The sequence below is a fragment of the Burkholderia sp. AU32262 genome (genome assembly GCF_020419985.1).
GTDB lineage: Bacteria > Pseudomonadota > Gammaproteobacteria > Burkholderiales > Burkholderiaceae > Burkholderia > Burkholderia semiarida.
Genome location: NZ_JAIZRS010000023.1, coordinates 1 through 57,264, shown reverse-complemented (window position 1 = coordinate 57,264; position 57,264 = coordinate 1). Strand labels below are relative to the sequence as shown.

Annotated in this window: 49 protein-coding genes and 4 pseudogenes; 34 read left to right on the top strand and 19 right to left on the bottom strand. The window is 66.4% G+C overall.

The window, feature by feature from the left end:
- Positions 1-120 precede the first annotated feature (120 nt).
- Positions 121-318: an oxidoreductase-like domain-containing protein gene (locus LGN10_RS25015; RefSeq protein WP_060310679.1), complete on the top strand. Its 198-nt coding sequence runs from the start codon at positions 121-123 to the stop codon at positions 316-318.
- 90 nt (positions 319-408) lie between these two features.
- Here the strand turns inward: LGN10_RS25015 and LGN10_RS25010 are convergent, their stop codons facing one another.
- Positions 409-1,869 carry an MFS transporter gene (locus LGN10_RS25010; RefSeq protein ID WP_226225339.1) on the bottom strand — a complete coding sequence of 487 codons (1,461 nt, stop codon included), beginning with the start codon at positions 1,867-1,869 and terminating at the stop codon, positions 409-411.
- Positions 1,870-2,013: 144 nt separating this feature from the next.
- Between LGN10_RS25010 and LGN10_RS25005 the strand changes: the two genes are divergently transcribed.
- On the top strand, positions 2,014-2,886 hold the full coding sequence (locus LGN10_RS25005; protein ID WP_059584791.1) for a LysR family transcriptional regulator: 873 nt from the start codon (positions 2,014-2,016) through the stop codon (positions 2,884-2,886).
- Positions 2,887-2,972: 86 nt separating this feature from the next.
- On the opposite strand, the gene LGN10_RS25000 is transcribed toward LGN10_RS25005, so the two are convergent.
- Positions 2,973-3,875 (bottom strand): LysR family transcriptional regulator, encoded by a 903-nt coding sequence (locus LGN10_RS25000; protein ID WP_226225337.1) that lies wholly within the window; start codon positions 3,873-3,875, stop codon positions 2,973-2,975.
- A 99-nt stretch (positions 3,876-3,974) separates the two neighbouring features.
- Between LGN10_RS25000 and LGN10_RS24995 the strand changes: the two genes are divergently transcribed.
- Positions 3,975-4,952 carry an NAD-dependent epimerase/dehydratase family protein gene (locus tag LGN10_RS24995; protein WP_226225335.1) on the top strand — a complete coding sequence of 326 codons (978 nt, stop codon included), beginning with the start codon at positions 3,975-3,977 and terminating at the stop codon, positions 4,950-4,952.
- Between the two features lie 365 nt (positions 4,953-5,317).
- On the opposite strand, the gene LGN10_RS24990 is transcribed toward LGN10_RS24995, so the two are convergent.
- From LGN10_RS24990 to LGN10_RS24970, 5 genes are all read right to left on the bottom strand, one after another.
- Positions 5,318-6,019, bottom strand: coding sequence for a DUF2848 domain-containing protein (locus tag LGN10_RS24990; protein ID WP_226225333.1), 702 nt, complete (start codon positions 6,017-6,019; stop codon positions 5,318-5,320).
- A 49-nt stretch (positions 6,020-6,068) separates the two neighbouring features.
- Positions 6,069-7,388, bottom strand: a complete 1,320-nt coding sequence (locus LGN10_RS24985; protein WP_226225382.1) for an MFS transporter — start codon at positions 7,386-7,388, stop codon at positions 6,069-6,071.
- A gap of 58 nt (positions 7,389-7,446) precedes the next feature.
- The gene (locus LGN10_RS24980; protein ID WP_226225332.1) at positions 7,447-8,136 is read right to left on the bottom strand and encodes a DUF4286 family protein; all 690 of its coding nucleotides are present in this window, start codon (positions 8,134-8,136) and stop codon (positions 7,447-7,449) included.
- 99 nt (positions 8,137-8,235) lie between these two features.
- A complete protein-coding gene (locus LGN10_RS24975) occupies positions 8,236-9,261 on the bottom strand; it encodes a LysR family transcriptional regulator (protein ID WP_059584802.1) in 1,026 nt (341 codons plus the stop codon).
- A 102-nt stretch (positions 9,262-9,363) separates the two neighbouring features.
- The gene (locus LGN10_RS24970; protein WP_059639722.1) at positions 9,364-10,155 is read right to left on the bottom strand and encodes an SDR family NAD(P)-dependent oxidoreductase; all 792 of its coding nucleotides are present in this window, start codon (positions 10,153-10,155) and stop codon (positions 9,364-9,366) included.
- A 443-nt stretch (positions 10,156-10,598) separates the two neighbouring features.
- Here LGN10_RS24970 and LGN10_RS24965 point away from each other — a divergent pair, with 443 nt between their 5' ends.
- From LGN10_RS24965 to LGN10_RS24920, 10 genes and pseudogenes are all read left to right on the top strand, one after another.
- The gene (locus LGN10_RS24965) at positions 10,599-11,480 is read left to right on the top strand and encodes a neutral zinc metallopeptidase (RefSeq protein WP_226225331.1); all 882 of its coding nucleotides are present in this window, start codon (positions 10,599-10,601) and stop codon (positions 11,478-11,480) included.
- A 170-nt stretch (positions 11,481-11,650) separates the two neighbouring features.
- Complete coding sequence (locus LGN10_RS24960; protein WP_059584808.1) at positions 11,651-12,379, top strand: helix-turn-helix transcriptional regulator; 729 nt, start codon at positions 11,651-11,653, stop codon at positions 12,377-12,379.
- A gap of 169 nt (positions 12,380-12,548) precedes the next feature.
- Positions 12,549-14,051 carry an aldehyde dehydrogenase family protein gene (locus tag LGN10_RS24955; protein WP_059584809.1) on the top strand — a complete coding sequence of 501 codons (1,503 nt, stop codon included), beginning with the start codon at positions 12,549-12,551 and terminating at the stop codon, positions 14,049-14,051.
- Positions 14,052-14,121: 70 nt separating this feature from the next.
- Positions 14,122-15,462, top strand: coding sequence for an aspartate aminotransferase family protein (locus LGN10_RS24950; RefSeq protein ID WP_226225330.1), 1,341 nt, complete (start codon positions 14,122-14,124; stop codon positions 15,460-15,462).
- A 230-nt stretch (positions 15,463-15,692) separates the two neighbouring features.
- Positions 15,693-17,195, top strand: a complete 1,503-nt coding sequence (locus LGN10_RS24945) for an APC family permease (protein ID WP_226225329.1) — start codon at positions 15,693-15,695, stop codon at positions 17,193-17,195.
- A complete protein-coding gene (locus LGN10_RS24940; RefSeq protein ID WP_059584815.1) occupies positions 17,192-17,788 on the top strand; it encodes a DUF3156 family protein in 597 nt (198 codons plus the stop codon). Before LGN10_RS24945 ends, LGN10_RS24940 begins: the two co-directional genes overlap by 4 nt.
- Before the next feature lie 69 nt (positions 17,789-17,857).
- Positions 17,858-18,796: a helix-turn-helix domain-containing protein gene (locus LGN10_RS24935; RefSeq protein ID WP_059584816.1), complete on the top strand. Its 939-nt coding sequence runs from the start codon at positions 17,858-17,860 to the stop codon at positions 18,794-18,796.
- A gap of 171 nt (positions 18,797-18,967) precedes the next feature.
- Entirely contained in the window at positions 18,968-20,176 is a 1,209-nt protein-coding gene (locus tag LGN10_RS24930) for a porin (RefSeq protein WP_226225328.1), read from the top strand.
- Positions 20,177-20,282: 106 nt separating this feature from the next.
- A pseudogene (locus tag LGN10_RS24925) lies at positions 20,283-20,414 on the top strand (phosphatidylinositol diacylglycerol-lyase); the annotation flags it as partial.
- A gap of 85 nt (positions 20,415-20,499) precedes the next feature.
- Entirely contained in the window at positions 20,500-21,027 is a 528-nt protein-coding gene (locus LGN10_RS24920; protein ID WP_226225327.1) for a GNAT family N-acetyltransferase, read from the top strand.
- A gap of 18 nt (positions 21,028-21,045) precedes the next feature.
- Here LGN10_RS24920 and LGN10_RS24915 read toward each other — a convergent pair whose 3' ends face one another.
- Entirely contained in the window at positions 21,046-22,107 is a 1,062-nt protein-coding gene (locus tag LGN10_RS24915; RefSeq protein WP_226225325.1) for an alkene reductase, read from the bottom strand.
- 80 nt (positions 22,108-22,187) lie between these two features.
- Positions 22,188-22,496, bottom strand: coding sequence for an ArsR/SmtB family transcription factor (locus LGN10_RS24910; RefSeq protein WP_059584834.1), 309 nt, complete (start codon positions 22,494-22,496; stop codon positions 22,188-22,190).
- Positions 22,497-22,843: 347 nt separating this feature from the next.
- Between LGN10_RS24910 and LGN10_RS24905 the strand changes: the two genes are divergently transcribed.
- Entirely contained in the window at positions 22,844-24,013 is a 1,170-nt protein-coding gene (locus tag LGN10_RS24905; protein ID WP_226225324.1) for an alpha/beta hydrolase, read from the top strand.
- A 30-nt stretch (positions 24,014-24,043) separates the two neighbouring features.
- Here the strand turns inward: LGN10_RS24905 and LGN10_RS24900 are convergent, their stop codons facing one another.
- Positions 24,044-24,385 carry a cupredoxin family copper-binding protein gene (locus tag LGN10_RS24900; RefSeq protein ID WP_226225323.1) on the bottom strand — a complete coding sequence of 114 codons (342 nt, stop codon included), beginning with the start codon at positions 24,383-24,385 and terminating at the stop codon, positions 24,044-24,046.
- 19 nt (positions 24,386-24,404) lie between these two features.
- Positions 24,405-25,349, bottom strand: coding sequence for a metallophosphoesterase family protein (locus LGN10_RS24895; RefSeq protein ID WP_226225322.1), 945 nt, complete (start codon positions 25,347-25,349; stop codon positions 24,405-24,407).
- Positions 25,350-25,603: 254 nt separating this feature from the next.
- Between LGN10_RS24895 and LGN10_RS24890 the strand changes: the two genes are divergently transcribed.
- The 8 genes and pseudogenes from LGN10_RS24890 (at position 25,604) to tssJ (ending at position 34,958) form a co-directional block, all read left to right on the top strand.
- The gene (locus LGN10_RS24890) at positions 25,604-25,813 is read left to right on the top strand and encodes a phosphate transporter (protein ID WP_226225321.1); all 210 of its coding nucleotides are present in this window, start codon (positions 25,604-25,606) and stop codon (positions 25,811-25,813) included.
- 80 nt (positions 25,814-25,893) lie between these two features.
- Positions 25,894-26,736 (top strand): annotated as a pseudogene (locus LGN10_RS24885) (ABC transporter permease subunit); the annotation flags it as partial.
- Positions 26,730-27,585: pseudogene (locus LGN10_RS24880) on the top strand (AAA-associated domain-containing protein); the annotation flags it as partial. The pseudogenes LGN10_RS24885 and LGN10_RS24880, both read left to right, overlap by 7 nt.
- 534 nt (positions 27,586-28,119) lie before the next feature.
- The gene (locus LGN10_RS24875; protein ID WP_226225320.1) at positions 28,120-30,471 is read left to right on the top strand and encodes a type VI secretion system Vgr family protein; all 2,352 of its coding nucleotides are present in this window, start codon (positions 28,120-28,122) and stop codon (positions 30,469-30,471) included.
- Positions 30,472-30,475: 4 nt separating this feature from the next.
- Positions 30,476-32,821 carry a M23 family metallopeptidase gene (locus LGN10_RS24870; protein WP_226225319.1) on the top strand — a complete coding sequence of 782 codons (2,346 nt, stop codon included), beginning with the start codon at positions 30,476-30,478 and terminating at the stop codon, positions 32,819-32,821.
- 11 nt (positions 32,822-32,832) lie between these two features.
- Entirely contained in the window at positions 32,833-33,393 is a 561-nt protein-coding gene (locus tag LGN10_RS24865; protein ID WP_226225318.1) for a hypothetical protein, read from the top strand.
- Positions 33,394-33,734: 341 nt separating this feature from the next.
- Positions 33,735-34,682, top strand: a pseudogene (locus LGN10_RS24860) (transposase).
- On the top strand, positions 34,683-34,958 hold the full coding sequence (gene tssJ / locus LGN10_RS24855; RefSeq protein ID WP_226225317.1) for a type VI secretion system lipoprotein TssJ: 276 nt from the start codon (positions 34,683-34,685) through the stop codon (positions 34,956-34,958). It abuts the pseudogene before it with no gap.
- Positions 34,959-35,079: 121 nt separating this feature from the next.
- Here the strand turns inward: tssJ and LGN10_RS24850 are convergent, their stop codons facing one another.
- Positions 35,080-35,958, bottom strand: coding sequence for a MurR/RpiR family transcriptional regulator (locus LGN10_RS24850; RefSeq protein ID WP_059584838.1), 879 nt, complete (start codon positions 35,956-35,958; stop codon positions 35,080-35,082).
- 373 nt (positions 35,959-36,331) lie between these two features.
- On the opposite strand from LGN10_RS24850, the gene ggt reads away from it, so the two are divergent.
- Entirely contained in the window at positions 36,332-38,083 is a 1,752-nt protein-coding gene (gene ggt, locus LGN10_RS24845; RefSeq protein WP_226225313.1) for a gamma-glutamyltransferase, read from the top strand.
- 151 nt (positions 38,084-38,234) lie between these two features.
- Positions 38,235-39,563: a dicarboxylate/amino acid:cation symporter gene (locus tag LGN10_RS24840; protein ID WP_059584840.1), complete on the top strand. Its 1,329-nt coding sequence runs from the start codon at positions 38,235-38,237 to the stop codon at positions 39,561-39,563.
- A gap of 3 nt (positions 39,564-39,566) precedes the next feature.
- On the opposite strand, the gene LGN10_RS24835 is transcribed toward LGN10_RS24840, so the two are convergent.
- Positions 39,567-39,956 (bottom strand): DUF3331 domain-containing protein, encoded by a 390-nt coding sequence (locus tag LGN10_RS24835; RefSeq protein WP_059584841.1) that lies wholly within the window; start codon positions 39,954-39,956, stop codon positions 39,567-39,569.
- 44 nt (positions 39,957-40,000) lie between these two features.
- Positions 40,001-41,293: an NAD(P)/FAD-dependent oxidoreductase gene (locus tag LGN10_RS24830; RefSeq protein WP_226225311.1), complete on the bottom strand. Its 1,293-nt coding sequence runs from the start codon at positions 41,291-41,293 to the stop codon at positions 40,001-40,003.
- Between the two features lie 146 nt (positions 41,294-41,439).
- On the opposite strand from LGN10_RS24830, the gene LGN10_RS24825 reads away from it, so the two are divergent.
- Entirely contained in the window at positions 41,440-42,093 is a 654-nt protein-coding gene (locus LGN10_RS24825) for a TetR/AcrR family transcriptional regulator (protein WP_060310710.1), read from the top strand.
- A gap of 24 nt (positions 42,094-42,117) precedes the next feature.
- Here LGN10_RS24825 and LGN10_RS24820 read toward each other — a convergent pair whose 3' ends face one another.
- Complete coding sequence (locus tag LGN10_RS24820) at positions 42,118-43,029, bottom strand: LysR family transcriptional regulator (RefSeq protein WP_226225309.1); 912 nt, start codon at positions 43,027-43,029, stop codon at positions 42,118-42,120.
- 108 nt (positions 43,030-43,137) lie between these two features.
- Between LGN10_RS24820 and LGN10_RS24815 the strand changes: the two genes are divergently transcribed.
- Positions 43,138-43,899: an SDR family NAD(P)-dependent oxidoreductase gene (locus LGN10_RS24815; RefSeq protein ID WP_226225307.1), complete on the top strand. Its 762-nt coding sequence runs from the start codon at positions 43,138-43,140 to the stop codon at positions 43,897-43,899.
- 24 nt (positions 43,900-43,923) lie between these two features.
- On the opposite strand, the gene soxR is transcribed toward LGN10_RS24815, so the two are convergent.
- Complete coding sequence (gene soxR / locus LGN10_RS24810) at positions 43,924-44,403, bottom strand: redox-sensitive transcriptional activator SoxR (protein ID WP_059639703.1); 480 nt, start codon at positions 44,401-44,403, stop codon at positions 43,924-43,926.
- A 79-nt stretch (positions 44,404-44,482) separates the two neighbouring features.
- Here soxR and LGN10_RS24805 point away from each other — a divergent pair, with 79 nt between their 5' ends.
- From LGN10_RS24805 to LGN10_RS24780, 6 genes are all read left to right on the top strand, one after another.
- On the top strand, positions 44,483-45,649 hold the full coding sequence (locus tag LGN10_RS24805) for an efflux RND transporter periplasmic adaptor subunit (protein ID WP_226225305.1): 1,167 nt from the start codon (positions 44,483-44,485) through the stop codon (positions 45,647-45,649).
- A 13-nt stretch (positions 45,650-45,662) separates the two neighbouring features.
- The gene (locus tag LGN10_RS24800; RefSeq protein ID WP_226225304.1) at positions 45,663-48,836 is read left to right on the top strand and encodes an efflux RND transporter permease subunit; all 3,174 of its coding nucleotides are present in this window, start codon (positions 45,663-45,665) and stop codon (positions 48,834-48,836) included.
- On the top strand, positions 48,833-50,356 hold the full coding sequence (locus LGN10_RS24795; RefSeq protein ID WP_226225303.1) for an efflux transporter outer membrane subunit: 1,524 nt from the start codon (positions 48,833-48,835) through the stop codon (positions 50,354-50,356). Before LGN10_RS24800 ends, LGN10_RS24795 begins: the two co-directional genes overlap by 4 nt.
- Before the next feature lie 164 nt (positions 50,357-50,520).
- Complete coding sequence (locus LGN10_RS24790; protein ID WP_226225302.1) at positions 50,521-50,976, top strand: MarR family winged helix-turn-helix transcriptional regulator; 456 nt, start codon at positions 50,521-50,523, stop codon at positions 50,974-50,976.
- A 267-nt stretch (positions 50,977-51,243) separates the two neighbouring features.
- Complete coding sequence (locus LGN10_RS24785; protein WP_099317625.1) at positions 51,244-51,891, top strand: glutathione S-transferase family protein; 648 nt, start codon at positions 51,244-51,246, stop codon at positions 51,889-51,891.
- A 291-nt stretch (positions 51,892-52,182) separates the two neighbouring features.
- Positions 52,183-53,433: an MFS transporter gene (locus LGN10_RS24780; RefSeq protein WP_226225301.1), complete on the top strand. Its 1,251-nt coding sequence runs from the start codon at positions 52,183-52,185 to the stop codon at positions 53,431-53,433.
- A 162-nt stretch (positions 53,434-53,595) separates the two neighbouring features.
- Here LGN10_RS24780 and LGN10_RS24775 read toward each other — a convergent pair whose 3' ends face one another.
- Positions 53,596-54,072: a nuclear transport factor 2 family protein gene (locus tag LGN10_RS24775; protein ID WP_226225300.1), complete on the bottom strand. Its 477-nt coding sequence runs from the start codon at positions 54,070-54,072 to the stop codon at positions 53,596-53,598.
- A 324-nt stretch (positions 54,073-54,396) separates the two neighbouring features.
- Here LGN10_RS24775 and LGN10_RS24770 point away from each other — a divergent pair, with 324 nt between their 5' ends.
- Complete coding sequence (locus LGN10_RS24770; RefSeq protein ID WP_060310718.1) at positions 54,397-54,783, top strand: winged helix-turn-helix transcriptional regulator; 387 nt, start codon at positions 54,397-54,399, stop codon at positions 54,781-54,783.
- Between the two features lie 219 nt (positions 54,784-55,002).
- On the opposite strand, the gene LGN10_RS24765 is transcribed toward LGN10_RS24770, so the two are convergent.
- Positions 55,003-55,374, bottom strand: coding sequence for a YXWGXW repeat-containing protein (locus LGN10_RS24765; RefSeq protein ID WP_081059151.1), 372 nt, complete (start codon positions 55,372-55,374; stop codon positions 55,003-55,005).
- Between the two features lie 580 nt (positions 55,375-55,954).
- Between LGN10_RS24765 and LGN10_RS24760 the strand changes: the two genes are divergently transcribed.
- Positions 55,955-57,088 (top strand): porin, encoded by a 1,134-nt coding sequence (locus LGN10_RS24760; RefSeq protein WP_226225299.1) that lies wholly within the window; start codon positions 55,955-55,957, stop codon positions 57,086-57,088.
- An 82-nt stretch (positions 57,089-57,170) separates the two neighbouring features.
- Here LGN10_RS24760 and LGN10_RS24755 read toward each other — a convergent pair.
- Positions 57,171-57,264: IS3 family transposase (locus LGN10_RS24755; protein ID WP_143281221.1), on the bottom strand; the 94-nt coding region annotated here is incomplete at its 5' end.

Genomic DNA, 57,264 nt, shown 5'->3' with positions numbered 1-57,264 from the left:
GCGTTCGGCGATCGCGCCATGATGAACGTGGACGCGTTCATCGTCGACGGCCAGCCCTGCCGAAAGCGGCGGCGGCCCGGATCGCCCTATACTCGCTTCTCCACATTACCGGACCACGCCGTGCCGAACCAAGCTTCCGGAGATCCGTCCATCGACGATCCCCGTCCGATCCCGCCTATCCAACCCGAACTGGAAGACTGCTGCAACAGCGGCTGCTCGCCGTGCGTCTTCGACCTGTACGACGAAGCGCTCGCGCGCTATCGCGTCGAGCTGGCCGAATGGGAGGCGCGGCAAGCGCAGCGCGAGCATCGAAAATAAGCCGGATGCCTGCGAGCGGCCATGCGTTGCATGCACCGCATCGGTTGCCGGCGTTGGACTGACGAGGCCATTTCCGTCGCGCGTCAGGCGTCACGTATCCGCATGCAGCCGCCGATGCAGCGGCCCGAGCGCCATCGACAGCGCGATGCAGCCGAGCAACACAGCCGTCAGCGTGAACATCGACACCCTGAACCCCTGCACGTAATCGAGCGCGGCCGGATGCACGCCGAGCCGCGCGAAGAACACGCCGCCGATCGTCGCGGCGCCGACCGCCGCGCCAATCTGCAGCATCGCGCTGACCATTCCCGACGCCACGCCCGCGCGGGCCGCGTCGACTTCCGCCAGCACGATCCGCACGACCGACGGCAGCACGAGCCCGTGCCCGATGCCGATCGCCGCGATGCCCGCATAGAAGCCGGGCCCGGGCGCGCCGTCGCGGGCGAGCGTGGCGGCGGTCGCGACGCCGGCCGCGAGCATCGCGAAGCCGAGTGTGAGCACGCGATACGCGCCGAACCGGGCGACGAGGCGCGGCATCAGCAGTGGGCTCGCGAGAAAACCGAGCCCGAGTGGCAGGATCGCGAACCCGGACGCGAGCGGCGACCAATTCAGGCAGCCCTGCAGATAAATCCCGTAGCTCAGGAAGAACGCGCTCAGCATGTAGAACAGGAACGCGAGCAGGAGCCCGAGCGCGACGACCGGGTTGCGGAACAGGCGCACGTCGAGCAGCGGATCGCGGCCGCGCGCGAGCCGGCGCGATTCGACCGTCAGCAGCGCGCCGAGCATCGGCAGCGCGCCGACGCCGCACGCGATCATCCATAGCGGCCAGCCGGCCTCGCGGCCGTGCGTGAGCGGATACACGAGCATCAGCAGGAACAGCGACAGCAGCACCGTGCCCGGCACGTCGATGCGCTGGCCGCGCGGCGGACGGTTTTCCGGGATGAAGCGCCAGCTGCCGATCAGCGCCAGGATGCCGATCGGCAGATTGACGAGGAAGATCGCGCGCCAGCCGAGCCCGAACGGATGCAGGCTGATCAGCGCGCCGCCGCCGAGCTGGCCGATCACGGCCGCCAGGCCGAACGCGAACCCGTAAAAGCCCATCACGCGCACCTGTTCGTGCGGGCTGAACACGCTGCGGATCGTCGCGAGCACCTGCGGCGCGAGGATCGCGGCGAACAGGCCTTGCAGCACGCGCCCGCCGACGAGCACGGTGCCGTTGTCGGCGAGCCCGCACAGCGTCGACGCGAGCACGAAGCCCGCCATGCCGACCATGAACATGCGTTTGCGTCCGTACAGGTCGCCGAGCCGCCCGCCGGTGATCTGGGCGACCGCGTTCGCGCATGCATAGGCCGACACGACGAGCTGCAACTCGGCCTGGCGCGCGCCGATGCCGTCGCGAATGGCCGGCAGCGCGAGATTCACGATGAAGTAGTCGAGCGGCGGCAGAATGGCGCCGACCAGCAGGACCACGAGCGCCCAGCCGTGATGGCTGCGGGGCGTCGCCGCGGCAGCCGCGCCGGCCGACGCGCAGGGGGCAAGGGTGTTGTTCGTCATGAAAGCAGATCCGAAAAAAGAGGGCCCGATAAGCGATGGACGCGAGCAGGCCGTTGACCCCATATTCTGGTCATCGCTCATGGTTCGGAAAAGCGGGAAAGAGTGGTAGCATCCATCGGGTTATTCGATGGATGGAGGAAGGCGATGCGCGGTTTCGATCTGGATCAGTTGCGCACGTTCGCCGCGGTCGCGGACGCCGGCAGCCTGACGGCCGCCGCGCCGCTGCTGCACCTGTCGCAATCGACGGTCAGCGAGCAGGTGCGCAAGCTCGAATCGCGCGCGGGCGTGCCGTTGTTCGTGCGCAGCAAGCGCGGTGTCGAGCCGACGCCGGCCGGCTCGCGGCTGTTGCAGCACGCGCGGCGCATCGTCGCGCTGAACGAGGCCGCGTTCGACGAACTGCGTGGGCAGGCGATCAAGGGCGAGTTGCGCGTCGCGATCACCGACTACTACCGCACGAACGAAGTGGCGGGCATGCTGGCGCGGCTGCGTGAGTGCTATCCGCAGCTGAGCCTGCACGTGAGCGCGATGAAGAGCGCGGATATCGAAGCGGCGCATGCGCGCGGGCAGATCGATCTGGGCGTCGTGATGAACATGTCGAGCGGGCCGTTCCGGCCGGTGTCGGCCGATACGCGCTGGGTGCTGCGGCGCGAACCGCTGTCGTGGGTCGCGTCGCCCGCGCTCGCCGAGCAGTTGCCCGAACCGCTGCCGCTCGTATTGCTGCCGGACGACTGCATGATGCATCAGGTCGCGGTGCGCTCGCTCGACGAGCGGCACACGCCGTACGTGCTCGTGCACAGCGCGTCGGGCGTCGCGGGGTTGCAGTCGATGCTCGCGGCGGGGCTCGGGGTCGGCTGCCTGTGTGCGTCGGCGATCGGCGACGGCCTGATGCGGCTCGGCACGAAATACCGGCTGCCGCCGCTGCCCGACGCGGTGTTTTCGCTGACACCGCCGCTGCCGGGCGAGCGCGAGACCGTCACCCAGGCGCGCGAGGTGCTGTCGCGTCAATTGCTGATGTAAAACCGTGCCGCGTGCATCGCGGACATCCTGTTCGCCGGGAAAAATCCACGAATGGCGCGGCCCGCGCGATTCACGCACGCCGCTTTCTACTCGGCGAGCTCACCGTCCGCATACGTACGCAGCCCGTTGGCCAGTGCATCGAACACGGCCCGGCAGCGCGGGCTCGTCCGCAGATCCTCGTGCATCACGACCCAGGTTTCCAGCCGCATCGCGGGCCCGTCGGGCAGCACGCGCACGAGCCGCGCGTCGCGTTTCGCGAGCGCCGTCTGGCAGAAGCCGATCCCGTAGCCGGCGCGGATCAGCGCAAGCTGCGCGAGGTTGCTGTCGGTGCGCAGCGCGAACGCGTCGCGCTGCCACTGCGGCATGCCGCGCCCCGCCGAGCGGATGAACGGCGTGACCGTATCGAAGCCGATCAGCGCGTGATGGGCGAGCGCGTCGATCGTCGCCGGCGCGCCGTGGTGCGCCAGGTAATCGTCGCGCGCATACAGTCCGACCTCGATTTCGCCGACACGCCGCGCGACGAGCGCGTCCTGCGCGGGCGGCGCCATCCGGACCGCGATGTCGGCCTCGCGCTTGAGCACGTCCTGGATGCGGTCGGTCGCCACCAGTTCGATCACGAGCCCCGGATGGTCGCGCCGCAATTGCGCGAGCATCGGCGGCAGCACCTCGACGGCGATCACGTCGCTGGCCGAGATCCGCACGATGCCGCGCACGCCGGCGCCGTGGCTGGCCGCCGCGCGCTCGAACGCGGCCGCCGCGCTGCGCAGCGCCTCCGCATGGCCGCGCAGCGCGAGCGCCGCCTCGGTCGGCAGCAGGCCCGACGGTGACCGCGTGAACAGCGTCTGGCCGAACGCGGCTTCGAGCGCCGCGACATGGCGGCCGGCCGTCGGCTGCGTGATGCCGAGCGCGCGGGCCGCGCCGGACAGCGAGCCTTCCGTCAGCACCGCGAGGAAGGTGCGGTAGCGTTCCCAGTTCAGATCGGTGGTCATGCATAAATGTATAGCTGATCGACTGGGTTCGGCAATTCCTTGATAGCAGGCGGCGCCTCAGAATGCGTGTCGTGATGGTTTCATTCAAGGAGAGCGGCAATGACGGCAAACGCAGGCGGGATGCAACGGCAGGCGCTCGTGCTCGGCGCGAGCGGCGGGATCGGCGGGGAAGTCGCGCGGCAGTTGCGCGATGCGGGCTGGCAGGTGCGTGCGCTCAAGCGCGGGCTCGATGCCGAGGGCGTGGAGCGCGACGGCATCGCCTGGGTGCGCGGAGACGCGCTGGATCGCGATGCAGTGGTGCGCGCCGCCCGCGGCTGCAGCGTGATCGTGCATGCGGTGAACCCGCCCGGATACCGGAACTGGGCCACGCAGGTGCTGCCGATGATCGACAACACGATCGCGGCGGCGCGGGCCGCGCAGGCGACCGTCGTGCTGCCGGGCACGGTCTACAACTTCGGCGCCGATGCATTTCCGGTGCTGCGGGAAGATGCGCCGCAGCATCCGGCGACCCGCAAGGGCGCGATCCGCGTCGAACTGGAGCGGCGGCTGCAGGACGCCAGCGCGCACGGCGTGCGGACGATCGTCGTGCGCGCCGGCGATTTCTTCGGGCCGCAACTCGGCAACAGCTGGTTCTCGCAGGGGCTGGTCAAGCCGGGGCGGCCCGTCGCGGCCATCAGCGTGCCGAGCCGCGGCGTTGGCCATCAATGGGCGTATGTGCCGGACGTGGCCCGCACGATGGTCGAGCTGATCGAGCGGCGCGAGACGCTGGAGCCGTTCGCGCGTTTCCATCTGGGCGGGCATTGGGATGAGGACGGCATGCAGATGGCGCGGGCCGTGCAACGCGTCGCGCAGCGGCACGGCATGCGGCCGGCGCTGCGCGATTTTCCGTGGTGGCTCGTGTGGGTTGCCGCGCCATTCGTGACGACGCTGCGCGAATTGCTCGAGATGCGCTACCTGTGGCGCGAACCGATCCGGATGGACAACGCGCGCGTGACCGCGGTGCTCGGCCGCGAGCCGGTGACGCCGCTCGATACGGCGGTGGAGGCGACGCTGGCGGGGCTCGGTTGTCTCGGGTGAGCAACGGCAGGCAGTAAAGGCTGCGCCCCCGCACGGAAACGCGCCATGCCGAACCGAAGAAGCCGCGGGGCCACAATTCTCCACATACCCGCGCGCGTCCGATGCGCATCATGTCGGGCAATGCCGATAACGCGAAAACGGGGGCGCGATGGGGTACTTCGGGTGGAAAATGTCGGTTGCGGGAGCAATCATGTTCACATTGAGTGGATGTACGAACCTGGCCGGCGTGCTGTATTGCGGCAACTCGCAGTTCAACTTTCCGGACTACCACTGCTTTGAGTCGTACAGGTAGGAACAGGCGCGACGCCTGAATGCCGTCGTGCCCGTGCCCCGTGCGGTTTTCCGCTTGCCGTCACGGCTTGCCGTTACGCGACGACCGGCAACACCTCGACTGCATAGCGATGCGTGAGACTGCGCCCGAGCACCGGATCGTGCAGTTCCATTTCGAACGCATCGCCGTCGCCCATTGCCGCGATCGCGCCATGTACGGCGACCGTCCCGCCATACATCGCGCAGCGCGCGGGCATCGTGCGGCAACCGTCGAACCGCTGCCACAGCACGTCGGGCGCGAGCAGGCCGCTGACCGCGCCGTGCTGGTACGCCGTCCGCTCGCCGTCGCGCGCGATCAGCCACGAACGCATCTCGAGCGCATCCCAGTGATCGGCGACATCCGCATGACGCCACGCGTCGCGGCCGAGCGGCTTCGCGCACACCTGCTTCGACACGGCCACGCCGTACGCCTCCACTTCGCGATCCGTGTGATCGGAGCCGACCGTGACAAGCGTGCCGGCCGGACTGTCGACCAGCACGCATTCGATCTCGCCGCCCGAGCGCGCGCCGAGCACGCCGATCGACGGTGCCTGCGTAAGCAGCGCGGCCGACACGCGATAGAAGCACGGCGTGGTCGACGGCGGCGCGACGCCGAGCGCCGCGAGTTCGTCGATATGCGCGTGGATCGCGGCCGGGTCGCGGCCGGCCCAGCCGGCGATCACGACGCGCTCGATGTCGACGTCGACGGCGGCCGGCGCGTGTTGCAGGGAAATCACGTTGAACGACAGGGTTGGCATGCGGCTATCCGTTTGAAGTGCGAAGGAATGATTCGGCCGGCGGCGACGCTCAGCCCTCGAGCGGCCGGTGCGCGGTCTCGCGCGCGGCGACGAGCGCGATCGACGTGACGACGAGCGCGGCGGTGACGTACAGCGACACGGCCGTCGTCGTGCCCGTTTGCCGGAACAGCGCGGCGATCACGAGCGGCGCGAAGCCGCCGCCGACGATGCCGGCGAGCGTGTACGCAAGCGACGAGCCCGCATAGCGCACGCGCGTCGGGAATTGCTCGGTCACGAACGCGCCCTGCGGGCCATACATCACCGCATGGATCACGAGGCCGATCGCGACGGCCGCGACGATCGCCGCGGGGCGCGCCGAATCGAGCAGCGCGAAGAACACGAACGCCCATACGATGCCGGCCATTGCGCCGGCGAGATACACGGGCCGACGGCCGAAACGGTCCGACAGCGCGCCGAAGAACGGCACCGCGAGCGCGTTGCAGGCCGTGCCGATCATCACGGCCGTCAGCGCGACGGGGCGCGACAGGTGCAGCACGGTCGTCACGTAGGTCAGCGTGAATACGACGATCAGCGCGTACAGCACGTCCGAGCCGATTCGCGAGCCGCCCGCGATCAGCAGGCGCTTCCAGTGGTACTTCAGCACGTCGGCGACGGGCACTTCGGCGGTCGCGTGCGATTCGGCGAGTTGCTCGAACTGCGGCGTTTCGTCGACGCCGCGCCGCACCCAGAAGCCGAACGCGACGAGCAGCGCGCTGGCCGCGAACGGCACGCGCCAGCCCCACGACAGGAAGTTCTCCGAGGTGGTCGACAGCGTGACGAGCGCGATGCAGCCGGTGCCGAGCAGCGTGCCGAACGACGGGCCGATCTGCGTCCACGACGCGGACAGCCCGCGCCGCTTCTGGTCGCCATGCTCGACCGACAGCAGCACCGCGCCGGCCCATTCGCCGCCGAGCGCGACGCCCTGCACGAAACGCAGCGCGACGAGCAGGATCGGGCTCAGGATGCCGGCCTGCGCGTAGGTCGGCAGCGCGCCCATCAACGCGGTCGTCACGCCCATCAGCACGAGCGTGAGCATCAGCACCGCGCGGCGGCCGATGCGGTCGCCGAGGTTGCCGAACACGAAGCCGCCGAGCGGGCGTGACACGTAGCCGACCGCATAGGTCGAGAACGCGAGGATCGTGCCGGCCAGCGGATCGACCGACGGGAAGAACAGATGGTTGAAAACGAGCGCGGCGAGCGTGTTGTAGATCGTGAAGTCATACCACTCGAGCGACGTGCCGATCATGCTCGCGGTCGCGAGTCGGCTGTTGCGGACACGGCGGGGCGCGTGGGCGGCGGGCTGGGCGAGCGTGTTCATGGTATTGGGCAGATCGTGACGGGTGACGGGATGAAGCGTGGGGTCGGTGTTGGCGTCGGCGTCGGGCGTTTCAGGCAGACAGCGCGGCAGCGGCGGCCGGTTCCGTTTCGGCGTCGCGGCGCCGGGCAGGCAGCGGCGAAGCGGCGCGCCACAGCAGGCCGAAGGTGCGCACGTCGTCGTGTCCGGCGAGCGAGGCGGCCGCGCGGCGCGTGGCCGCTGCGTCGCTGCCTTCGATCAGCACCAGTGCATCGGCGGCCGGGCAGGCGGCCGTGGCGGCGCCGATCGGCGCGGACAGGTCCGGCGACGTGCGGAAGAGTCGCGCGGCGTGGATGCCCGGTTCTTGCAGGGCCGTGTCGAAGCGCTCGCGCAGGCGGGGCACATCGATGCGGTCGGGCGGCAGCACGAACAGCGCGAGATGCGCGCCTTCGCCGTCGCCGGCCTCGATCGTCAGCTCGCCGACACGCCGCTGCGTACCCGTCATGCGCGCGAAGTTCGCGAGCGACCATGCGGTCTGCTGCGTGAACGCCTGCCGGTACGCGTCGCCGCGGAACACGTCGAGCGAATCCGTCACGTACAGCGCGAGGTATCGGCGCGGGCCGCCGTCGGTCGCGCGAAACCGCCGCGCATGCGTGAAGCCGGGAATCGCGACACGCTCCTGCATGTGCTCGCGGTCGTACCACGCGTTGAAATCGGCCTCGTGCGCGGGGTCGATATCCGTCCAGACGCAAAGCTGGCCGTGCGGAAGGGAAAAGCGGGTCATCGCGGGGTTCCTCGTGACGGGGATGTCAGGAACCTCAGTGTCCCGAAGACCGGCCGCGCCAGTCCAACAAGAAAACAAATTCGCGGTGAACAGGTTTTCTTATGAGCGGCGCGGGCGGCGTTTGGCGGTGGGCGCGGCAGGCGACGCGGCTTTCGTCGTGCGCTTCGCTTTCGCCGGGGCGCGCGTCGTTGTCGCGGTCGCGTTGCGGGTGGGCATTGAGTCGGCGGCCGTTGCGTCGACGCGATCGGCGGCCCCCGTCGCACGCGCCACTTCGCTCGCGAGTTCCGCGATGCGCGCGGCCACCGGCAGCCCCTGGCTGCGGTACGTCGCGACGAGCGGCAGCGCCGGGAATTCGGGCTCGACGTCGAGCAGTTCGAGCGTGCCTTCGTGCAGCTCGCGCCCGATGATGGCAGGCGGCAGCGCGGCCACGCCGAAGCCGTCGGCGACGAGGCGGATCATCGCGGCGACCGACGTGATGCAGTTGATGCTGGCCGGCCGTTCGACGGCAGCGAACAGCCGCTCGATCGTCGCGTGCGGCCCCGAATGGCGCGAGAAGCTGATGATCGGAAACCCGGCCAGGCGCGCGACGTCGAGCGGCTGGCCGCCGAGCCCGAGGCGCGGGCTCGCGGCCCAGCGCACCGGAAATTCGCACAGCGGCAGGTTCGTGAAGTCCGGTCCCGGCACCGGATCGGTCTGCAGGATCAGGTCGACGCCGTCGGTGCTGAGCAGGCGCGTCAGATGCAGCGTCGTGTCGCTGGTGATCTCGACGTCGAGGCGCGGGTAGCGCTCGCGCAGTTGCGCCATCAGCGCGGGAAACCAGCTGTGCACGATCGATTCGATCACGCCGATCCGGATCAGGCCCGCATCGCTCGCCGCGTCGATGTCGCGCCGCATTTCTCCGTCGAGCCGCACGATCCGCTCCGCGTAGGCCAGCATGCGCCGGCCCGCGGGCGTGAGCGTGGCCGAGCGCGTGTTGCGGTCGAACAGGCGCACGTCGAACGCTTCCTCGAGCGATGCGATGCGGCTCGACACGGCGGCCTGCGTGGTGTGCAGTTTCTCGGCCGTGAGCCGGAAGTTTTCCAGCTTCGCGAGCCAGACGAAGGTTTCCAGAAACCGGATGTTCATCGCGTTCCGAACGGTGAGGCGGTGCCGCGCCCAGGCGGCGGATCGGGACGATGTTAACGGATTCGGCAGCGGGCGGGCACGCGCGACGCCTTCTTGTGGGCGTCAAAGCCGGTCGAACGCGAGCGTCGGCACGTCGACGGCCATCGCGCCGCCGTCCGCGACGAGCGTCGCGCCGGTCACGAACGACGCGTCGGGCGACGCCAGGAACGCGCAGACGGCCGCGATCTCGTCGGGATCGGCCGCGCGCCGCAGCGGCACGTCGGCGCTCACGCGGGTGTACGCGGCGTCGAGCGAATCGCCGTGCGCGGCCATCAGCGGTGCCATTTCCGCATCGGCCATCGGCGTGCGGACCCAGCCCGGGCAGACGGCGTTTGCCCGCACGCCGTGTGGGCCGTAGTCGCGTGCGAGCGATCGCGCCAGCCCGAGCAGCGCGTGCTTGCCGACCGTGTAGCCGCATACGCCGGGCCCCGCCGCGAGCGCCGCGATCGACGCGACCAGCACGATATTGCCGCGCTGCGCGATCAGGTCGGGCAGGCATGCGCGCGCACTGACGAACGCGGTATCGAGGTTCGCGTGCATCGCGTCGCGCCATTGCGCGTCGCCGGTTTCGTCCGCGCGGCCGACGCCGTGGCCGCCCGCGCACGCGACGAGTGCGTCGACGCGGCCGAAGCGTTCGGCGATGCGCGGCAGGAAAGCGGCCCAGTCGGCTGCGCTGGCGGCGTCGCCGGCAAGCGCGAGGCCGCCCGTTTCGGCCGCGAGTGCAGCGAGCGGCGCCGGGCGGCGCCCGATCAGCACGACGCGGTCGCCGCGACGGGCGAAGCGGCGCGCGCACGCAGCGCCGATGCCCGTGCCTGCGCCGGTGATCGCGATCGTGCGGGGTGGCGGGTGCGTCATGTCGTTCTCCGGAAAGGGGTGTTCCGGCCACTTTAGGCGGCGCCGGCGCGCGCCGGTATCCGCCGAAAGGATGAACGCGGGCCGTCCGGATGGCCAAGCGCGGCGGCCGGGGCCCATTTTGCAAAGGCTGACGATGTCCGGCGCCGAATCGCTCTATCCTCCACATTTTTGCGATAAGCCACGAAAGCCCGGCAAAATAGCGTGGGCGGGCGCGCAGCGGCGCGCGGCGCGTCGGCCGTCCGATTCCGTCGTACGAATGGTGCGACCCGCAAGGGCGCGGCCGGCGAAGGCGCGGCCGGCAAATGCGCGGCAGGCGGGATCGGCGCGAGCGGACATCCGATGCGCAGGTATCGCGTCCGCCGACGGATCGTGTCGCCACGGCGTATCGCCCGGTCGCGCGCTGGCGCGGCCGGACCATCGACAAGAACAGGGAGGGGCCGGCAATGAGGCTGGACGACGAAAGAGAAAGCGCCAACGTCGAGGATCGACGCGGCGCCGGCGGTTTCGGCGGCGGGCGCGGCGCGACGATCGGCATCGGCACGATCGTGGTCGCGCTGGCCGCATCGTATTTCTTCGGGATCGACCCGCGCGTCGTGCTCGAGGGCGCGTCGGCGCTGCAGGGCCGACAGCAGCAGGCGCAACCCGCGCCGACCCAGCACCAGGGTGCGCCGGCGAACGATCCCGGCGCGGTGTTCACGCGCAAGGTGCTCGGCAATATCGAACGCACGTGGACGGGCGTGTTCAACACGCAATTGCACGCGCAGTACGAACCGCCGAAGCTCGTGATGTTCACGAACTCGACGCCGACCGCGTGCGGCACCGGCCAGACCGCGATGGGGCCGTTCTACTGCCCGGGCGACCGCAACGTGTACATCGATCTCGGCTTCTACGACGAGCTGCGCAAGCGCTTCGGCGCGGGCGGCGATTTCGCGCAGGCCTACGTGATCGCGCACGAAGTCGGCCATCACGTGCAGAACCTGCTCGGCATCGCCGACAAGGTCGATGCCGCGCGCCGGCGGTCGAGCCAGGCGCGCGCGAATGCGCTGTCGGTGCGGATGGAGCTGCAGGCCGACTGCTTCGCCGGCGTGTGGGCGAACAACGCGCAGCGCGCGAACCAGCGGCTGATGGAGCCCGGCGATTTCGAGCAGGGGCTGAAGGCCGCTGCCGCGATCGGCGACGACCGTCTGCAGCAGCAAGGGCAGGGCTACGTCGTGCCCGAAAGCTTCACGCACGGCACCAGCGAACAGCGCGTGTACTGGCTGCGGCGGGGGATGGAGTCGGGCGAGGTGAGCGCCTGCGACACGTTCGCCGCGAACGCCCGCTGAAACGAGGCGCGCGCACCGTCGCGCGCCGATATCGTCTCGGCTGAACCGGCCACTGGCCGCTGGCCGGCCCGGGACGATTTGCCGATTTGTGCTCACCGGCGCTTTTTCGGCGCCGGTAGGCTGGCCCGGACGTCGACATTCGTTGTCGTCCATCCGCCAGCCGATTCCCGATGCCGACCTCATTCGTTTCCGCCGACCACGACGCCGCCGACTGGCGACGCACGCTGCGCGCGTGCGTGGACGCGTTCGACGCATTCGCGAGCCCGTCGGCGATCGTGTTCTATCGGCTCGACCACAGCGGCGAGCCGGCCGATTTCGAGCTGTTCGGGATGCCGGAATCGATGCATCGCACCTATGTCGCCCGCTACCGGATGCTCGATCCGCTGCATCCGTCGCGCTGCGCGTCGGGCGATTGCGCGGTCGTCACGCTCGCGTCCCAACTGCCTGATGAACGACGTGCCGCGTCCGCGTACTGGACCCGGTTTCTGCGGCGGCACGACGTGGCCGACGTCGTCGAGATCTGGCTGCGCGACGCGGGCCGCACGGTCGGCGCGTTCTCGCTGCTGCGCTTCGGCATGGGCGACGCGAACGGCAACGGCACGGCAGGACGGTTCGCACCCGGCGAGATCGACGCGCTCGCGCGGCTGCAACCCGTCGCCGAAGCCGCGCTGAGCCCGCTGCTGCGTGCACGGCGCGGAATCCACCGGATCGGTTGCGAGGAACGGCTGACCTACCGCGAGGAGCAGATCGCACGGCTCGTGCGCGACGGCCGCTCGAACAAGGAGATCGCGCGCGATCTCGCGCTCGCGCAACCGACGATCAAGACCCACCTGATGCGCATGTACCGCAAGCTCGGCGTGTCGAATCGCACGGAGCTGGTCGGCGCATTGTTCCTGTAATCGCGCTGCCGGCCGGCCCGCGAGATCGTGCAATTCGATGCGCGATCGTCTTGCCGATGACGCGCTGCCAATTTGCGCTCACCGGGCGCTATCCCTCGTCGATACAGTGGTCCGACGCCCGCGTGCCTCACCGGTACGCGGTCCAGCCACGACAATCAACGAGACGCCCATGAGCAACACGAACTTCGTCGCCGTCAGCGACACCGTGCGCACCTTCGTCGCGCGCGATTTCGGCCTCTTCGTCGACGGCGCCATGCAGCCCGCGCATGCGGCGGCACGCCTCGACGTGTACAACCCGGCCACGGGCGAGCGGCTCGCCACCGTCGCGGACGCCGACGCACACGACGTCGACCGCGCCGTCGCCAGCGCGAAACACGCGTTCGACGCGCGCGTGTGGAGCGGGCTGCGGCCGGCCGACCGCGAACGCATCCTGCTGAAACTCGCGGACCTGATCGAAGCCGACGCCGAAACGCTCGCGCAGCTCGAAACGCTGAACCAGGGCAAGTCGATTCACGTGTCGCGCGCGATCGAGGTCGGCGCGAGCGTCGAATACGTGCGCTACATGGCCGGCTGGGCGACCAAGATCACCGGCCAGACGCTCGACGTGTCGATTCCGTTCCCGCCCGGCGCGCGCTATACGGCCTATACGCGCAAGGAGCCCGTCGGCGTGGTCGCCGCGATCGTGCCGTGGAATTTCCCGCTGATGATCGCGGTGTGGAAACTGATTCCGGCGCTCGCGGCCGGCTGCACGATCGTGCTGAAGCCGTCGCCGGAAACGCCGCTCACCGCGCTGCGCTTGGCCGAGCTCGCACGCGAAGCCGGCGTGCCGCCCGGCGTGTTCAACGTCGTCACGGGCGGGCGCGTTTGCGGCGCGGCGCTCGCGAGCCACCCGTCGATCGCGAAGATCTCGTTCACCGGCTCGACCGCGACCGGCAAGCTGGTCGGCGCGGCGGCCGTGCAGAACATGACGCGCTTCTCGCTGGAGCTCGGCGGCAAGAACCCCATCGTGATGCTCGACGACGTCGACGTCGCGCAGGCGCTCGACGGCGTCGCCGCCGGCGCGTTCTTCAACCAGGGGCAAGTGTGCGCGGCCGCGTCGCGCCTCTATGTGCATCGCAGCAAGTTCGCGCAACTGGCCGACGGCCTCGCCGGCGTCGCGCAGGCGATGAAGCTCGGCGCTGGCCTTGACACCACCGCACAGATCAACCCGCTCGTATCCGCTCACCATCGCGACAAGGTCGTCCAGCACATCGAAGGCGCGCGCCGCGCGGGCCTCACGTTCCTCGCGGGCGGCACGCCGGCCGACGATCTGCCCGGCTACTACGTGAAGCCGGCCGTGATCGCCGATCCGCATCCGGACAGCGCGATCGTGCGCGACGAGGTGTTCGGCCCGGTGATCGTCGTCGTGCCGTTCGACGACGCGGCCGACGCGATACGCCTCGCGAACGCGTCGCCGTACGGCCTCGCCGCGAGCATCTGGAGCAACGACCTGAAGCGCGTGATGAATCTCGTGCCGCGAATCGAGGCCGGCACCGTGTGGGTGAACTGCCATATCCCGCTCGATCCGTCGATGCCGTTCGGCGGCTACAAGCAATCGGGCATCGGCCGCGAATTCGGGCAGTACGCGATCGAAGGCTTCACCGAAACCAAATCCGTGTGCATCGCGCACTGACGCGCGGGCCGATCCGACCACCGCAAAAACCGCAAAAACCGCAACAACCGATCCGAAAGTGGAGACTGCAATGAGCTACAACGAAGCGAAGTTCTGGCACCCGATGCTGCACCCGAACGAAATGAAACAGCGCAAGCCGATCCGCATCGTGCGCGGCGACGGCTGTTACGTGTTCGACGAACAGGGGCGCAAGCTCGTCGACGGCGTCGCGGGTCTGTGGAACGTGAACGTCGGCCACAACCGCCAGGAAGTGAAGGACGCGATCGTGCGCCAGCTCGACGAGCTCGAATACTTCCAGCTGTTCGACGGCATCTCGCATCCGCGCGCCGAGGAGCTGTCGAAGAAGGTGATCGACATGCTCGAACCGGAAGGGATGCGCCGCGTGCTGTACAGCTCGGGCGGCTCCGATTCGATCGAGACCGTGCTGAAGATCGCGCGCCAGTACTGGAAGGTGCGCGGCCAGGCCGATCGCACGAAGTTCATCTCGCTGAAGCAGGGTTATCACGGCACGCATTTCGGTGGCGCGTCGGTGAACGGCAACACGGTGTTCCGCCGCAACTACGAGCCGAATTTGCCCGGCTGCTTCCACGTCGAGACGCCGTGGCTGTACCGCAATCCGTTTACGCAGGACCCGGAGGAACTCGGCAGGATCTGCGCGGAAATGCTGGCGCGCGAGATCGAGTTCCAGAGCCCGGACACCATCGCCGCGTTCATCGCGGAGCCGATCCAGGGCGCGGGCGGCGTGATCGTGCCGCCGGCCAACTACTGGCCGCTCGTGCGCGAGGTGTGCGACCGCTACGGCGTGCTGCTGATCGCCGACGAAGTCGTGACGGGCTTCGGCCGCAGCGGCAGTATGTTCGGCAGCCGCGGGTGGGGCGTGCGCCCGGACATCATGTGTCTCGCGAAGGGGATTTCGTCGGGCTACGTGCCGCTCGGCGCGACGGTCGTGAACGCGCGGATCGAGGACGCGTTCGCCGCGAACGCCGATTTCGGCGGCGCGATCATGCACGGCTACACGTACGCCGGCCACCCGGTCGCGTGCGCGGCCGCGATCGCGAGCCTCGACATCGTCGTGAAGGAGGATCTGCCGGCGAATGCGGCGAAGCAGGGCGCGTATCTGCTCGAGGCGCTGCGGCCGTTCGCGGAACGCTTCGCGGCGGTCGGCGAGGTGCGCGGCAAGGGGCTGATGCTCGCGCTCGACCTCGTCGCGAACAAAGACACGCGCGAGCCGATCGATCCGCTGTCCGGCTACGCGAACGCGGTCGCGGAAGTCGCGCGCGAGAACGGCGTGCTGGTGCGTCCGGTCGGCACGAAGATCATCCTGTCGCCGCCGCTCGTGATCCAGCGCGAACAGCTCGACCGGATCGTCGACGCGCTCGCGGCCGGCTTCGAGGCCGTGCCGTTCGCATGACGGCGTGACCGGCAAACCCGCGGCGGAGGGTAAACGCCATCGCGGGTTTGCCGATTTGCGCTATGACCGGATTATTTTGCCTGCGTATTTTTTCGACATCGGATCACGCCGTGATCGACAGGGGCCCGGGGCATCGACGCGCTGACGCACCGCCCGGGGCCGACCGCAAAGCATCTGGCCCCGGCCGCTGACGAAGCGCCGGTTCGGGCCAACCCACGAAGGAGACAACGATGTCGGGATGGTCGGGAATGACCGGCGCCGCGGGCGATACGTCCGCCGGCTCGCCGGCTGAAGCAGGCGGCGGCGCCGCATTGAAGGCCGGCGCGGTCGGTTTCCCGACCGCGCTGGCGAGCGCGGTCGGCCTCATCATGGCGAGCCCGGTGATCCTCACCGCGACGTCGGGCTTCGGGATGGGCGGCTGGGCGTTCGCGGTCGCGATGATCGTCGCGTTCGTGATGATGCAGGCGCAGGCCACGACCTTCTCCGAAGCCGCCGCGATGCTGCCGACGGCCGGCTCGGTTTACGATTACCTGTCGTGCGGGCTCGGCCGCTTCTGGGCGATCACCGGCACGATTTCCGCGTATTTCCTCGTGCACGTGTTCGCCGGCACCGCGGAGACGATCCTGAGCGGCATCATGGCGCTCGTGAACTTCGAATCGCTGAACGCCGCGTTCGAGAAGCACAATAGTTCGTGGCTCGTCGGCGTCGGCCTCGTGGTCACGTTCGCGATCACCAACATCATCGGCATCAAGGTGTTCAGCAAGCTGGAGATCGTGCTGACGGCCGGCATGTGGCTGTCGCTGATGATCTTCGGGATTCTCGGGCTCGCGGCCGCGCCGGCCGTGCATCTGGACGGCTGGTTCGGCGGCTCGGAAGTCGGTACGTCGATCCCGTCCGTGCTGTCGCTGGTCGGGATGGCGATGTTCATGTTCGTCGGCTGCGAGTTCGTCACGCCGCTCGCGCCGGAGATGAAGGCGCCGGGGCGCACGATTCCGCGCGCGATGGCGCTCGGCCTCGTCGGCGTCGCGATCTGCATGTTCCTGTACGGCGCGGCGATCCGCCGCCAGGTCGCGAACGTGCCGGTGAGCCCCGACGGCCTCACGCACCTGCTCGACACGCCGGGTGCGATCCCCGCGTTCGCGCTGCAGGTGCTCGGGCCGTTCGGGCGCGTGTGGTTCGGCATCGCGTTCCTGTGCGCGGGCGCCGCGACGATCAACACGCTGATGGCCGGGCTGCCGCGCATCCTGTACGGGATGGCGATCGACGGCGCGCTGCCGCGCTGCTTCGCGTACCTGCATCCGCGCTTCAAGACGCCGGTGGTCGGCATCGTCGCGTCGGCGATCGTGCCGATCGTTCATGCGTGGCTGATCAACGGCAATCTCGACAGCATCCTCCACCTCGTGCTCGCCGCCACCTGCGCGTGGGGCACCGCGTACCTGCTCGTCACCGCGTCGGTCGTGATGCTGCGCATCCGCCGGCCTGACTTGCCGCGCCCGTACCGCTCGCCGCTGTTCCCGCTGCCGCAGATCGTGTCGAGCGTCGGCATCGTGCTCGCGATCTGGTACATCACGCCGCCCGGCATGAACGCGCGCGACATCTACGTGCCGTTCGGCGCGATGCTCGGGCTCACCGCGCTGTATGCGCTGTTCTGGACGCTCGTCGTGCAGCGCCGGCATCCGTTCAGGCCGGTGCCGGTCGAGGACGTGCTGCGCAACGAGCACGTCGCGTCGTGAAGGCCGCGCTTGGCTCGCGGCGTGCGGCGCTCGATGCGCCGCCGCCCGGCCATCGGCCCGGCGCGATCGCCGCGCGCGTGCTCGCCGACCTGCGGGCCGTGCGCGACGCCGACGCGGTCGGTGGCGTCGGCGGCGTCTCGGCACGGCTGCCGAACGGCGTGCGCGTGGGCATCGACGAGCGCGTCGAGCGCCAGTTCCTGATGCATACGGTCAGCGTGACGGTGACGGCCGCCGCCGACGGCCCGGCCGCGCAGGGCAGCGCATGCGTGCGGCAGACCGGCTGGCTGCGCCGTACGGGTATCGAAGCCGTGCCCGCGCCCGGATGCGACCCCGTCTTCATCGACACGCTGGCCGCGCTGCTTGCCGGGCCGTCGCTGGCCGACGCGCTGCGCGGGCTGCACCTGACCGACTGCGCGATCGCCGCGCGCGATGGCCGCTGGACGCTCGCGATCGTGCCGTTCGGCGGTAGCGAGGTCGTGAACCGGATGCCGTCGTTTCGCCGCTATGTCAGGCTGATCGACGAGCAGGCCGCCGCGCTGTCGGCGGCCTGTCTTGCGTTCGAAGCCGCACTGCGCGGGATTTTGCGAGGGTAAGCTGTGGCGATGCGTGCCGCGTGAACCCGGCGGTCGCATCGAGAAATCAGGGTTTTACCGGAGGTGCCGATGCTGTTCCAGTCACGCTCACACGAAGACGTGCACGATCACGGGCTCGCGATCGCGGGCTGGCATCAGGTGTACCGTCAGATGACGCCGGGCCGTTTCAAGGGCACCGTCACGCAGGTGCTGTACGACGATTTCCACTTCTTCCGGGAAACGACCAACCGGCGCGTCGCGCAAACCGGGCTCGCGCCGGCCGGGCGCACGTCGCTCGCGGTGCCGTTGTCCGTGCCGCTCGCGGGCACGTTCCAGGGCCAGCCGGTCGACGGCTATGCGCTGCTCGCGCTGCGCGCCGGCGAGGATTTCGAATTCCACACGCCGGAAGGGATGGGGCTCGTCGGGATCAGCGCGGCGTCCGACATGGTCGACGAGCTGTGCGAGGCCGAATTCGGCGCGGCCGGCGCGCGCCGGCTGCGGCACGTGACGCGGCTGTCCGACGCGCAGGGCGTCGCGCTCGGCGTGCGGCTGTCGTCGCTGATCGACGACGCGCAGCGCAATCCGGGCTGCCTCGAATACGCGGCCACCCGCAAGATGTTTCGCGACGCGATGCTCGGCATGTTCCTCGACGCGCTCGAACAGGGGATCGGCGTCGAGCGCCGCGACATCACGCACGCCACCTACAGCGACATCGTGAGCCGCTGCGAGAAGCATCTGCGCGACCGGCCCGAGGAACCCGTCACCGTGCTCGAACTCTGCCGCGCGCTGCGTTGCAGCCGTCGTACGCTGCAAACGAGCTTCCAGCGCGTGGCCGACGTCACGCCGGTCGGCTACCTGCGCACGATCCGGCTGAATGCGGTGCGTCGCCTGCTGCGCACGACGTCGGTGCGGCAACTCGGCGTCGGCGAAGCCGCGGCGAGCTGGGGCTTCACGCATCTCGGCTATTTCGCGCGCGAGTATCGCGACCTGTTCGGCGAGCTGCCGTCGCAAACCTTGCGTCCCGAATGACGCCTTCCCGCCGCGGCCGCGCCGCCGAGTATCGTCATGTGTCGCCCGTCCTCATCACCGTTTGCTGATTTGGGATAGAGGTCCGGAATTTTCGCTGGATACAGTCCTGCCACCCATATCGACAACACCATCGGTTTGTACTGCGAATCGATGACTATTGAGGGGCGGGACATGAAGAACGGACGACGACTGACCGCAGCCGCGGCCATGCTGGGTTGCCTGCACGCGCACGCGCAGACTTCGGGGAGCGTGACGCTGTACGGCACCGTGGACACCGGCATCATCTATTCGACGAACCAGCAATTCACGCGCGCCGACGGCAGCACGGGCGGCGGCCATGCATGGCAGATGGGCGGCGGCAACCTCGTGCCGTCCCGCTTCGGCTTCCAGGGCGCCGAGCCGCTCGGCGGCGGCCTGAGTGCGGTGTTCACGCTCGAGCAGCAGTTCCTGTCCGCGAGCGGGCAGGCGCTGCAGGGCGGCACCGCGTTCAGCCGGCAGGCGTGGGTCGGGCTGCGCCAGGATTCGATCGGCACGCTCGGCCTCGGCCGCCAATACGATTCGTACACGGACATGCTCGGCGCGTACGTGTCGAGCAACAACTGGGCGACGCCGTATGGCTCGCATCTCGGCGACGTCGACAACCTGAATGCCGCGTTCAACTTCAACAACGCGGTAAAGTTCACCAGTGCCGATTTCAACGGCCTCACGTTCGGTGGCACGTTCAGCTTCGGCGGGCAGGCCGGCGATTTTTCCGCGAAGCGCGGCTATGCGGTGGCCGCGACGTACACGCGCTCGCCGGTGGCCTTCTCGGTCGGCTACCTCGACCTGCACCAGCCGCTCGACGCGGCGCTCGGCGGCGCGAGCGGCTATATCGGCGATTTCGCGTGCGGCAACCCGGGCGCGATGTATTGCCTGCTGCAGGATGCGGGCTCGATGCGCGCGTTCGGCGCGGGCGGGTCGGTCACGCTCGGCGCGGCGACGCTCGCGCTGACCTATACGCATACGCGGCTCGGCGAGAGCCGCTATTTTTCGAGCGCTGCGCAGCCGCGCACGCAGGCGTTCACGTTCGACGTCGGCGAGCTGAACGTCACGTACATGTTCACGCCGGCGCTGCAAGGCGGCGTCGCGTACATCTTCAACGCCGCGCATACGGACGGGCGCGGCACGACGCGGTTCCACCAGGTAAACGTCGGCACGAACTACAGCCTGTCGAAGCGCACCGCGCTGTATGCGGTCGCGATCGGCCAGATCGCGAGCGGCACGGGGCTCGGCACCGATGCGGACGGCAACGCGGCGAACTATGCGCAGATTCCGGTGCTCGCGAACAGCAATTCGAGCCGGCAACTGGCCGTGATGGCCGGGATTCGCGTGAACTTCTGATCTGGCCGGGAAGGTCCGGCCGGGAAGGTCCGGTTAGGAATCTCTGGCCGGGCAGGTCGGGCGCGTGCGCGACACATGGTCCCGCAAGGCGGGGCAGCCGGATCGCGCACGGCATCCGCGTCTGCGCTGGCATGGCGGCGGCACGCTGCCTGCGCTCGGCATCGACCTGACCGCATGGCCCGACAACGCGACGTTGACGATCGACCATCCGGACGGCGCGCTCGTGATCCACGACGACCGCCTGGATCGGGCATTCGACACGATACGTGTGAAGATTCGACTATAGTGACGGCCGTTCCAGACCGTCTGCCCGAATTGCCGTGATGCCTGTATCGATCCTGATTCGCCCCGCCACGCGGGAAGACGCGGCCGCGATGGCCGCCGTGGAAGTCGCCGCCGCGCAGCGGTTTCGCGCGATCGGCATGGCCGACATCGCCGACGGCGAGCCGACCGATGCGGCCGCCGTGCTCGAGCGCATCGACGACGGCCGCGCGTACGTCGCGGTCGATCCGCAACGCACATGCGTGGGGTTCGCGTTCTACCGGCTGCTCGATGCGCGGCGGTTGTATCTGGAGGAACTGGATGTCGCGCCGTCGCATGCGGGGCAGCGTATCGGCGCGCGCCTGATCGAACAGGTGACGGCGCGCACGGCGCGGGAAGGGATCACGGAGATCGTGCTGTCGACGTTCCGCGACGCGCCGTGGAATGCTCCGTACTACGCGCGCCTCGGTTTCCGGATCATCGACGATGCAGCACTCGACAACCCGCTGCGCGCGATACGCGCGCACCACGTCGCGCTCGGTCTCGACGAAACACGGCGCGTGTTCATGCGCGCGGACGTGCGCATCTGAACCCGCGCCGTTGTGCCGTCAGGCCGCGTCGCTCAGCGCCGGGTAGTCGGTGTAGCCGGTTTCGCCTTCCGCGTAGAACGTCTCCGGCACCGGCTGGTTGAGCGGCGCGCCGAGTTCGAGACGGCGCGGCAGGTCCGGGTTCGCGATGAACAGCTTGCCCCACGCGATCGCGTCGGCGGTGCCGTTCGCGAGCGCGGCCTGCGCGGTGTCGAGCGTGAACTGCTCGTTCGCGATCAGCGGGCCGCCGAACGCTTCCTTCAGGCGCGGGCTCAACTGGTCGCCCGAATACGATTCGCGCGTGAAGATGAACGCGATCTTGCGGCGGCCGAGTTCGCGCGCGACATAACCGAAGGTTGCCGCAGGATCGGAATCGCCCATCGTATGCGCGTCGCCGCGCGGCGCAAGGTGCACACCGACCCGGCCCGCGCCCCACACGTCGATCGCCGCGTCGACCACTTCGAGCATCAGGCGCGCGCGATTCTCGATCGGGCCGCCGTACGCATCGGTGCGGCGATTGGTGCTGTCCTGCAGGAACTGGTCGAGCAGGTAGCCGTTCGCGCCGTGAATCTCCACGCCGTCGAAGCCCGCCGCCTTCGCGTTCTCGGCGCCCTTGCGATACGCGGCGACGATGCCCGGAATCTCGTCGAGTTCGAGTGCGCGCGGCGTCACGAACGGACGCGGCGGACGCACGAGGCTCACGTGGCCGCCCGCGGCGATCGCGCTCGGCGCGACCGGCAGGTCGCCGTTCAGGAACATCGGATCGGAGATCCGGCCGACGTGCCAGAGTTGCAGCACGATGCGCCCGCCGGCCGCGTGCACGGCCTGCGTGATCTGCTTCCAGCCTTCGACCTGCTCGTCGGACCAGATGCCGGGCGTGTCGGCATAGCCGACGCCTTGCGGCGTGACCGACGTCGCTTCGGTGATGATCAGGCCGGCCGATGCGCGCTCGGCGTAGTAGCGCGCCATCAGCGCGTTCGGCACGCGCGCCGTGCCCGCACGGGCGCGGGTGAGCGGCGCCATCACGATGCGGTTCGGCAGGGTCAGGTCACCGAGGGTAACGGGATCGAACAGCGTGGGCATGGCAAATAACCTCTTATGAAAGGCGGAGAAGCCGTCGGGTCGGATACGACGGCGCCCCGCATGGCCGGTTCGGCCGTTGGCTAGAGTTCGCGACGCAGCGCGTCGTGAAATGCGTCGATGACGGCCTCGTTGCGCCGGAAGAACGCCCACTGGCCGATCCGCGTCGACGTCACGAGCCCCGCGCGCTGCAGCGTCGCGAGGTGCGCGGAGACGGTCGACTGCGACAGCCCGCAGCGCGCGTCGATCTGGCCCGCGCAGACGCCGTGTTCGTATGGCAGCGTCTGCTGCGGAAAATGCTCGTCGGGCGTTTTCAGCCAGACGAGGATTTCCCGGCGCACGGGGTTCGAGAGCGCTTTCAGGATCGCGTCGATGTCGAGTTCGGTCGGCATGGAAAGGCTGGGTGTTTCGGTCGGGCAAACGGGTATCGTCGATGGGCGAATCATATATCGTCTTTTTGCGATATGTTTGAAAGCACTGCCGGCAATGGGGTTGATAGGGCGTTGTAATCTCGGGGTCGGATAGAGCGCGATGTGAACCGCCGTCGATGAGGGCCGCCGGCTTCAGGTCGCCTTGCCTGCAATCGGCTATCGCCGTACGAGATCGGGCGAAGCGCGCGTCGGCGCGGAGCGCGATACGCAACCGGCGGGCTGATTCGTTTTCCGCAACGGACCGGCGGCGCGCGACGGATTCTGCGACCATCGCCGTTCAAGTCATATCCGCCACCCGAGCCGCCGCCATGTCCGTCACTTCCGCTGCCTTTTCCCGCATCCGACTCTCGCGCATGCTGCCGGCCGCTCGAGCCCTGTCATATGCCGTTCCGCTCGCGCTGGCCTGTGCCGCCGTCGGCATGCTGGTCGGCGCGCGGCCGGCGGAAGCCATTACGCCCACACAGCGCGAACGTCTCGAAGCGCCGGTCAAGGCCGTCGCCGACCAGCGCATAACCGTCGACACGCCGCAGGGCCGTGCGGTGTTGCCCGTCTACGCCGATCATCCGCTCGACCAGGCCGCGCCCGACGTCACGCGCGTGTTCATCGTGATTCACGGCACGCTGCGTAATGCCGACGCGTACTACGCATCGGGGCGCGAGGTCGTCGAGAAGGCCGGTGCGGCCGGCACGGGCACGATGGTCGTCGCGCCGCAGTTCCTGACACGCGCCGACGTGCGCGCGTTTTCGTTGCCCGCGCCGACGCTCGCATGGACGCAGGAAGGATGGAAGGACGGTGAACCGGCCCGCCAGGCGGGCCCGATCAGCTCGTTCGCGGCGCTCGACGCGCTGCTCGCGCATTTCGCCGACCGCGGCCGGTACCCGTCGTTGTCGACGGTCGTCGTGATCGGCCACTCGGCCGGTGCACAGTTGCTGCAGCGTTATGCGGTGGTCGGGCGCGAAGGCGACGCGCTCGCGCGTACCGGCATTGCCGTGCGCTACGTGGTCGCGAACCCGTCGAGCTACCTGTATTTCGACGACGAACGGCCGAATGCCGAGGCCATGGCAGGCGGCGCCTGCCCGCGCGCGACCGAATGGAAGTACGGGTTGAAGTCGGCGCCGCCTTACGTTGCATCGCAGGACGTGCGCGATCTCGAAACGCGCTATGTCGCGCGCCATGTCGTGTACCTGCTTGGGCAGGCCGACACGAATCCCACCACGCATTTCATCGACCGTTCGTGCGCGGCGATGGCGCAGGGGCCGTACCGGCTCGCGCGCGGGCTCGCGTATTTCGATTACCTGAAGAAGCGGCATCCGGACGATCTCGCGCAGCAGGTCGTCGAAGTGCCGGGCGTCGGGCATGACGGCCTCGGCATGTTCACGTCCGCTTGCGGGCTGGCCGTGCTGTTCGGGCAGGCGCTGCCGCAGTCGTGCCCGGTCGTCGCCGGTACCGCGCCGGGCATGCGCTCGGCGGGGCGGTGAGCATACGCCGATGACGACCGGCCGGCATCGTCATTCGACGGTGATCGTTTCCTTCATGTACGGATGAATGCCGCAGAACACCTTGTAGACGCCCGGCTTGTCGAAGCGGAACGCATACGTCTCATCCTGGTCGAGCGCCTTCGAATGAAAGATGCCGGCATCGTTGACGACGGTGTGCGGTTCCGCGTCGAGGTTCTTCCACGTGATCGTCGTGCCGGCCTTGATCGTGGTCGACATCGGCGAGAACATGAAATTGCGGATCGTCACGAGCGGGCCGGTCGGGCCTTGCGCGAACGCGGCGGGCGGCATGCCGGCGGCCGCGCCGCACAGGAACAGCACCGCGACGATTCGAGATGGCTTGAAGCGGATCATGTCGGTTTCCTTATTTTTGTCACGCAAGCGTCGTGTCATGCAGCGACGACGCGACCGGATGGCCGGCGAATTCGACGGTCGTCACGCCGAGCATCGAAGGCAGCCGGTCGTGCGGCACCGTGAGCGGCACCGGGCCCGGGCCGTTGCCGGCCGTCGGCTGCGGGAAAGCGGTGGACCGGGCGGTATGAAACGTCACGTTGCCCTCGACCTTCGACACGATCTGGTGGATGTGCCCGTTCAGCACGGTGACCGAGCCGAAGCGGCGCAGCAGCGCCATCGTCTGCGGCGCGTCGCCGGTGCCCCAGCCCCACGGTTCGTAGATGGTCCACATCGGCATGTGCGAGAACACGACGATCGGCGTGCTCGACGAGCGGCCTTTCAGGTCCTGCGCGAGCCACGCGAGCTGCTCGTCGCCGAAGCTGCCGAGCCCGTTCGGCTTGAAGTGCATCACGTTGACGAGGCCGATGAAGTGCACGCCCGCGTGGTCGAAGCTGTAATAGCCGCGGTTGTCCGACGCGTTGCCGAACCGGCCGAAATATTCGGCGCCGGAACGGTCGGTGACGTCGTGCTCGCCGGGCACCGTGTGCAGTTCCGGCACGCGCAGCGCGGACAGCAACTGCGACGCGTGGTCGAATTCCTCGGGCTTCGACAGATGCGTGATGTCGCCGGTATGGATCGCCAGCGCGGGCAGCGCAGGCATCCCGTTGACGAGATCGATCGTCTGCTTCAGCGTGGCCGACACGTCGGGATTCGCGTCCTTGTTGAAGCCGATGTGCGTATCGCTGATCTGCACGAACAGCGGCTGGCCCGCGGCGGCCGGGCGCGCGTCGCCGGCCTGCGCGAGGGCGAGATCGAACGGCGTGAGGATGCCGCCCGACAGCGTGAACAGCGTGCCGAGGCCGCCGAAGGCCATGCATTGCAGGGCCTTGCGGCGTGACGGGCGGGTGGGGGTCGATGAAGCCATGTGAGCCTCGCATTCGCGTGACGAAACCGGACGGCCGGATCGTCCTGGAATAAGCCGGCGCCTTCGCATGCGATACCGGCGAAGCGGCGGATTTATTCCCGGCCGTTGCGAGGTCGAACATCCGGGTTGGCGGCCGGCGGGACGGTGCGCGACTCCCACCGGATGACGTGTCAATGTCCTGTAAGTGACACGTCACATTTGCGTCACGACTGCCCGATAGCCTCCCACTCCGAATCACCTCTCCGGAGCCCTTCATGCCGAACCTCGCGGCAACGGATACGGACGGTGCGATCGGTCACCGCCTGCGCACCCTCAGCCTCGCGCTGTTTTTTCTGGTCATTGCCGGGGGCATCGCCCCGGTCGGCATCCGCCCCGATGCCGATCTCCGTCTCGTCAAGGAAGGCTCGGTGCCGCCGATCGCGCCGTCGGCCATCCCGTACCGCGCACCGCACGGGCTGTCCTGATTCGCACCGCGGCTGCGACGCCTGGCTCCGCGGCATGCGGCCGGACCCATCGATTTTCAATTCAACACAAGACGCTACCGATGGATATCGGTTTCTTCGATCCGAATCGCACCGCCAACGCGTCCGCGTGGCGCGTGCTGCCCAACCGCTGGGACGCGGTCGCGTTTCCGCTGATCATCGGCATACTCGCGATGGCGATCGTCGGTTTTCACCAGACGATGGCGCCGATCGGCGTGCTGCAGATGCAGAAGATCTTGCTCGATCCGTCGAACCTGCCCGAATACGCGTTGCGTACCACGCTGCGGATGCTCGCCGCGATGATCGCGCCGCTCGCGTTCACGCTCGTCTACGGCACGCTCGCCGCGAAAAGCCGCCGCGCGGGCATGGTGCTGATCCCGATCCTCGACATCCTGCAGTCGGTGCCGGTGCTCGGCTACATCTCGATTACCGTCACGTTCTTTCTCGCGCTGTTTCCAGGCCGCGTGCTTGGTGCGGAGCTGGCCGCGATCTTCGCGATCTTCACGAGCCAAGCATGGAACATGACGTTCAGCTTCTACCAGTCGCTGCGCACGGTGCCGCGCGACCTGAGCGAAGTGTCGCGCGGCTTTCACCTGACGCCGTGGCAGCGCTTCTGGAAGCTCGAAGTGCCGTTCTCGATGCCGGGCCTGATCTGGAACATGATGATGTCGATGTCGGGCGGCTGGTTCTTCGTCGTCGCGTCGGAGGCGATCACCGTCGGCAACCAGACGATCACGCTGCCGGGCATCGGCGCGTATCTCGCGCAGGCCATCTCCGACAAGAATCTCGGCGCGGTCGGCTGGGTGATCGTCGCGATGTCGGTCGTGATCCTCGCCTACGACCAGTTCCGGCTCCGCCCGCTCGTCGCGTGGGCCGACAAGTTCCGGATGGAGAACACCGCGTCGGTTTCGCGCGTGCGCTCGTCGTCGATCCGACGATCCTGCTGATGGACGAGCCGTTTTCCGCACTCGACGTGCTGAGCGCCGAAACGCTGCGTACCGACCTGCTTGATCTGTGGACGCAAGGCCGCATGCCGATCAAGTCGGTGCTGATCGTCACGCACAACATCGAGGAAGCGGTGTTCATGTGCGACCGCATTCTCGTGCTGTCGTCGAATCCGGGCCGCGTGATCGCCGAGATCAAGGTGCCGTTCAGGCATCCGCGCAACCGGCTCGACACCGATTTCCGCAAGCTGGTCGACGATATCTACGCAAAGATGGCCGCGCGTCAGACCGGCGAGGCGACGAAGAAGGGGCTCGAACTTGGCAGCTGGATGCCGCGCGTGTCGACGAACCTGATGGCCGGCCTGATCGAGACGCTCGCGATGGCGCCGTACCACGGGCGCGCCGACATGCCGGAAATCGCGGGCTCGCTGCATCTGGAAGTCGACGAACTGTTTCCGATCGCGGAAGTGCTGCAGCACCTCTGTTTCGCGGACGTGCGCGAAGGCGACGTGTTCCTGACGCCGCCCGCGCGCGTGTTCGCGGAATTCGGCACGCAGGAACGCAAGCTGATGTTCGCCGGATCACTTGCTGAAGCACGTGCCGCTCGCTGCCCGGATCCGGAAGGTGCTGAACGAGCGTCCGGGCCATCGTGCGCCGCGCCTGCGCTTCGAACAGGAGCTGGAGGATTTCCTGTCCGACGAAGCGGCGGAGGAAACGCTCGATGCGGTGATCGACTGGCGGCGGTACGGGGAGGTCTTTTCGTACAACGACAAGACGGAAGCGTTCAGTCTCGAGGATGTCGACTCGTAAAGTCGGAAAGTAGATGTAGGGCGCGACATTCCTCCGTCACCGATGTCGCGTCGACGTCGGGGCGTGACAATTTTCTACATTTCAAAATTCGGTTATTTATCAGGTCAATGGATTGATGCCGTTCGACATGTCGAGGATTCACATGGGATTTTTTGGATATTGTTCTGTATAAAATATACTTGAATTTCGAAAGGGTCGGATTTCTCCGGTGGTGGCGGGAAGCCCTCGTTGTAGCAGCATGAAAGTCTATCTTTCCTCTTCATTGGCTCGATTTTAGCAGTGCTTGTGGAGATCGTTGTTTGAGGCAATGAGAGATAAGGAAAAATAGAAATTGTATTAAAAGTAAATAAAAATTCATAAAATAAATAAGTGATTTTGCGGATTATGTAAAGATTCCGAATTGCCGGATATGTGACCGGTATGTGTTCATCTTCGTGAACACATGCTTCACTGGCGAGAGCGTTGTGGCACTGCGTCCCTGAATGCGTGAATGGGCGAACGTGCCGGTGTAAAACCTCTCGTTCAACGGCAACCATGCGAACCATTCAGGATGTACTGAAACACCCCAATTCGGTCGTTACCCAACCACTGCATATCGAGATCGCGGCGCTCGATGTGCCGGTCTCCGTTCTGTCATTCGTTCTGACCGAGGAAATGAATACGCGATTCCTCGCGGACATCATCGTGACCTCGCGGGACAAGCGGATCGATGGTGCGATGATTGTGGGCCAGCCGGCAGTCTTCACGATCGAGGAACACGCTTCCGTGCCGTCGATGGCGGCCGTGATCGATCCGGTTCGGCATGCGGTGCGTACCGTGCACGGCGTCGTAACGCAATGGACTCGCATCAAAACGTCTCGCGACGAAGCGACCTACCAAGTCCATCTGAAGCCGCGTTTCGCGCTGCTTGAAGAGGTGCACGATTCGGCCGTATTGCTGGACAAGTCGTTTCGCGAGTTGCTGAGCGACATGATCGTCGATCGTGACTTGTTCCAATCCTTCGACGTCGAGTTCGAGCTGGAAGGGCTCAACGGGAAGCTCGAGCAAACCGTGATGTACGAAGAGACGGTCGCGAACTTTATCGACCGGCACTGCCGGCGCGCGGGTGTCTATTACTACTTCAAGCAGGCGAAGAAGGAAGATGGCCCGCAACGCGACACGTTGGTGTTCGGCAATACGCCGCGGGGCTATATGCGAGCGCTCGAGGTGCCGTTGATGCCGCATTTCGGTCTGACGAGCTGGCACGAGGCGATGCTGACGCTGGAAGTCACGCGCGCGCTGGTGCCGCAGACGGTGCGCGAATGGGATCGCAACTACCGCATACCCGACGATCCGCTGCAAGTCGAATCGCTCGTGGCCCATGACGACCGCTCGGTCTATGGGAGCGTCAACCGCAGCATCGAGCACTTCCATTCGGTCGAGGAAGGACAGGCGCTGGCTGACGCGCGGCGTGACGAACTGCTCACGCGGCAGATTCGGCTCACGGGCACGAGTAACGTCATCGGCATGACGCCTGGCATGGTGGTGCGGATCACCAATGACGAGGTGCAGGAGGCGCCGCACGGGATGGTGATCACGAAGCTCGTCACGACCGGCAGCCGGAGCCAGTCGGTGGTCAACACCTTCGAAGCGATCCCCGCACATCAGACCTACCGGCCTGAATACGTTCCTGAAAAGCATTGGCGATGGATCGCCGGCATGCTGATCGGTGTGGTCGAGTCCGGCGATGACGAGCCGTACGCTTGGGTGGACGAGTATGGCCGCTATCGCGTCAGGCTCCTGTTCACCCGGCACAGCGGCAAGCGTGGCACGAACAGCATGCCATTGCGCGTGCTGCGTACATCCGCGTCGTACCAGGGCGGCCTGCACATCCCCTTGCTGCCGCGGTCCGAAGTACGCGTCGTCGCGACCCAGGGAAATTGCGACCGTCTGCTGATCGCAGGGGCCCTGCATGACCATGCGCGTCGCGACCTCGTCCACGGCAAGGAGGGCTGGTATAGCCGCGCCGTGTTTCGCTCGCCATTGCTCGGCAACAAGTTGCGTTTCGAGGATCTCAGAGACCACGAGGGCATCCGGTTGGCGACGGTGTTCGGGCAGTCGTCGCTCAATATGGGCCATCTGGTCGACAGGGACAAGAACAAGCGCGGCCAGGGCTTCGAATTGACCACGCAGAAATGGGGCACGTTGCGCGCGCCAAAGGGGCTCTTCGTTTCGGCAGACGCACCAGGTGGATCCGAGACGCCTCATCTCGACATGCCCGCCGCTATCGCGCAACTTAAGGCTGCATTGCAGCGCGTAACGGACCTTGCGGCCGCGACGACACAAGCCAGGGCCGACCGTGCGGACCGTACGACGCAGGCGGCGCTGCTCGACGGCCTCGATCAGCTTCGCGACGCGGGGTTGCTTGCGAGTGCTCCCGGCGGCATCGCATTCGTGACAGCGAAATCACTGCAGCAATCGACGGGCGAGAACGTGATCGTCACCGCAGGCCGGGACATGGACGTGAGCATCGTGAAGCGATTGCGCATGGTGGCGGGTGACCTGATCTCGCTGTGTGCGCACAAGCTCGGGATCAAGATTTTTTCGAAAGGAAAAATCGAGCTTCAGGCGCAAGGCGCTTCGATGGATCTCTTCTCCGACGAGCAATTGCACGTGTCGAGCGCTGGCGCGAATGTGCTCGTGAGCGCCAAGACGAGGGCGATGGTCGCGTGTGGCGGCGCGTCGATGACCATCGAGAACGGCAATGTCGTCTTCAATTGTCCGGGTGAATTTCGCATCAGGGCCGCCTCATTCGTGTTCGAAGGGCCGCGCCATACGTCCGTCAACCTGCCGCAACTGCCGGTGAGCGACTACTCGCCCAGCTCAAGATACGGCCACACACGGTAACGAGATGATCATCAGTCCGCCTTTTTTGCCCAAAGCCGGCCTTGCGGCCCCGACGGGGACGAGCCCCGATCCGATGATGGACGTTATAGACGAGCTCGAATGCGATCACGGCGTCTATCCGATCGCCTTCGATCGGCGCTGGCATTGCGGCATGCATCTTCAGCCCACTGAGAAGGGCGAGGTGTACGCGATCGCCGACGGAGAAGTCGTCGCCTATCGGGTCTGCCAGCATGCGTTTGACAGCGGCGCGAGCCATATCGGCTTCGTGTTGCTCAAGCATACGACCGAGACGGGTGAAGGTCGTACGCTGATCTTTTACTCACTTTATATGCATCTGCTGCCGCTGGTGGAATATATGAAGCACGGTGCGGACAAAGAGCGTTTGCCGGAATTCCTGCGCACGCCGACTGGCCCGGTGAGCAAGGGGCAGGTGACGCCGGCTGTCTCGGGAGAGGGCAACAAGGTTCGGCGCAAAGATGTGCTCGGATGGCTCGGCCAGTACGAGGGCATGCCGCATTTGCATTTCGAAATCTTCATGTTGCTGGAAGACTTTGACGCCTACTTCGGGAGCACACAGCTGGGTAACAGCACGCCTACTTCGCCGAATGGAACCGACTGGTGGGGGCACGCGTATTTCGTCATTCCGGCAGGCAGGAACTTTCGCCGTTTGCCTGAGAAGGCCGATGCTCGAAACAAGTTGCACGGGATTGAATTCAAGCCGGGCCACGAGGGCTCGAATACCTTGCCGTTGCTTGTCGAGACCTACTTCAGCGTCGGCTCGAAATACACCAATGTTTGGAGTATGGCGCAAGACGGCACCCGAACGTTGCTTACGCCGCAACCGGTCGAGGAAAAGGACTACGAATACGACCTGTACAAGCGTGCGACGGCGCTTTATTCGTCATGCCCGAGCGACGGCTACGAGTTGCTGCGCTTCGGTCGCATCCTGTCGCCGACTCAAACACTGGCGGCAGAGGCGCGCGCGACGTGGATGCAGGTCAAATGGACGGCGGACAAGGCAGGCTACATCGATATCAATGACCCGAGTATCCAGAAGTTCTCCGATGCGGATTTCCTGTCATTTATGGGCTGGCAGAAAATCAGTGAAGGGAACACTCCGTTCGACAGTGACGGAATGTGCGATGTGGCAGCGTTGAAGGAAATACTGGACGATGCCGCTCCGCACGAGGTACCAGCCGTGAAAGATGAAACGCCGGAAGCTCACAAGGCGAGAGCACTTTCAGGGTATGTGCGAGGCAACGCCCAGGTACGGAAGCAATTGCGCGGGTTCATCTGCAACGCACCGAGTGAATGGGACAGCACGAACAACGAGGAGCGCTATGCGAGCCTGCTTGACGAGGGTGGCTACTATCACGGAAATGACAAAGGCTACAACGATTTCATGACGTATCTGAAGGAGGTTCAGTTTTGGGACAAAACGGGGCTTCCAGCGGGGCAGAAGCTTTGGTTTTTTCATCCGCTTGAATTTATTCGGCATTTCAGGAAGTGTGGGTGGATTGATAGGGATGAGTTCAAAAATATCTACCCAGATAGCCGCTATAGTCGTGATCAGCTGCCAGCTCCGAATCAATTGCGTGATAATTATTTTGGGCCGTTAAATAAGACGACTAGAAAGTATGGGCTGACATCGCCAATCAGGTTATCCCATTTTATTGGTCAAGGCGCTATTGAGAGTAATTGCTTGGCAACTATGCAGGAAACAAGCATGCTCGGAAAAATTAAGGATGGAAAGTTCTACGGTCAAGTTATCAATCCGATATCGAAAGTGCCGGAGTCTACATTGGGACATTGGTATGGTCAGAGTTCTGGTGAGGATGATGCTTGGTATCGGTCGGAAAAATTTAACAGCAAAGGTGCACGCATCGCGAGCTCGTACGACTGGCGGAATGGTAACTGTGATCGGGGCGATTCACAGAAGTTCCGTGGGAGAGGTTTCAAGCAATTGACAGGGCGAAGTAATTATGCCAGCTACTGGGTATTCAGGGGGTGGATTTCGAACTCGTCCTTTACCGAATCGTGGTGGATCGACTCAGCATTTCGTGCGCGAAATCGCGGTGGTATGACGAAGATTCCTGCAGTAATTGATAGACCTCATGATGTTGCTCTTCCTGACAACAGTATGGACAGTGGAGGGTTTTACATGAGATTCGAGCGGCCACAGGTGGCTAGGAATATCGATCGCGATTCCTCGGGGGTAGCAATTTCGGAAGCCGATCAACAAAGGGAGCGGGCGATATCGCGCGATGTTACGTATGCCATTAACGGGGGCTATACGGATTGGGAGCGACGTTTAGAGTACACGCGTTTTGTAAAGAATGTGATTTTGTAATGGGAAAATATATGTATAAATTTTGGAGGGGCTTGTTTGCGCTAATGCTGGCATCTACTGCTATTCGTGTCTATGCGGGTGGCGCTTATGAGGTGATTGGAACATCATTGAAAATCGGTGGTTCAAAAATTTGTTTGCTTGATAAGGAGGCGCGCTACGCGATTGAGAGCTTCGATAAATCCGCTGTCATGCTTTCCGAGACAACATATGTCGATAAGCGTCAGCTGGATCAGTGCCAACCTGGGGTGGCGATTCACGTTCTTTCGATTCCGACGCGCGTTGGTGTGCTGTCGGATATAAATATCTCGAAGGGAATTTACGTTGCGCTTGATTTTGTTAATGTACGCCCATTTTTATATTTGGCTACAGTGGCTCGCGTCGGGACTTCAAAAAATATTGTGTCTCTGAAGGGGGCGTATGTTGCTGGTAAAAAAATCGGTGAGCTTAGGGGCACGGCTTTTAACAGTAGTGGTGAGGCGGGGCATCGATTATTTCTCCCGATGGACGCTATGTGGCGCCAGCTGGTGAAATGGATTGCTCTAAAACATCTTATCCGGGGGTATGGGATATAAAAAATAATCGTCGTGTTGTGATGGCGAATGATGTCTGTGTTGGGCTCTTTAAAAAATAAAGAGAAATGGATTGGTTACAGTTTTTGCGTGATGCTTGCTGTATGGTCCCGATTCGAGTGTGCCTTAATCTGTGGCATCGGAATGATTGGCTGTTGATTTATTTAAAATTAGTGCGGGATCATTGATGGGATGGCGTCAAATGTTGACTGAAAATCAGTAGTCGGCCTTGAACAATTCGTAAAGGCTTGTGCAGCAAGGCTCGATAGCTGAACCGGTGTTGTGAGATTTGCAAGGCGCAGGCATATTGACGCGAGATTCCTGCAAATTCTGCCGAGGTTTGGATGGGCCCGAAGACGCCGACGACCGAGGGAGATTTCTTCCGCCAACGGCTGCGCGAGCAGATCAACTTGAAGCATCCGCTGGTGCGCTTGGCTGATCTGATTGATTGGGATCGGTTGAACAAGACGATGAGCGAGAGCTTCGTGTCGCACCGGGGCCGGCCGGCGAGCTCGCCGCGTCTGATTGGCGGGCTGCTGTACTTGCTGCACGCGTTCGACCTATCGGACGAAGACGTGGTCTGGCAATGGCTAGAGAACCCGTATTGGCAGGTCTTCACCGGCGAGACGTACTTGCAGACGAGGCCGCCGATCGATCCGTCGAGCCTGACGCGCTGGAGCAAGCGGCTGGGCGAAGCTGGCGTTGAGGAACTGTTGGCCGAGACGATTGAGGCGGCCAAGCGTGCCGACGTCATCAAGACGTCGAGCCTGAAACGAGTGATCGTCGATACAACGGTGATGGAAGTATCTCGAAGGGCAAAGCCCGCAGACCGTACGAGTTCGGCGTGAAGGTGTCGACCACGACGACGCACAAGGAAGGCTTGGTGGTTGGGGCGCGCTCGATGCCAGGAACCCATACGACGGGCGCACGCTGGCCGAAGCGTTGGAACAGGCGGCGATCCTAAGTGATGTTCAACCGGAGATCGCTGTCGTTGATCGCGGCTACAAGGGCGTCGCCGTGGACGGCGTGAAGGTCTATCACCCCGGGTTGCGACGCGGCATCACACGCGGCCTGCGCGCGATGATCCGACGTCGCAGTGCAATCGAGCCGGCCATTGGGCATATGAAAGCGGACGGCAGGCTCGATCGAAACTGGCTCAAGGGCGCGTTGGGCGATGCGATTCATGCGGTGCTGTGTGGCGCCGGCCACAATCTGCAGATGATCCTTCGCAGGCTGCGGCTTTTTACGTCTTGATTCTTGCGCTACTGATTGAGCGCGGGACTGCTGCCTAGATGCGATGTGACGCTCTCCCCAGAGCAAAACGAATTGTTCAGGGGCGACTACTGAAGGCCGATCTGCTCGGCAGCATGGAGACTACGATCGTGCATGGTGCTACGGTGAAACTGTCCACGCCGATGGCAGCCGACACGCAAGCCGTGGGCGTGGTGGGGTTCTTTCGTGATCAGCGTGGCGCCGAGTGGCAACGAGTGATTCCGAAGTCGCAGTCGAAGAAGACGGATCCCGTCAAGTTGGTCGTGACGGGCAACCGGATGGAGCTGGCGCCCTGAACGAGGGAATGCGACGGTGGTTGGCACGACGCGTGACATGTGCGGATTTGCAGTTCGGGATTCGAATTGCACACGCCACGAGGCCGAGCGCTGATGCCCAAGCCCGAATGGCCACACGCGATCACTCCGGCAGGTCGCGCTGGTTGGTATCCCACTCGATCCCGCCGGCATTGAGCCGCTCGATCTTTTCCATCCGCTGCCGCGCGAGCTCCGGCAGCCGGTTCGTCACGGCGATCACGAGCGCCTCGGTGAGCGCCAGCGCCGGCACGTTGGTCTGCAGCATCGCGAACGGGCGCCCCTGGATCCGCAGCACGATTTCCGCGAACGCGGCGATCGGCGAGCGCCATTCGTCGGTGACCAGCAGGATCCGCGCGCCGAGCCGGTGCGCGGCCTGCGCGAAGCGGATGCTGTCCTTCTGGTAACGGCGAAAGTCGAAGATCACGAGCACGTCGTTGCGCCCCATGTCGACCAGCGCGACGGACGCGAGATTCACGTTCGGCTCGACGTACTGCACACGCGGCCGCGCATAGGCGAGCGTGAACGAGAACAGCGACGCGAGCGGCGCCGTATACCGCCCGCCGCCGCAGAAAATGCGTACGTCCGGATCGGCCAGCACCGCCACGGCCGCGTCGAACGCGGCCGCGTCGAGCCCTTCGATCGTCGCCGCGAGCGATTCGGACAGCCGCTGGAAGATCGCCGCATGACTGTCGCGCATGCCCGTTTCCGAGTGGAACGCATCCATCCGCGCGAGTGGCGAATTCATCGCGGTGTCGATCTCGTCGTGCAGCGCCTGCTGGAACGACGAGTAGTTCGGGAAACCGATCCGGACGACGAAGCGGAACACGGTCGGGTCGCTGACTTCCGCCTGCTTCGCAAACTGCGCGATGGGGCCCAGCCCGAGACTGGGATAGCGCTCCAGCAACGCCTGCGCGACCTTCTGTTCCGACGGCGTGAAGCTATCCATCTGGGATAACAACAACGCCCTGATGCTCGTCCCCATCGGTACTCCGGCTTTCTATCTGAATTGAACTGAACGACCAAACGGCAGACGGGCGTCTGCCGCCAACTGCACGCATGTTAGCCGATCGACGTGCCGCAGGCCGCGTACGCCCTGAAATTAGAGGGACGCATCACCCTGCTCAACGAATACGTTCATATTTGTAATAAATCGAACATTCATTGTCGGCCTTATCGACGTGCTCTCGCTTCAAATTCGGGGCTTACCCTAGGTTTTGGCCCAAAAAACCGAGTGCTATGATCGCGGCCTCACTGAAATGTATCGTTTATTACATGTCGGCTTGGCAGCGTCGACACGTAGTTGCGCACCGGTGCATTCCCGCATGGCCCGGTTTATTCGTCTGGAGGATTCCGTCATGAGGCGGCTCGTAATACTCACCCTGTTGTCGGCGATGAGCGTGTGCGCGTTCGCCGCGTCGGACCCGGCGGTCGAAGCGAAGAACGGCATGGTCGTGTCGTCGCAGCACTTCGCGTCGCAGATCGGCGTCGACATCCTGAAGGCAGGCGGCAACGCGGTGGACGCGGCGGTCGCCGTCGGCTATGCGCAGGCGGTGACCAACTCGTGCTGCGGCAACATCGGCGGCGGCGGCTTCATGACGATCCATCTGGCCGACGGTCGCGACCGCTTCATCAATTTCCGCGAGACGGCGCCGGCCGCGGCGTCCGCGAACATGTATCTCGATGCGTCGGGCAACGTCATTCCAGAGCAGAGCCTGTACGGCTATCGCGCGGTCGGCGTACCGGGTACGGTGGCGGGCCTCGATCTCGCGCAGCGCAAATACGGGAAGCTGACGCGCCGGCAGGTGATGGCGCCGGCGATCCGGCTCGCGCGCGACGGCTTCGTGCTGACGCGCGGCGATACCGACATCCTCGACACGACGGTCGAGCGCTTCAAAAAGGATCCCGAAGCCGCGCGCATCTTCCTGCGCCCGGACGGCTCGGCGCTGCAGCCGGGCGACCGCCTGGTGCAGAAGGATCTGGCGCGCACGCTCGAGCGCATCGCGGAGCAGGGGCCCGACGCGTTCTATCACGGCGAGATCCCGAAGATCGTCGAGGCGGCGGCGAAGCGCGGCGGCGGCGTGATCACGGCGGCCGATTTCGCGTCCTATCGCGCGCAGGACATGGCGCCGCTGACGTGCACGTATCGCGGCTACGAGTTCGTGTCGGCGCCGCCGCCGAGCTCGGGCGGCGTGACGATGTGCGAGACGCTGAACATCCTCGAAGGGTATGACCTGCGCAAGCTTGGCTACCACTCGGCCGCGGCGGTCCACTACATGACCGAAGCGATGCGCCACGCGTACGAAGACCGCAACACGCTGCTCGGCGATCCGGACTTCATCGACAACCCGATCGCGAAGCTGACGAGCAAGGAATACGCGGCACAGATCCGCAAGAGCATCCATGCCGACACGGCCACGCCGTCGGTCGACGTGCAGCCCGGTGTCGGCGTGCACGAGAAGCCGGAAACGACGCATTACTCGATCGTCGACCATGACGGCAATGCGGTGTCGACGACCTATACGGTCAACGGCCGCTTCGGCGCCGTGGTCATCGCGCCGGGCACCGGTTTCTTCCTCAACGACGAGATGGACGACTTCACCGTGAAGGTCGGCGCGCAGAACCTGTTCGGCCTCGTGCAGGGCACCCGCAACTCGATCGCGCCGGGCAAGCGTCCGCTGTCGTCGATGGCGCCGACCATCGTGAAGAAGGACGGCAAGGTGTTCATGGTGGTCGGCTCGCCGGGCGGCTCGCGCATCATCACGATCACGCTGCAGACCGTGCTGAACGTGATCGACTACGGGATGACGCCGCAGGATGCGGTCGCCGCGCCGCGCATCCATCATCAGTGGCTGCCCGACGCGGTCTATTACGAAACCTACGGCCTGTCGCCCGACACGCTCGCGATCCTGCGCAACATGGGCTACAAGATGGTCGAGCAGACGCCGTGGGGCGCCGCCGAGCTGATCATGGTCGGCCTGCCGGGCACCGAAGCGGCGAGCCGCCAGAGTTCCGGGAACGATTCGTCCGTGTCCGGCAACGTGCGTGTCGGCTTCATCTACGGCTACAACGACCCGCGCCGTCCGGCCGGTTCGGCGATCGGCTACTGACCCGACCGTTTCATCCCGAATCGCTGCCGCCGGCGTTCGCGTTGCCGCGAATGCCGGTGCGGCGGCAGCGCGCCCGTCGGCGGACATCCACCAGCCTGAGCGGCGCGCACCTTTCTTCCGTCAACTCCATCGCCACTCGGCGAACTCCGTCATGAACAAACGAATGTCTGCGGCAGGCTGGATCCTGCTCGCCATGGCAGCCGGCATCCTGATCGGCTACCTGATCTACACGCAGCTTCCGGACAAGCAGTCGGCCGCGGAAATCGCCGGCTACATTTCGCTCGTGTCCGACGTGTTCCTGCGGCTGATCAAGATGGTGATCGGGCCGCTGGTGTTCTCGACGCTGGTCGTCGGCATCGCGCACATGGGCGACGCGGCGTCGGTCGGGCGCGTGTTCGCGAAAGCGTTCGGCTGGTTCGTCACCGCGTCGCTCGTCTCGCTGCTGCTGGGCCTGCTGATGGCGAACCTGTTGCGGCCCGGCGAGAACCTCGGCCTGCCGCTGCCGGACATCGGCGCGTCCGCGCATCTCGCGACGTCCAAGTTCACGCTGAAGGATTTCGTCGGCCACATGGTGCCGAAGTCGATCGCCGAGGCGATGGCGAACAACGAAATCCTGCAGATCGTCGTGTTCTCGCTGTTCTTCGGCGTGGCGCTCGCCGCGCTCGGCGAGCGCGGCAAGATCCTCGTGGCCGCGATCGACCAACTCGCGCACGTGATGCTGAAGATCACCGGCTACGTGATGAAGCTCGCGCCGCTCGCGGTGATGGCCGCGATGGCGTCGACCGTCGCGGTCAACGGGCTGTCGATCCTGCTGAAGTTCGCGGTGTTCATGGGCGACTTCTACGCGAGCCTCGTGCTGCTGTGGGCCGCACTCGTCGCGGCCGGGCTGCTGTTCCTCGGCCGCCGCGTGTTCAAGCTGCTCGCGTTGATCAAGGAAGCGTTCATGCTGTCGTTCGCGACGGCCAGTTCCGAAGCCGCGTATCCGAAGATTCTCGACGCGCTCGACCGCTTCGGCGTGAAGCGCAAGATCTCCAGTTTCGTGATGCCGATGGGTTATTCGTTCAATCTCGACGGCTCGATGATGTACTGCACGTTCGCGTCGCTGTTCATCGCGCAGGCGTACAACATCCACCTGTCGCTCGGCACGCAGATCACGATGCTGCTGGTGCTGATGCTCACGTCGAAGGGAATGGCCGGCGTGCCGCGCGCGTCGCTCGTCGTGATCGCGGCGACGCTGCACCAGTTCAACATCCCGGAAGCCGGGCTGCTGCTGATTCTCGGGGTCGACACGTTCCTCGACATGGGCCGCTCGGCCACCAATGCGGTCGGCAACTCGATCGCGAGCGCGGTGGTCGCGAAGTGGGAGGGCGAGCTGATGTCGGAGTCCGAAGCACGCGCGCATGCCGCGCATCTCGATGCCGAACTCGAACGGCAGAACGGCGATCCGGCCTATGGCGCCGGTCAGACCACGGCGACCTGACGCTCAGGCCGCCAGCGCGTCGTCGATGCATGCCGCGAGGACCATCGCGGCGGCGTTGCCCGGCGTCGAGCCGAGCAGTTGCGGCGCATAGACGCTGTCGCCGATCTCGATCGGTCGCCCCGACAGCGCGCACACGCCGCGCTTGCGCGTCGTGAACAGGCGCCATTTCTGGTAGCCGTAGTGTCCGGTGCACGCGTCGCACCACGAAATCATCACGGTGTCGGCGGTCGGCCGTTCGAGCACGTCGATGGTCGGCTTGCTCGTCGCGTCCCACGACGGCAGCCGGTCGCGCGTGACGCTGCGCCGCCGCGGCGCACCCCATGAGACGGACGGCATGTCGAAGCTGCCGATCGCGGCGACGGTCATGAGCCAGGGCGCTGCACGGTTGTTCATGTCTCTGTTCCTCGAAACGTTACGCGGTGCCGCGACGCGCGGCATCACGACAGGCGGATGCGCGGCTGCACCCAGCCGTTGATCCGTTCGGCGATCCACAGCAGGGTCGCCTTGGAAAAACCGTGCAGCGCTTGCTGGTGCCGCCGGTAGAGCATCAGGTGGCTGAACTGCGCGAAGCGCCCCTGGATGAAGCCGCCGCGGAAGAACCCGAACTGCCCGAGCGTGCCGAATGCGTCGTAATCGCTGATCGACACCAGCGCGCCGAAATCGTGGAATGCGAACGGTGGAATCGGCGTGCCGTCGAGCCATGCGGGCAGATGCTTCGCGAGGTGCTCGGCCTGTTGCGTCGCGACCTGCGCGGTTGGCGGCAGCGGCCGTTCGTGGCCGTCGGGCAGCAGGCTGCCGCAATCGCCGATCGCGAACACGCAGTCGTCGCCATTCGCCTGCAGCGTGGGGCCGACGACGATCTGGTTCGCGCGGTTCGTGTCGAGCCCGCCCAGCGCCTGCATGAAATCGGGCGCCTTCACGCCGGCCGCCCAGACCATCAGGTCGGCTTCGGCGAACGACCCGTCGCCGTAGTGGAAACCGTTCGCGTCGGCCGACGTGACGCGCGTCGACGTCAGCACGCGAAAGCCGATCTGTTCGAGCCGCCGCTGGGCCGACGCGGAAATCCGCGGCGGAAACGCGTTGAGGATGCGCGGGCCGCTTTCGAGCAGCGTGAGCTGCAGCCGCTCGCGTACCGTCTCGTCGCCGTACGCCTGCGCCACTTCCAGCAAGCGGCTCAGCTCCGCCGCGAGTTCCACGCCCGTCGCGCCCGCGCCGACGATCGCGACGCGAAACGGCTCGTCGCGCGCGATGCTGCGGAACACGCGCATCCGCAACGCTTCGTTGAAGGTCTCGGCTTGCTGCTGGCTGTCGATGAAGTAGCAGTGCTCGCGCACGCCGGGTACGCCGAAATCGTTGGCCTGGCTGCCGAGCGCGAGGATCAGCACGTCGTATTCGAGTTCGCGTGCGCCGATCACCACGTCGCCGTCCCGCGAGCGGATGGCGCCGAGCTGCACGCGGCGGCGCGCGCGATCGAGCCCCTTCAGTTCGCCGGGCTGGTACGTATAGCCGTGGTCGCGCGCATGGGCGAGGAAGATCACCTGTTGCTGCTGGACGTCGCGCGTGCCGGCCGCGATCGTGTGCAGCATCGGCTTCCAGATGTGCGTCGGGCTGCGATCGACGAGCGTGATCCGTGCCCGCCCGGACCGGCCGAGACGCTCGCCCAGGCGGGTCGCGAGCTGCAGCCCGGCGATCCCGCCGCCGACGATGACGATGCGTGTAGGGGTTGTCATGGATAAATCATCACGTGATGAATAAGGTATGATCCTAGCGCTTCCCGGCTCCGCGTGTCAACGGAGCGGGGCGGACGGCCCGATTCCGGCATGTCGAAGCGGGGGCCGGACATGGGCATTCGAATCGTTCAAGGAGCAGGAAAAACGTGGCAGAAGTCACTGAGCGCGCGCCGTCGAAGCGGCGGACGCGCGGACGGCCGCTGGCGGATGCGTCCGTCGGTCCGGACGTGATATTGCGGGCCGCGCGCCGCACGTTCGCGAAGCGCGGCTACGACGCGACGAGCGTGCGTGAAGTCGCGCGCGAGCTGGGCATCGACGCGGCGCTGATCGCCCATCACTTCGGCACGAAGGAAACGTTGTGGCTGGCGGTCGTCGAGCAGATCGTCGAGCTGGCCGAACCGATGTTCGACGCGCTGCGTGCGTTGCGCACGTCGCCGCTGCCGCATCGCGAGCGCGTGCGGCGCGCGCTCGAGCTGTGCGTCGATCACGAATTCGCGGAGCCGGATATCGGCATGTTCTTCTCGACGGCGGCGACCGAGGAGGGCGCGCGGCTCGACCGGCTGCGGGAGCGGCTCGTGCGCCCGTACCACGACGCGATGTTTCCGCTGCTGGCGGACGCGGTCGAGGCCGGCGCGATTCGTCCGGTCGATCCGAACGTGCTGTTCTTCATGATCGCGAGCGCCGTGGGTACGACGGTGTCGTACAGCCACATGATGCTGGAGTTCACGTCGCTGCCCACGCGGCAGCACGAATTCAGGCAGGCCGTGCTCGCGGTTGCGCTGAACATTCTCGGCGACTGAGCGCCGCGCGCGCGATGCGCGCGGTCACGTCGCCGCGATCAGCTCCAGCTCGCGCACCGCGTTCCGCGCGCTCTCGCGCAGCGCATCGACGAGCGGCGACGGCGCGCGGTATGCGATCGCCAGCTCGTACGCGAGCGGGCTGCCCGCGCCCTTCAGTTCGCAGAACGTAATGCCTCGCGGCTGCATCGGCACGAACAGGCGCGGCATCAGCGCGACGCCGATGCCGCCCGCGACGAGCCCGGCCGTCGTCTGCATCTGGCGCGGCTGCTGGACCACGCGCGGCGCGAAGCCCGCCTGCGCGCACGCCGCCACGATCAGCGCGTGCATGCCGGGCCCGTGGTGCGCGGCAAACATGACCCACGGTTCATCCGCCAGCTCGGCCAGCGCGATGCGGCGGCGGCGCGCGAGGCGGTGGCCGTCGGACAGCGCGGCCACCATCCGGTCGCGCAGCAGCGGCTCGACATGCACGTCGCCGGCATCGGCCACCGGCAGCACGACGATGCCGACGTCCGTGCGGTCCTGACGCAGCGCAAGCATCTGTTCGGCGGTCGTACCTTCCTCGAGCTGGAAATCGACGTCCGGATGGCGCTCCTGGAACGCGCGCAGGATCAGTGGCAACAGCGCGTTGACCGTGCTGTCGACGAAGCGCAACCGCAGCGTGCCGCCGAGGCCGGCGCCCGCGCGGCGCGCCACGGCCACCGCGCGCTCGGCCTGTTCGAGCGCGCGCCGCGCTTCGAGCAGGAACGCTTCGCCGGCCGGCGTGAGCCGCGAGCCGCGGTTGTCGCGCTCGAGCAGTGCGACGCCCAGTTCGTCCTCGAGCTTGCGGATCGCCGCGCTGAGCGGCGGCTGAGCCATGTGCAGTCGCTCGGCCGCGCGCCGGAAGCTGAGCGTTTCGGCAACCGCGATGAATTGCCGGAACTGACGCAGATCGATCATGCGATACCTTCCATGTATCAGTAGATCATCGAATTCGTATTTTACCTATCACCCTGCGCTGCCCAGAATGTCCTTGTCGTCAACCGTCGATACTCGGGAGGGCAGATCATGACGGGCAATGAACAGCAGCGCACGGCCATCGTCACGGGCGGGTCGAGCGGGATCGGCTTCGCGATCGCGAGCCGGCTGGTGCGGGACGGGTATCGCGTCGCGCTCGTCGGGCGCGATGCGGCGCGGCTGGAGGCGGCTGTCGCGCGTCTGAGCGGAGCGGCAGTCGGGGAGGCCGGCGATCTGAGCGTGCGACGCGATGCGGAGGCGGTGGTGGCGGCGATCGTCGCAAGATGGCCGCGTATCGACGTCCTCGTCAACAACGCGGGGCGGACCGCCCGCGTCAGTGCGAATACCGAAGCGAGCGAGGTCGAGGCCGTGTGGGATACCGTGCTCGACGCAAACCTCAAGAGCCTGTTCCTGACGACGATGGCCGTGCTGCCGCATCTCGCCGATCGCGCCGCGCGAATCGTCAATATCGGCTCGATCGCGGCGCGCGCCGGCAGCCTGTTGCCGGGCGGCCTCGCCTATGCGGCCGCGAAGGCCGGCGTCGAAGGCTTCACCGTCGCACTGGCACGCGAACTCGGGCCGCGCGGCGCGACGGTCAATACGGTCGCGCCCGGCTATATCGCCGGCACGCGTTTCTTCGGGGACGGCGGGGTCGCGCCGGCGGTCGCGGCGATGATCCGCGCGCAGACGCCGGCCGGCCGCGCGGGGCAGCCGGACGACGTCGCCGATGCGGTTGCCTGGCTCGCCGGGCCGCGCGCGTCGTTCGTCACCGGCGCGACGATCGCGGTGAACGGCGGCTGGCGCGTCGGGTGACGCACGGCATCCACGATCGGCGCGTCATTCGCAATCCGTCGGCGGCTTGTCGCCGAGCCAGCGTCGCGCGCCGGGCCCGTTGCGGCCCGCGCGGTCTTCCGGGTTGGTCAGCTTGCAGCGTTTCAGCGACAGGCAGCCGCAGCCGATGCATTCGTCGAGATTGATGTAGAGCCGCTGCAATTCCTCGATCCGGCTCGCGACGCGCTGCTTCCAGCCGCGCGACAGCCGCTGCCAGTCCTTGTTGGTCGGCGCGGTGTCCTCGGGCAGGCTGACGAGCTGCTCGGCGATTTCGTCGAGCGAATAGCCGATCTTCTGCGCGAACACGATGAACGCGATCAGCCGCAGCACCGCACGCGAATAGTGGCGATGGCTCGAGCCGTTGCGGTGCGACTTGATCAGCCCGCGCATCTCGTAGAAACGCAGCGTCGACGCCGGCACGCCGCTGCGCGCGGCCACTTCGCGGATCGACATCAGCGGCCATTGCGGGGTTTCCGGGATACCCATGACGCCCTCCGGGAAAGCTTGACTTGAAGTTAACTTCAACTTTTATGCTACGCGGCAGTTTAACCCGTCGCGAGGCATCATGCGCTCCTTTTCCCTACGCAGGACGTCGCCTTTGGGCGTGGCCTGCGCCCTGTTGCTGGCGTTGTCGGGCTGTCACGACGGCAAAGGCACGTCGTCGGCCCAGCCGCTGCCCGAAGTCGGCGTCGCCACCGTCGCGCCGCGTACCGTTCGCCTCGCGGACGAATTCAACGGACGCGTCGAAGCGGTCGACGCGGTCGAGTTGCGGCCGCGCGTGAGCGGCTATCTGCAGCGTGTCGCGTACAAGGAGGGCGACGTGGTCGCGCAGGGCGCGCTGCTGTTCGAGATCGATCCGCGCCCGTACCGGATCGCGCTCGACCGTGCGAATGCGCAGCAGCAGCGCGCGCGTGCGGCCGCGAGCCTCGCGAACGTGCAGCTCAAGCGCGTGCAGACGCTGATCGATGCGCATGCGACGTCGCAGGAGGAACTCGACAACGCGCGCGCCACCGCCGAGCAGGCGCGCGCCGACCTGCAGGCAGCCGACGCGGCCGTGGCCGACGCGAAGCTCAATCTCAGCTTCACCGAAGTGCGCGCGCCGATCGCGGGCCGCGTCGGCCGCGCGGTCGCGACCGTCGGCAACCTCGCGCGCGCGGACGACACGCTGCTGACGACCGTCGTGTCGCAGGATCCGGTCTACGTGTATTTCGATTGCGACGAGCAGAGCTACCTGCGCTACAACGCGCGGCGTGCCGATCCGGCGCATCGCGCGATCGGCGCCGATCCGGTGCGCGTCGGCCTCGCGAACGAGACGGGCTTCCCGCATGCGGGCACCGTCGATTTCCTCGACAACCGGCTCGATCCGCAAACCGGCACGATCCGCGCCCGCGTGCGGCTGCCGAATGCGGACCATACGTTTACGCCGGGCCTGTATGCGCGCGTGCAGCTCGTGAGCGGCCGCGACCAGGATGCATTGCTGGTCGACGACAAGGCCGTGCTGACCGACCAGGACCGCAAGTACGTGTACGTGATCGGCCCCGGCGACAAGGCGTTGCGTCGCGACGTGACGATCGGCCGCGAACTCGACGGCGAGCGGATCGTCGAGAAGGGGTTGCAGGCGGGCGACCGCGTGGTGGTCGACGGCGTGCAGCGCATCTACTATCCGGGCGCGCAGGTGAAGCCGAAGGCGCTGCCCGCGCGCGCCGATGCCGGCGCGCCTGCCGCGCAATGACGGGAGCGATACGATGGATTTCTCCCGCTTCTTCATCGACCGCCCGATTTTCGCGGTCGTGCTGTCGATCGTCATTTTCGCGATCGGCCTGATCTCGATTCCGATGCTGCCGGCCGGCGAATATCCCGAAGTCGTGCCGCCGAGCGTCGTCGTGCGTGCGACGTACCCGGGCGCGAACCCGAAGGAAATCGCCGAGTCGGTCGCCGAACCGCTGGAAGAGGCGATCAACGGCGTCGAAGGCATCATGTACATGAAGTCGGTCGCCGGGTCGGACGGCAGCCTGCAGGTCGTCGTCACGTTCCTGCAGGGCGTCGATCCCGACACGGCCGCCGTGCGCGTGCAGAACCGCGTGAGCCAGGCGCTGTCGCGCCTGCCCGACGAGGTCCGCCAGTACGGCGTGACCACGCAGAAGCAGTCGCCCACGCCGCTGATGTACGTGAGCCTCTATTCGCCGGACAACAGCCGCGATTCGCTGTACCTGCGCAACTACCTGACGCTGAACGTGAAGGACGAGCTGTCGCGGCTGACCGGCATCGGCGACGTTGGCGTGTACGGCTCGGGTGATTACGCGATGCGGCTGTGGCTCGACCCGAACCGGCTCGCATCGCGCGGCCTGACAGCGAGCGACGTGATCGCGGCCGTGCGCGAGCAGAACGTGCAGGTGTCGGCCGGCCAGCTCGGCGCGGAGCCGTCGCCGAAGAAGAACGACTTTCTCGTGTCGATCAACGTGCGCGGACGCCTGCGCACGGTGCAGGAATTCAGCGACATCGTGCTGCGCAACGGCGACGACGGGCAGGTCGTGAAGCTGTCCGACGTCGCGCGCATCGAGCTCGGCGCGGGCGACTACACGCTGCGCTCGTATTTCAACGACAAGCATTCGGCCGTGGTCGGCATCTTCCTGTCGCCGGGCGCGAACGCGCTCGACGTCGCGAAGGCCGTGTATGCGAAGCTCGACGAGCTGTCGAAGCGCTTCCCGCCCGGCGTCGCGTACCGCCCGGTGTGGGACCCGACGGTGTTCGTGCGCGAATCGATCCGCGCGGTGCAGCACACGCTGATCGAGGCCGTGGTGCTGGTCGTGCTCGTCGTGATCCTGTTCCTGCAGACGTGGCGCGCGTCGATCATTCCGCTCGTCGCGGTGCCGGTATCGGTGGTCGGCACGTTCGCGTGGCTCTATCTGCTCGGCTATTCGATCAACACGCTGACGCTGTTCGGGCTCGTGCTCGCGATCGGGATCGTCGTCGACGATGCGATCGTCGTGGTCGAGAACGTCGAGCGCAACATCGCGCAAGGGTTGAGCCCGCGCGATGCCGCGCACCAGGCGATGCGCGAGGTGTCGGGGCCGATCGTCGCGATCGCGCTCGTGCTGTGCGCGGTGTTCGTGCCGATGGCGTTCATGTCGGGCGTCACCGGCCAGTTCTACAAGCAGTTCGCGGTGACGATCGCGATCTCGACGGTGATCTCCGCGATCAACTCGCTGACGCTGTCGCCCGCGCTCGCTGCGAAGCTGCTGCGTCCGCACGGCGCGCCGAAGGATGCACTGACGCGCGCGCTCGACCGCGCATTCGGCTGGTTGTTTCATCCGTTCAACCGCTTCTTCGAGCGCGGCGCCGATCGCTATCACGGCGTCGTCGCGCGCACGCTGAAGCGGCGCGGCATGGTGTTCGCGGTTTATGCGGCGCTGCTCGCGGCGACCGCGCTGCTGTTCGACGCGGTGCCGGGCGGTTTCATCCCGGTGCAGGACAAGCTGTACCTGTTCGCGGGCGCGAAGCTGCCGGAAGGCGCTTCGCTCGCGCGCACGAGCGCGGTGACCGAGCAGATGACGAAGATCGCGCTCGGTACCGACGGCGTCGAGATGGTGCCGGCGTTCGCCGGGCTGAATGCGCTGCAGGGCGTGAACACGCCGAACATCACGAACTCGTACGTGATCCTCAAGCCGTTCGACCAGCGTCATCGCAGCGCCGCGCAGATCAACGCGGACCTGAACGCGCGCTTCGCGGCGATCGGCGGCGGCATCACGTATGCCCTGATGCCGCCGCCAATCCAGGGCCTGGGCAACGGCTCCGGGTACGCGCTGTATCTGGAGGATCGCGGCGGCCTCGGCTACGGCGAATTGCAGAAGGCGCTCGCCGCGTTCCAGGCCGCGGTCGCGAAGACGCCGGGGATGAGCTATCCCGTCAGCTCGTACCAGGCGAACATCCCGCAGCTCGAGGTGAAGGTCGACCGGCTGAAGGCGAAGGCGCAGGGCGTCGCGCTGACCGATCTGTTCAATACGTTGCAGGTGTATCTCGGCTCGATGTACGTGAACGACTTCAACGTGTTCGGCCGCGTATATCGCGTGATGGCGCAGGCGGATGCCGGCCACCGCCAGACGGCCGCCGACATCGCGAACCTGCGCACGCGCAACGCGAAGGGCGAGATGGTGCCGATCGGCTCGATGGTGACGGTCGGGCCCGCGTACGGCCCCGATCCGGTCGTGCGCTACAACGGCTATCCGGCCGCCGACCTGATCGGCGATGCCGACCCGAAGACGATGTCGTCGTCGCAGGCCATCGCGAAGCTGCAGCAGATCGCGAAGGACGTGCTGCCGCCGGGCATCACGCTCGAATGGACCGACCTCAGCTACCAGCAGGTCACGCAGAGCAACGCGGCGATCGTCGTGTTCCCGCTGGCCGTGATGCTGGTGTTCCTGGTGCTGGCGTCGCTGTACGAGAGCTGGACGCTGCCGCTCGCGGTGATCCTGATCGTGCCCGTGTGCATGTGCGCGGCGCTGTTCGGCGTGTGGCTGTCCGGCGGCGACAACAACGTGTTCGTGCAGGTCGGTCTCGTCGTGCTGATGGGGCTGGCGTGCAAGAACGCGATCCTGATCGTCGAATTCGCGCGCGAGCTCGAGATCCAGGGCAAGGGTGTGGTCCAGGCGGCGCTCGAAGCGTGCAAGCTGCGGTTGCGTCCGATCGTGATGACGTCGGTCGCGTTCATCGCGGGCTCGTTGCCGCTGCTGATCGGCAGCGGCGCGGGCAGCGAGGTGCGGGCGGCCACCGGCGTCACCGTGTTCGCCGGGATGCTGGGCGTCACGTTGTTCGGGCTGTTCCTGACGCCCGTGTTCTACGTGACGATCCGCAAGCTCGCGGGCGGCACGCCGGCCGTCTGGAGCGAACAGCATGGCACCCTCGAAGGAGAAAACCGATGAGCGCCGCTTTCCGTCTTTCCGCGCTCGCGATGTCGGTGACGCTCGCCGCATGCGCGGTCGGCCCCGATTTCAAACGACCGGATACGGCCACGGCCGCGCGGTTCGCGCGCGATGCGCATCCGGCGACGCAGCGCGATGCGGCGCCGGCCGATACATGGTCCGATACACGGCCCGATATGCCGCCCGACGCATCGGCGGCGGCCGATGCCGCGTTCTGGCACGGTTTCGGCGATCCGGCGCTGACGCAGTTGATCGACGCGGCGCTCGCGGCGAACCAGGATCTGCAGGTGGCCGTATCGCGCTACGACGCGGCGAATGCGCTGCTGTCGCAGGCGACGTTCGACCGCTATCCGACAATCACCGCGAGCGGCCGGATCGGCCATCAGTTGATGAGCAAGGACCAGGCGTTCGGCGCGCCGCGCAGCCAGCGCGATGCGCCGACGTCGAGCGTGGGCGTCGATGCCGCGTGGGAACTCGACCTGTTCGGCCGCGTGCGGCGCTCGATCGAATCGCAGCGCGCGGAAACGGCCGCCAGCGCGGCCGACGTGCGCGCGGTGCGCGTCGCGATCGCGGGAGAGGTCGCGAGCACGTACGTCGATCTGCGAGGCTCGCAGGAACGATTGCGGATCGCGCGCGAGAACGCCGACAACCAGAAGCAGACGCTTGCGCTGATCAATGCGCGCGTCGGCGCGGGACGCGGCTCCGAACTCGATGCGGCGCGAGCGCGTGCGCAGTACGAATCGACGACGTCGCGGATCGCCGTGTACGAAGCCGCGATCGGCGTCGACGAGCATCGGCTCGCGGTGCTGGTCGGGCAGACGCCGGATGCGTTGATCGGCCGGTTCGACCCGCCGAAGACAGTCGCACCGGTGCCGCTGCCGGCGCTCGCGGCCGACATCGATCCGGGCACGCCGGGCGACTTGCTGCGCCGCCGCCCCGATGTCGCGGCCGCCGAGGCGCGGCTGCATGCGGCGACCGCGCGCGTCGGCGTCGCGACGGCCGACCTGTTTCCGCGCTTCACGCTGTCGGGGCTGCTCGGCAGCGCGACGAGCAGCTACGGGTTCTTCCGCGCGGGCAGCGACACGAACCTGATCGCGCTCGGCATCGACTGGTCGTTCCTCGACGTCGGCCGCGTGCGCGCGCGGATCGCCGCGAGCGACGCGGAGGCCGCCGGCCAGCTTGCGCAGTACCGGCAGACCGTGCTCGGCGCGCTGGAGGAAACCGAGAATGCACTGCTGCGCGTCGCGCGCACGCGTGACGAGACTGCTCATCTCGTGCGCGCGGCCGACGACAGCGCGCGCGCCGCGCAACTTGCGCAGGCGCGCTTCTCGGCGGGCGCGATCGACTACTACGAAGTGCTCGATGCGCAACGGACGCTGCTGCAGGCGCAGGACGCGGCGGCCGACGGGCGGATGCGCAGCGCGGCATCGACGGTCGCGCTGTACAAGGCGCTCGCGGGCGGCTGGCCGTCGGGTACGGGGCGGGGCGCACAAGGCCCGCTTGCTCAGTCGGAGAAGTAGCGCGAACAGTGCGCGGCGATCGTGGCGTCGCGTCGCTCCGCGCGAAGCAACGCGCGGCGATCGGCGAGCAAGGCGGCAATGGCAATGGCAATCGCATGAAAGGATCATCGTTCTCGCGGTAAAATTTGATTGCAAATGCAATTAAGAGGGAGGAACGACCTGACATGAGCGCAACCGAACCCGATCTGTGGTTCTCGTTCGTCCGCGCGCACCGGACGATGATTCGCGAGATCGAGCGTCGCCTCGCGGCGGCGTCCCTGCCCGCATACGCGTGGTACGACGCACTGTGGGGGCTCGAAAGCGGGCCCGACGGCACGCGCCGCATGCACGAACTGGCCGATGTGCTGGCGATCGAGCGCTACAACCTGACGCGGCTCATCGATCGGCTCGAACAGGAGGGGCTCGTCACGCGCACGCGTTCGGCGGACGACGGCCGCGCCGCGTTCGCGAGCATCACCGCCAAGGGGCGGACGCTGCGCAAAAAGATGTGGAAGGTCTACCAGTCGACGGTCGCCGCGCTTTTTCTCGACCAGTTCACCGACAAGGAGCGGGCGGCGATGGCCGTTGCGCTCGATCGCGCGGCCGTTGCCGCGCGCGACGCGGCAGCCGGAGTGAAGTAACGGTATCCGGTACACGGCGCGGCCGCGCGCCGCGCATCGAGCGCGGGCGCCGGCCGGCCATGCGGCACGAGCCGCCGCGTCGTCAGCCGTTCGAGGCGGGCTGACGACGCGGCGCGGCAGGTGTCGGGCGCCGCACGGGCGGACCAGGTCGCGCCATCTGCATGTCCCTCCTTCGAGTACTGGCATGTCGCCGGCATCGCCGGTTTCGGCATAGCATTGCAATTGCAACGATTGCAATTGCAATGCTAACCGATGACAAGGACCGACATGACCCCGACGCACTCCCTGACGTTCTATACGGCCGACACGCCGAACGGGCACAAGATCGCGATCTACCTGGAAGAGGCCGGGCTCGCCCACGATCGCGTGCAGGTGAACTTGTCCGCCGGCGAGCAGCGCAGCGCGGCGTATCTCGCGATCAATCCGAACGGCAAGATCCCGGCCATCGTCGACCACGACACGGGGCTGGCCGTATTCGAATCCGGCGCGATTCTCGGCTATCTCGCCGAGAAGACGGGCTGCCTGCAGCCTGAAACGCTGGCCGAGCGCACGGCGGTCCAGCAATGGCTGCATGTCCAGATCGGCGGGATCGGGCCGATGCTCGGTCAGCTGTGGTGGTTCCTGCACGCCTCGAAGACGGGCAATGCGGAAGCGATCGACCGCTACCGGAAGGAGGCGCTGCGTCTCTACGGCGTCGTGAACGGCCGCTTGTCGGAATCGGCGTATCTCGCGTCGTCGCGGTATTCGATCGCCGACATTGCCGCGTTCCCGTGGCTGCGCACGGCGGCCGAGCTCGACCTCGACCTTGCCGGCTTTCCGCACGTCGAGCGCTGGCTTGCCGAGATCGCCGCGCGGCCGGCCGTTCAGCGCGGCCTGAGCGCATGCCGGGTGCCGACGGCCGAGGCGGCGCACTGACGTCGCATCGCCGGCGCTGCCTGGGCCGTGATCGCAACCAGGCGTGCGCTTCGTGCGGTCCAAATGGATCAGCACGTCGCGTGCGGGCGACGGGCAGAGCCGTGTGGTGCGGCGGCCCGACGCGATGCGCGCCCGATGTAGCGGCCGCCCGGGCGGGACGGCGACCCATCGGCGCAGGCGGTATCGCGGGTATCGGGCGAGCCGATGATCAGCATCGCGTCCGGCGGCCTACCGCGGCCGTCGCCCGGTGTTTACGCTGGCGCGATCATTCACTCTGTCCGGAAGGTCGCCATGTCCCGGCTCGATTACAAGCTGCTCGGTCCCTGCTTGCTCGCCATCGCGCTCGACGCGATGGGGTTCGGCCTCGTTTATCCGATGATGTCCGCCATTTTCAGCGATCCGCACGCGGGCATCCTGCCGGCCGACGCGGGCGTGCACGTGCGCAATTTCTATCTCGGCCTCGGCTACGGGATCTATCCGCTGTGCATGTTCTTCGGCTCGTCGCTGATGGGCGAGCTGTCCGATCGCTACGGCCGCCGCCGGATCCTGCTGCTGTGCGTGTTCGGCCTCGCGGCTGGCTACGCGATGATGGCGGCCGGTGTGTCGCATGCCGGCGTCGCGCTGCTGCTGGCCGGGCGCGGGCTCACGGGCTTGATGGCCGGCTGCCAGGGCATCGCGCAGGCGGCCATCACCGATCTCAGCACGCCCGAGACGAAGGCGTACAACATGAGCATCATGTCGCTCGCGTTCAGCGCGGGCGTGATCGTCGGCCCGGTGCTCGGCGGCGTGACGTCCGACCGGACGATCTCGCCGCTGTTCGACTACGGCACGCCGTTCGCGCTGGTCGCCGCGTTGTCGCTGATCTGCGCGTGCTGGACGTGGGCGTCGTATCGCGATTCCGCGGCGCCGCGCGGCGATACGCGCATCGATCCGCTGTTGCCGCTGCGGATCATCCGGGAAGCCGCGCGGCAGCGCGACGTCGCATTCCTGTCGGTGGTGTTCTTCCTGATGCAGGTCGGCTACGGGCTCTACCTGCAGACCGTCATGCTGCTGTTGCAGGCGAAATTCGGTTACACGAGCGCGCGGCTCGGGTTGTTCAGCGGCGTGATCGGCATCTGCTTCGTGTTCGGCCTGTTGTGCGTCGTGCGGCTGATGCTGCGCGTGTGGCGCGTGATCGATATCGCGAAGACGGGCCTGCTCGTGGCCGGCCTTGGCCAGATCCTGTCCGCGCTGTTCCCGAATGAACCGGTGCTGTGGACGCTCGCGATGGTCGTCGGCTGCTTCGACATGGTTGCGTACACGACGATGTATACGGCGTTTTCCGACGCCGTCAGCGACGATCGGCAGGGCTGGGCGCTCGGCGTCGCGGGCTCGGTGATGGCGGTCGCGTGGGTCGTGACGGGCGCGCTGACGAATCTGCTGCCGGTATTCGGCGAAATCGGATTGCTGCGGATCGGCGGCGCGGGTTTCCTGCTCAGCTTCGCGATGATGGTGGCGTACGGCCGTACGCGGCCGGGCGCGCGAACGGCCGTGTTGTCGTAGGGGGGGGGGGGGGGCGTGGGCCGCGCGACGTTGGCCCGCTCCTGTCGAATGGGGCCCCGTGCGTGGTCGTCGCGCAACTTCGCACGGCCCGACACCGGCGCGGCGGACGAGGTTCGGGCCGCGTCCCAGCCGCCCGGCATCGCGACGCGCCGGCGCGATGCGTCAGAACATCGTGTTCCGGTTCGCCGACGTTTCCGGCACCGGCTGGATCACGTCCCAATGTTCGACGATCTTGCCGTCCTTCACGCGGAAGATGTCGACCACCGCTTCGCCGCGATCGCCCGGGCGCTCGGTCGCATGCACGTGCAGGTACACCAGATCCCCGTCGGCCGCGCTGCGGACGATGCGTGCGCGTGACGCCGGATTCTTCTGGAACGCGCCGACGAAGTACGACACGAACGGCTTCTTGCCGTCCGGCACGTGCGGGTTGTGCTGTTTGTAGTCGTCCGCGACGACGGCGGCGGCCTCGACCGCTTCGTGCCGGTTGAAGAAGCGGTCGTAGAACGTCAGCACGAGCTGGCGGTTGGCTTCCTCGGCCGCCACGTCGCGCGTGGCAGGGCCGGTGGCCAGCGCGGCCGTCGATGCGGCCAGCAGAACGACTGCGGCAACGGCGTGAACGGGGGAGCGAAACGATGACATGTAGCGTTTTCCTGGTCTGACGATGCGTGGAGGGATGCGCGACTCGGGCAGCGCTGAACGCGCTGGCCGGCGAGCGATCGAGCCGTGGCCGCGCGATGCATCCCGTATCGGCATGAACGATTCGCCGGCAAGACCACGAGATTCCGCTGCCGATAGTGCGCGATATCGTCATGCTTCGTTGAACTGGCGAATCCGGACGGCGGGCAGGCGGCTGTCAAGTCGATCGAATGGTACAGTTGCCGCGAACCCGTCACAAGAAGTCACCGCGGTGTGAACAGGTCACGCCGCGGTGACTGTGTACCGCCCGTGAAAGAGAATTCCGTCATGCCGCTGCCGTCCGCCGACGAATCCGTCGATCTCGATCAGCCGTGCCCGATCCGCGATGTGCTGGACCGCATCGGCGACCAGTGGAGCCTGCTCGTGCTCGAGGCGCTGTCGGGCGGAACGATGCGCTTCAACGAACTCGGCCGTACGATCGGCGATGTGTCGAACCAGATGCTGTCGCGTACGCTGAAGCGGCTCGAGCAGGATGGCTTCGTCAGCCGCACGCTGTTCGCCGAAGTGCCGCCGCGGGTCGAATATGCGTTGACCGACCTCGGGCGTTCGTTCCTGACACCGATGCACGCAATGATCCGGTGGGCCGACGAACACCATCGTGCGATCTGCGCGTCGCGCCGTCGTGCGCGCGAGTCGGAAGAGGGCGTGAGTTGAGCGTGATACGTTGCGAACGAGCGGGGCGCGTGAAGCGTGGCGGATGCACTTGCATCGCCATGAAATCACTTGGCGATCCAAGAGATGTCGTCGAAATGGATAGCCCGGCGATATGTTGCCGGGCACCCGCTGCCATCGCGCATGATTCCGTGGCGAGGACGGCGCCGGCTCGCGCGCCGTTCCGCTCGGAACCTTCATTGGCCGGAGCCGCGCTGCTGTTTACCGCCACGAACCGTCGACGTAGACCCACACCGGCCCCTGGCGGCGCCAGTAGCCGGGCACCCAGCGGCGCCCGGGGCGCCGTGCGACCCAGCGACCGGGCACCCATATATAGCGGCCGCGCTGCCAGCGCCAGTAGCCGTCCGTCCATATATAGCCATGCGGCCGTGGCGGCGGTGGGCGGCGGTCGCGCCGCGCGGCCGGCGGCGCGAAGGTCGGGCGATCCGCATGGGGTGGGCCGCCCGGTACGCGGTTCGGGCCGGATGGACGGTACGCGGGCGGGGCGGGCTGGGCCGAGGCGGCGCGCAGCCAGCCGGTACCCGCGAAGGCGGCGGTCAATCCGATGGCGCGCAGCAGCGAGCGTCGATTCATGGCGATTCCTGTTCAGTATTCGAGGACGCCTTACATTAGCCTGCCGGTGCACCCGGAGGGTTACACGGGCGGTCAAGGCTGTTACCGAGTGTCACGAAACGCCACTCTTTCCCTTTCCGACGGCTGACGGGATCTCGTCGTGGCTATGGGCGTCGCTGCGGTTTGTGGGGTGGAGCGGCCGTTTGAGGCGCCGGCTGGCCAATATTTGAGATCGAATCGGGTAAATATTGCCGATTTTGGAGTGCCGAACCGAATCCGCTTGTTGTTTCTATGCAACCGTCAAGACGCTGACATGTAAGAATGGTGCGATGAAAGGCTCCAAAAAGCACGCGTCAAGAAGTCAAAAACAAACGTCAAAACAAATACTTATGAAGCCTCCCCACTTTCATTATTTCTAGTTCTGGAAAAGGTTATTTCTTTATTTGCGGATCGCTCCCCTAGGGTACACCCCTAAACTCACGGTTCCCAAACGGGCAACTATCCGGGCGCCGCCAGCAGGACCGATGGCGCTCCCGGGCGGTTGAGACCGTTTATGAACAAGGTCGCGAGACCTGCCTCTTTTTAGAAGGGAGCTCCACGAATGAACAAGACTCTGATCGTTGCAGCAGCTGCAGCATCGTTCGCTACCGTCGCTCACGCACAAAGCAGCGTCACGCTGTACGGCGTGCTGGACGCAGGCATCACCTACACGAGCAACGTCGGAACGGCCGTTGACGCAGCGGGCCGTTCGGTGAACGGCAAGTCGCGTTGGGCGATGGGTTCGGGCATTGACCAGAGCCGTTTCGGCCTGCGTGGTTCGGAAGACCTGGGTGGCGGCCTGAAGGCAATCTTCACGTTGGAAAGCGGCTTCGGCATCGGTGACGGCCGTCTGGGCAACAACGGCGGCATGTTCAACCGTCAAGCATTTGTCGGCCTGTCGAGCCAGTACGGCACGGTCACGCTGGGTAAGCAGTACGACGCAACGCAAGACTACCTGGCGCCGCTGACGGCAACGGGCTCGTGGGGCGGCACGCACTTCGCGCACCCGCTGAACCTCGATCGCCTGAGCACGACCGGCGACGTCGCATCGAACAACACGATCAAGTTCACGAGCGCGAACTACGCTGGCCTGCAATTCGGCGGTACGTACTCGTTCTCGAACAACACGAACTTCGGCAACAACCGTGCGTACAGCGCAGGCGTTGCATACCAGTTCCAGGGCCTGAAGCTGGCGGGTGCATACTCGCAAGCGAACCTGGGTGACGGTACGAACGGCAGCGGCGCGACGTCGTCGGCAATCGGTGGCATCGCTAACCAAGGCCGCGTCCGCACGTACGGTGCTGCTGCTGGCTATGCATTCGGCCCGGCGCAAGTCGGCGCTGCATGGACGCAAGCACGTCTCGACAACAATGCAGTCGCTGCAGGTACGCTGCGCACCGACAACTACGAAGTCAACGCGAAGTACAACCTGACGCCGGCTCTCGGCCTGGGTGCTGCTTACACGTACACGAACGCGAAGATCAACAACGGCAGCACGCACTGGAACCAGTTCGGTCTGCAAGCTGACTACGCGCTGTCGAAGCGCACCGACGTCTACGCACAAGCTGTGTACCAGCGTGCAGCGAAGAACGGCATCGGCGCACAGATCTACAACGGCAACAGCTTTGCTGACAACCTGCCGAGCTCGTCGATCAACCAAACCGCAGCAACGGTTGGTCTGCGTCACCGCTTCTAAGCGTGACGGGCGGGGCAACCCGCTTCGCAGCATCGAAAAGGCGCCTTCGTGAACTGACCCCGCAAAGTTGGACAGTTAAAGGCTAGGCGCCCAAGGGCTGAGTCCTGTATTGCACGGGACTCAGCCCTTTCAACTTGAGCTTGATGCGTTCGTGGTTGTAGTAGTGGATGTAGCGC

Bases quoted from the DNA above. Each gene is read 5' to 3' on its own strand.
- LGN10_RS24865 (WP_226225318.1), top strand. From the start codon at position 32,833: ATGTATAAATTTTGGAGGGGCTTGTTTGCGCTAATGCTGGCATCTACT.
- LGN10_RS24990 (WP_226225333.1), bottom strand. From the start codon at position 6,019: ATGCCAACCCTGTCGTTCAACGTGATTTCCCTGCAACACGCGCCGGCC.
- LGN10_RS24935 (WP_059584816.1), top strand. From the start codon at position 17,858: ATGCTGTTCCAGTCACGCTCACACGAAGACGTGCACGATCACGGGCTC.
- LGN10_RS24980 (WP_226225332.1), bottom strand. From the start codon at position 8,136: ATGACCCGCTTTTCCCTTCCGCACGGCCAGCTTTGCGTCTGGACGGAT.
- LGN10_RS24775 (WP_226225300.1), bottom strand. From the start codon at position 54,072: ATGTCATCGTTTCGCTCCCCCGTTCACGCCGTTGCCGCAGTCGTTCTG.
- LGN10_RS24900 (WP_226225323.1), bottom strand. From the start codon at position 24,385: ATGATCCGCTTCAAGCCATCTCGAATCGTCGCGGTGCTGTTCCTGTGC.
- LGN10_RS24910 (WP_059584834.1), bottom strand. From the start codon at position 22,496: ATGCCGACCGAACTCGACATCGACGCGATCCTGAAAGCGCTCTCGAAC.
- LGN10_RS24955 (WP_059584809.1), top strand. From the start codon at position 12,549: ATGAGCAACACGAACTTCGTCGCCGTCAGCGACACCGTGCGCACCTTC.
- LGN10_RS24805 (WP_226225305.1), top strand. From the start codon at position 44,483: ATGCGCTCCTTTTCCCTACGCAGGACGTCGCCTTTGGGCGTGGCCTGC.
- LGN10_RS25010 (WP_226225339.1), bottom strand. From the start codon at position 1,869: ATGACGAACAACACCCTTGCCCCCTGCGCGTCGGCCGGCGCGGCTGCC.
- ggt (WP_226225313.1), top strand. From the start codon at position 36,332: ATGAGGCGGCTCGTAATACTCACCCTGTTGTCGGCGATGAGCGTGTGC.
- LGN10_RS24875 (WP_226225320.1), top strand. From the start codon at position 28,120: ATGCGAACCATTCAGGATGTACTGAAACACCCCAATTCGGTCGTTACC.
- tssJ (WP_226225317.1), top strand. From the start codon at position 34,683: ATGCGATGTGACGCTCTCCCCAGAGCAAAACGAATTGTTCAGGGGCGA.
- LGN10_RS24890 (WP_226225321.1), top strand. From the start codon at position 25,604: ATGCCGAACCTCGCGGCAACGGATACGGACGGTGCGATCGGTCACCGC.
- LGN10_RS24975 (WP_059584802.1), bottom strand. From the start codon at position 9,261: ATGAACATCCGGTTTCTGGAAACCTTCGTCTGGCTCGCGAAGCTGGAA.
- LGN10_RS24915 (WP_226225325.1), bottom strand. From the start codon at position 22,107: ATGCCCACGCTGTTCGATCCCGTTACCCTCGGTGACCTGACCCTGCCG.
- LGN10_RS24850 (WP_059584838.1), bottom strand. From the start codon at position 35,958: ATGGGGACGAGCATCAGGGCGTTGTTGTTATCCCAGATGGATAGCTTC.
- LGN10_RS24830 (WP_226225311.1), bottom strand. From the start codon at position 41,293: ATGACAACCCCTACACGCATCGTCATCGTCGGCGGCGGGATCGCCGGG.
- LGN10_RS24785 (WP_099317625.1), top strand. From the start codon at position 51,244: ATGACCCCGACGCACTCCCTGACGTTCTATACGGCCGACACGCCGAAC.
- LGN10_RS24760 (WP_226225299.1), top strand. From the start codon at position 55,955: ATGAACAAGACTCTGATCGTTGCAGCAGCTGCAGCATCGTTCGCTACC.
- LGN10_RS24770 (WP_060310718.1), top strand. From the start codon at position 54,397: ATGCCGCTGCCGTCCGCCGACGAATCCGTCGATCTCGATCAGCCGTGC.
- LGN10_RS24795 (WP_226225303.1), top strand. From the start codon at position 48,833: ATGAGCGCCGCTTTCCGTCTTTCCGCGCTCGCGATGTCGGTGACGCTC.
- LGN10_RS24945 (WP_226225329.1), top strand. From the start codon at position 15,693: ATGTCGGGATGGTCGGGAATGACCGGCGCCGCGGGCGATACGTCCGCC.
- LGN10_RS24815 (WP_226225307.1), top strand. From the start codon at position 43,138: ATGACGGGCAATGAACAGCAGCGCACGGCCATCGTCACGGGCGGGTCG.
- LGN10_RS24965 (WP_226225331.1), top strand. From the start codon at position 10,599: ATGAGGCTGGACGACGAAAGAGAAAGCGCCAACGTCGAGGATCGACGC.
- LGN10_RS24870 (WP_226225319.1), top strand. From the start codon at position 30,476: ATGATCATCAGTCCGCCTTTTTTGCCCAAAGCCGGCCTTGCGGCCCCG.
- LGN10_RS24950 (WP_226225330.1), top strand. From the start codon at position 14,122: ATGAGCTACAACGAAGCGAAGTTCTGGCACCCGATGCTGCACCCGAAC.
- LGN10_RS24995 (WP_226225335.1), top strand. From the start codon at position 3,975: ATGACGGCAAACGCAGGCGGGATGCAACGGCAGGCGCTCGTGCTCGGC.
- LGN10_RS24895 (WP_226225322.1), bottom strand. From the start codon at position 25,349: ATGGCTTCATCGACCCCCACCCGCCCGTCACGCCGCAAGGCCCTGCAA.
- LGN10_RS24960 (WP_059584808.1), top strand. From the start codon at position 11,651: ATGCCGACCTCATTCGTTTCCGCCGACCACGACGCCGCCGACTGGCGA.
- LGN10_RS24835 (WP_059584841.1), bottom strand. From the start codon at position 39,956: ATGAACAACCGTGCAGCGCCCTGGCTCATGACCGTCGCCGCGATCGGC.
- LGN10_RS25000 (WP_226225337.1), bottom strand. From the start codon at position 3,875: ATGACCACCGATCTGAACTGGGAACGCTACCGCACCTTCCTCGCGGTG.
- LGN10_RS24930 (WP_226225328.1), top strand. From the start codon at position 18,968: ATGAAGAACGGACGACGACTGACCGCAGCCGCGGCCATGCTGGGTTGC.
- soxR (WP_059639703.1), bottom strand. From the start codon at position 44,403: ATGGGTATCCCGGAAACCCCGCAATGGCCGCTGATGTCGATCCGCGAA.
- LGN10_RS24780 (WP_226225301.1), top strand. From the start codon at position 52,183: ATGTCCCGGCTCGATTACAAGCTGCTCGGTCCCTGCTTGCTCGCCATC.
- LGN10_RS25005 (WP_059584791.1), top strand. From the start codon at position 2,014: ATGCGCGGTTTCGATCTGGATCAGTTGCGCACGTTCGCCGCGGTCGCG.
- LGN10_RS24840 (WP_059584840.1), top strand. From the start codon at position 38,235: ATGAACAAACGAATGTCTGCGGCAGGCTGGATCCTGCTCGCCATGGCA.
- LGN10_RS24820 (WP_226225309.1), bottom strand. From the start codon at position 43,029: ATGATCGATCTGCGTCAGTTCCGGCAATTCATCGCGGTTGCCGAAACG.
- LGN10_RS24800 (WP_226225304.1), top strand. From the start codon at position 45,663: ATGGATTTCTCCCGCTTCTTCATCGACCGCCCGATTTTCGCGGTCGTG.
- LGN10_RS24905 (WP_226225324.1), top strand. From the start codon at position 22,844: ATGTCCGTCACTTCCGCTGCCTTTTCCCGCATCCGACTCTCGCGCATG.
- LGN10_RS24790 (WP_226225302.1), top strand. From the start codon at position 50,521: ATGAGCGCAACCGAACCCGATCTGTGGTTCTCGTTCGTCCGCGCGCAC.
- LGN10_RS24970 (WP_059639722.1), bottom strand. From the start codon at position 10,155: ATGACGCACCCGCCACCCCGCACGATCGCGATCACCGGCGCAGGCACG.
- LGN10_RS24920 (WP_226225327.1), top strand. From the start codon at position 20,500: ATGCCTGTATCGATCCTGATTCGCCCCGCCACGCGGGAAGACGCGGCC.
- LGN10_RS24765 (WP_081059151.1), bottom strand. From the start codon at position 55,374: ATGAATCGACGCTCGCTGCTGCGCGCCATCGGATTGACCGCCGCCTTC.